The sequence below is a fragment of the Brevundimonas sp. M20 genome (genome assembly GCF_006547065.1).
Taxonomy (GTDB): Bacteria; Pseudomonadota; Alphaproteobacteria; order Caulobacterales; family Caulobacteraceae; genus Brevundimonas.
The window spans coordinates 1,510,718-1,566,313 of the sequence record NZ_CP041243.1; the positions used below are offsets into that span (position 1 = coordinate 1,510,718).

Here is a 55,596-nt window from a genome sequence, read left to right on the forward strand (position 1 = left end):
CGGCCCAGTTGATGGCACAGGCCTCGCTGCGTCCGCGCATGCGCGGGCTGGCGGTGAACGGCTTCACCGTCAACGCCTCGGGAGAAGCGCCCGCGCTGGGCGCGGCGGGGCTTCAGGCGGGGGACGTCATCCTCGCCGTCAATGGCATCGAACTGAACAGCGCGGGGCGGATCGCCGACCTGCGCCGCAACCTCGCGACCGCGCCTTCGGCCGAAATCCGCTTTGAGCGGGGCGGGCAGGCGCGCACCACCACCATAAGGACCGCCCGGTGACCCGCATCAGCCGCAATGCCGTCTGCGCCGTTCTGGCCGGACTGATGATCGCCCACGGACCGCTGGCCGCCGCGCCGGTTATGGCCCAGGCGAACCAGCGCCAGACCCTGAACGTGCAGGGCGCAGACATCCGCGCCTTTATTCAGGATGTGGCCCGGATGACCGGCCGAACCTTCATTGTCGATCCGGCGGTGACCGGCACGGTGACGGTGACCAGTGAGCGCGCCCTGTCGCGGGCAGAGCTGTTCGAGGTCTTCCTGTCGACCCTGCGAGCCAATGGTCTGGTGGTGACCCGGACCGGCTCGGGCGCCTATCGCATCAGCCCGGCGCAGGGCGCCGCGCAAGGGCCGGCGACGGTGGGCGGAGAGCGCTTCACGACCGAGGTCTTCCAGCTGCGCAACATTGACGCCGCTTCGGCTGCCGAGACCATCCGTCCGCTGGTCGGCGCCCAGGGGCAGGTGCTGGCCAATCCGGGCGGCAACAGTGTCGTGGTCGCTGACTTCGCCGACAACCTGACCCGCATCCGGGCCCTGATCGCCCGCATCGATGTGGATCGCGCCAGTTTCGACGTGATCACGCTGGAGAACTCGTCCGCGCGCGAGATCGCCGCCGTCCTGCAATCCGTTCTGACCCCTCCGGGCGGACAGCCGGGGCAGGGGATGGTCTCGGTTACGCCGGTCGACAGCTCCAACTCCGTCGTCCTGCGCGGCGATCCCGCCGCCGTGGCCCGGGTGCGCCCGCTGGTCGAGGATCTGGATCGTCGCGCCCGCTCCGCCGACGACATCAGGGTGATCTTCCTTGAGCACGCCAACGCAGAGCAGCTTCTGCCCGTGTTGCAACAGATCGTCGGCCAGCCGATCTCTCCGGCGCAAGCCAACGCCACTCCGGTCGCCGGCGCCGAAGGTGCGGCGCCTCCCGCGACCGCCGCTGCGGTGGCGCCCGCCGCGCCCGGCCAGCGCGCCACCATCGCCCGTTTCCCCGGCGCCAACGCGCTGGTGATCTCGGCCTCGGCCGAGACGCAGCGCACGCTGGCGGAGGTCATCCGGCAACTGGACCAGCGCCGCCAGCAGGTGCTGATCGAGGCCATCGTGGTCGAACTCAGCGACACCGCCGTGCGTGAACTGGGCGTCCAGTGGCTTCTCGCCGGCGAGGACGGCGCGCCTATCGGGCTGACCAACTACAGCGACAGCGCCACGCCGCTTCTGCCCATCGCGGGCGGGGCCGCGGCGACGCAACTGGATGAAGACGATCCGCTGCGCGAGCAACTGCAGAATCTGGCCATCAACTCCCTGCTGGGCGCCAACGGCTTCGTCGGCGGCGGTGGCGGGACCATCGGCAACGGGCTGTTCGGTTTCATCATCAATGCCGCCAAGACGGACAACGGCTCAAACCTGTTGCAGACGCCGTCGTTGATGACCCTCGACAACGAGGAGGCGACGATCCTCGTCGGTCAGGAAGTGCCGATCACCACCGGCGAGGCCCTCCTGGACGGGAACTCTAACCCCTTCCGCACCACCCAGCGGCAGGACGTCGGGGTAAAGCTGGTGGTCCGGCCCCAGATCAACGCGGGCGGCTCCATCACCCTGCACCTGCGTCAGGAAGTGTCGAGCATCAACGGCGTGCTGACAGCGTCGAGCAATGATCTGGTGCTGAACAAGCGCGAGCTGGAGACGACGCTGGTCGTCGATGACGGCGACATCGCCGTGGCCGGCGGCTTGCTGGACCAGAATGATCGTCTGGCCGTCGACAAGGTGCCGGGGCTGGGCGACATGCCGGTGATCGGCGCCCTGTTCCGCTCGACCAGCAACCAGCGCGGCCGCACCAATCTGATGGTCTTCCTGCGCCCGACCATCGTGCGCTCGAGCGCGGATTCCCGTCAGCTGGCCGCGGATCGCTGGGGATATATGCGCGACCAGCAACTGGCCAATGATCCGACCCGCGAGCCGAGCCTGGACGAGATGCTGCGCGACTACATGCGCACCCAGCCGCCGGTCGCGCCTGCGCCGACGCTGGTTCCGGGCGAGGTGGTGATCTCGCCCCTGCCGCCCGTCACCGCGCCGCAGGAGTGATCCGGTGATCACCCTCGTCAATCCGACACTGCCCTACGGCTTCGCAAAGCGGCACGGGGTGATCCTGCTCGACGCGGGCGAGATCGCGGTCGTCGGCCTGCGCGAGGGCGCGGACCCCTCGGCCCTGATCGAGACCCGCCGCGCGCTGGGCCGTCCGCTACGGATAGAGCCCCTGTCGCAGGCGGCCTTCGACCGACAGCTTTCGGAAGTCTATGCGGGCGACCATCTGAACGCCGCTGACGGCGATGATCTGGCCATGCCCGGCGGGCTGGACGGTCTGATCGACGACATTCCGGCCGCCGCCGACCTGCTGGACACAGCGGATGACGCTCCGGTCATCCGCCTGATCAACGGCGTCATCGCCGAGGCCGTGCGCACCGGAGCCTCGGACATCCATCTCGAGCCCTTCGAGAGCGCCCTGATTGTTCGGATGCGCGTGGACGGGGTGCTGCGCGAGGCCCTGACGCTGAGCCCGCGCATCATCCCGCTGCTGGTCTCGCGCATCAAGGTCATGGCGCGGCTGGATATCGCCGAGAAGCGGGTGCCGCAGGACGGCCGTATCCCGTTGACTTTGGGCGGCAAGACGCTGGACGTGCGGGTTTCGACCCTGCCGTCGCGGGCGGGCGAGCGCGTCGTGCTGCGGATCCTCGACAAGGATCAGGCCGGTCTGTCGCTGGAGCAGCTCGGCATGGCTCCCGATGCACTGGACGTCTTCCGCATCGCGCTGAAGGAGCCGAACGGCATCATTCTGGTCACCGGGCCGACGGGTTCGGGCAAGACCACCTCGCTGTATGCCGGTCTCAGCCTGCTGAATGACGCCACGCGGAATATCCTGACGGTCGAGGACCCGGTCGAATACGCCATCGACGGCATCGGCCAGACGCAGGTGAACACCAAGGTCGGCATGACCTTCGCCGCCGGGCTGCGCGCCATCCTGCGTCAGGACCCGGATGTGGTCATGGTCGGCGAAATCCGCGACGTCGAAACGGCGGGCATCGCCGTTCAGGCCTCGCTGACCGGCCACCTGGTGCTGTCGACCGTGCATACCAATGACGCGGTCGGGGCCATCACCCGCCTGCGCGACATGGGCATCGAGCCCTTCCTTCTGGCCTCCACCCTGCGTCTGATCGTGGCCCAGCGGCTGGTGCGCCGTCTGTGCGGGGAATGCCGCACGCCTGAGCCTGCCGACAAGGCGACGGCGAAACTGGCGGGGGTGAAGAAGGGCGATACCGTCTGGCGTCCCCACGGTTGCCCGCACTGCCAGAACACCGGCTACGTCGGCCGCGTCGGCCTGTACGAAACCATCCGTGTCGATGACCGCGTGCGCCGCCTGATCGCCTCGGAAGCAGGTGAGGACGCCATCGCCGCCGCTGCGTTCGAGACCTCCGGCACGCTGGCCCGGCGGGCGCGTGATCTGGTCCTGTCCGGCGTCACCTCGGTTGAGGAGGCCGTGCGCGTCACGCGTCAGGAAACCAGCGAGGCGCATGAGCCCGTCGCGGTGGAGGTCGCGGCCTGATGGCGAGTTTCGACTATGTGGCGGTGGACGCCGGCGGGCGGACGGTGTCCGGAGCCGTGACGGCTGCTGACGAGATCGCCGCGCGGGCCCTGCTGGGCCGGCGGCGGCTGATGACGCTTGAGATACTGCCCGCCCGTGCGGGAGCCGCCCGTGCCGCTGCACCCTCGGCGAAGGGCGCGAAGCTGGACGCCCGCACCCTTGCACTGACCACCCGTCAACTGGCCACGCTGGTCTCTGTCAGTCCTCTGGAGGAGGCTCTTCGCACCATCGCCCTGCAGGCTGACCGTCCCGCGGTGCGCCGGGTGCTGGAAGGCGTGCATGCGGGCGTGCTGGAGGGGCGCCGCCTGTCGGACGCCATGGGATCGCAGGGACAGGCTTTCCCGCCGCTGTACAGGGCCATGGTGTCCGCCGGCGAGACGTCGGGCGCCCTGCAACCCATTCTGGAACGTCTGGCCGATGGCCTCGAGCGCAACCAGCAGGTCCAGGGCAAGGTGATCACAGCGCTCGTCTATCCCGCCGTGCTGGCCGTGGTGGCGTTGGGTGTCATCACCGCCCTCATGGCCTTCGTCGTGCCCAAGGTGGTCGATCAGTTCGACAGTATGAACCAGACCCTGCCCCTGCTGACGCGGGTGGTGATCGGCGTTTCCAACGGGATGCGTGACTGGGGCTGGCTGATGATCCTGCTGGGGGTGCTGGCGGGCGTGCTGGGCGTCGTCGCCCTGCGCAATCCGGCGGTCCGGCTGAGGGCCGACACCTTGCTGCTGAAGTTGCCGTTGATCGGTCGCCTGACCCGCGACCTGCATGGGGCGAAGATGGCGCGGACGCTGGCGACAATGCTGACCTCGGGCCTGCCGGTGCTGGAGGGGCTGACCATCACCGCCCGCACCGTTTCGAACCGTCGCCTGCGGCAGGCGACCGAGACAATGGCGGACGCGGTGCGGGAAGGGGGAGGCCTGTCCGCCGCCATGCGCCGGGCCGACGTCTTCCCGCCAATCCTCGTCTACATGACCGCCTCGGGCGAAAGCAGCGGGCGGCTGGAGCCGATGATGGAACGCGCCGCCGACTATCTGGAGCGCGAGTTCTCGACCTTCACCGCCGTGATGCTGAGCCTGCTCGAGCCGGCGATCATCGTGGTCATGGGCGGCGTCGTGGCGGTGATCGTCCTGTCGATCCTGCTGCCCATCCTGCAGATCAACACCTTGGCCATGGGCTGAAGATGAGTGCTGTAATGACTGAAGTTGAAAAGAAAATCGAACAGCGCCGCCCTCGCGCTCAAGTAGCGTCGCGCCGCGCGCGACGCGGTAGTGGCCAAAAGAGAGCCGGTTTCACCCTTGTCGAGCTGATGGTGGTGATCGTCATCATCGGCCTGCTGGCCACGGTCGTCGTGATCAACGTCCTGCCCAGTCAGGACAAGGCCATGGTCGGCAAGGCGCGTGCGGACATCGCCACACTGGAGCAGGCCATCGAGACCTATCGCCTCGACAATCTGACCTTCCCGGACAGCCTTGAGGCGCTGGTGACAGCGCCGACCGGTCTGGCCAATCCCGAACGCTATCGTCAGGGCGGCTACATCCGTCGCCTGCCGAAAGACCCGTGGGGCGCGGACTACCAGTTCAACCGCGAAAGCCGTCACGGCGGAGCGTTCGATGTCTGGTCGTTCGGCGCCGACGGTCGTGAAGGGGGCGAAGGCAATGACGCCGACATCGGCAACTGGCGGTAAGAGCCGTCAGGGCTTCACCCTGGTGGAGCTGCTGATGGTCGTGGCGATCATCGGGCTGGCTGCGGGGGCCGTGGTGCTGACCCTGCCGGACCCCAAACCGGCTGTGGCGGCTGAGGCCGAGCGGTTTGCCTCGCGGCTGGTTCGCGCGCGTGAAGAAGCCATCCTGACCAACCGTCCGGTCGCTGTTGAAGCGGGCGCGGCTGGTTATGCCTTCTCGACATTTGACGGCTTGCAGTGGTCGCCGCTGGCGGACGGACCGTTCCGCGCGGAGGTCTGGAGCGACGGGGCGACCGTGTCCCCGTCCGGACTTGCCGTGCGTGTCGTGTTCGATCCGTCAGGCGTGGCCGATCCCGCGACGGTGACCCTCGCTCGTGAAGGCCGCAGCCGCACGATCTCGGTCGACGGCGCCGGCGAGGTGCGCGTCGATGGCTGAACGCGGCGGTTTCACCCTGGTCGAGATGCTGGTGGCGCTGGCGGTATTCAGTCTGGCCGCCATGGCCCTGCTGAACCTGTCAGGCGAAAGCACCCGTTCGGCCCAGCGCGTTGAGACCCGCACCCTCGGCGGCATGGTGGCCGAGAATGTCGCGGTCGAGGCCGCCGTCGCACCGTCTCTGGGCGAGGGTGAGACGTCTGGCCAGTCCGATCTGGGCGGGCGTCGCTGGGTCTGGACCCGCGCCGTTCTGCCGACCTCCGACGCCGACCTGCTGCGCATCGACGTCCGGGTGCGCGATGAGGAAGGGCAGGCGGCCGAGCGCACCCTGTTCTGCAGGCGCAACCCGTGAACCGCGCGGGATTCACTCTTGTGGAGGTGCTGATCTCCCTGATGATCTTCGCCATGCTGGCGGCGGCGGGGGCGGCGGTTCTGGCCGTGACCGTGGACAATCGCTTCGCCGTCAAGGCGCAGAGCGACCGCGTCGGCGATCTGCAAAGGATGCGCGCCCTGCTGCGCGCGGACATCGGTCAGGCGACAGGACGTCGGGCGAGGGGTGTGACGGGACGCCCCGCGCCGCAGGCGATGATCGGCCCGATGAGTTCGACCGATCCGCTGCTGACCCTGACCCGCGCGGGCTGGAGCAATCCGGGGGACCGCGCACGACCGTCATTGCAGCGGGTCGAATACAGCCTCGTCGATGGTCGGCTGGAGCGACGTGTGGCGGAGCAGCTGGACGGCGCGCGGCCGGGGCCGCCGCAGGTGCTCTATCGCGGCGTCCGCGATGTGACCGTCGCCTTCATCCGGGACGGGGAGGCGGCTCCGGCCTTCACCTCGACCACGGACAGGCCGCTGCCCGACGCCGTGCGCCTGACCATGACCCTCGACGGGTACGGTCCGGTCGAGCAACTGTTTCTGGTCGGGGGCGGCCGATGAAGCGCCGACCCGACCGTGAGGGCATGGCCCTTCTGACCGTCCTGCTTCTGGTTGCGGTCATGTCGGTCGTCGCCGTGGCCCTGCTGGACGACGTTCGTTTTTCGGTGCGCCGTGCGACCAACGCCGAGACGGGCGGACAGGCCCAGTGGCTGGCTTCAGGCGCTGAACTGATGGCGCGCGACCGCATCAGGCGGCTGATGCTGATGGATCCGACCCGCACGCCGCTTGAGCCCGATTGGAACGGTCGTCGTCTGGACTTTCCCATCGACAACGGCGCGATCAGCGCCACGGTCTCCGACGGTCAGGCCTGCTTCAATCTGAACAGCGTGGTGCTGGGCGTGGGCGAGGACCTGATCGCCCGGCCGGAAGGGGCGGCGCAGTTCCGGGCGCTGGGCCGCGCGGTCGGCGTGCCTGACAGCCGGATGCGTGCGATCACCGACGCCCTGACCGACTGGCTGGACGCTGACAATGTCGCCTTGCCGCTGGGCGCCGAGGACGGAGCCTATGCGGGCTTGTCCACGCCCTACCGCACGGCAGGGGTGATGATGGCCGAGACCAGTGAGCTGCGCGCCGTGAAGGGTGTGGATGAGGACGCCTACCGTCGCCTGCGGCCCTACGTCTGCGCCCTGCCGACCAGCCAGTTGTCGCCGTTGAACGTGAACACCCTCAGCGCTGATCAGGCCCCTCTGATCTCCATGCTGACCCTGGGCCAGGTCACGCCGCAGCAGGCCCGAGCCGTGATCGCCCGTCGCCCGCGCGACGGCTGGGCGAACAGCGAGGCCTTCTGGAGCCAGCCGGCCCTTTCGAACTTCACGCCCGACGAAGGTACCCGTGCGCAGGCCGTTGTCCTGACGCGCTTTTTCCGCCTCCGGGTGGACGTGGAATATGGCGGCGCGCGCGCCGTCCGCACCGCCCTGCTGGAGGCCCGCCCCGACGGCGCCGTCCGCACCGTCATCCAGCGTTGGACACCCGAAGAATGAAGCCCACACGTCTGATCCTCATTCCCGCCCTGGCGGGTGACCCGGCGCCGTATCTGGTGATCGGAACCGGCGGCTATGTGCTTGAGCGGGGCGTCCTGTCGATGGAGGCCGTCGAGCAGCCGGAGCCGATGCGCACCGTCGCTGTCGCGCCCGGCGCGGACGTCCTGATCCGTTGGGTGGACCTGCCACCCGCCAGCGCCGCACAGCAGCGGGCCGCGGCCCTTTGGGCGCTCAAGGACGATCTGGCGGCCGCCCCGGACCGCCTGTCGGTCGCGCTGGGTCCGGTTCCGGCGTCGGGCGAGCCGCGTCTGGTCACGGTCGTCAGCCTGTCGCTGCTGGATGCGTGGACCGACTATCTGTCGGGACTGGGCGTGCGGGCGGATGTGCTGGTCCCGGATGTTCTGACCCTGACCGAACCGCTGGACGACAGTCTGACCGCCGTGGCGTTCGGCGACGCCATCGCCCTGCGGGGGCGGCGGTTCGCCGCCTCGGTGCAGTCGGATCTGGTCGATCTGGTCGCCCACGGCCGCACAGTGGAGCCGGTGGATGACACCGCCTTGATCGAGCGCGCCCTGGTGCAGGCGGCATTGGCGCCGCTGGTCGATCTGACTCCCACCCGCCAGCGGGAGGCTGCCGAAAGCCGTCGGGGCTGGGGGCGGGCCGCCGCTCTGGCCGCCGCCGTCGTGCTTTCGCCGCTGGTGCTGATGATCGCCGGCGCCGCGCGCGATGACATGGCTGCTTCTCACGCTGACGATCAGGCGCTGTCCGAGATCGCCCGCGTCGATCCCGAACTGGCCCGGACCTCAGACCCCGTCGCCGCCCTGCGTGGCCGGGTTCGCGCCGCGCCGCCGCCCGGGGGCGTCATGGCCGCGACCGCCGCCTTGTTCACCGCCGTGGAGGGCGTGCCGGACGCCGAACTGGACATGCTGGTCGTCGATCCCGAGGATGGGATGAAGGCGGCGGTCACCCATGCCGACTACAGCGACATCCAGACCATCGACGCGGCCATGCGCGCTTCGGGACTGACGGTCACGGAGACCGGAACCGAGGACAACGCCGGACGCGTGGTCAGCGACATCACGATCGGAGCCGCCCGATGAGCGCCCTTTTCTCCCGCGCCCACGGTTGGTGGGACGGCCGCACCGTGCGCGAGCGCCGGATGCTGGCGGTGATGTTGCTGCTGATCGCCGGCGTGCTGATCTGGCTGGTCGTGGTGCGACCGGTGCAGGCCTGGCGGGTCGCGGCGGCGGATCGCCGGGCCGAAGCGGAGACGGTGCTGGCCGAGGTCCGTTCCGGCCTGCGCGTGGTCGCGCCGTCGTCGACGCCTGCGTCCGCCGATACGGAAGGTCTGGAGCCCTTGGTGCGTCGCACGGCGGAGACAGCGGGGCTGACGGTTGTCACCACCATGGCCCCCGGCGGGGGGCTGGGCATCCAGATGTCGCAGGCCCCCGGTCGCGAGACCTTCGCCTGGCTGGCGTCCCTCGAGGCGGATCACGGGGTGAAGGTCTGCGCTCTGGGTGTCATGGAGAACACCGACGCCACCCTCAACATCGACGGCTCACTCGGCCGGAACGGTTGTTCCACTGTCGGCTGACGTCTTTTTCGGGTCCGGCGCCAGCGGCACACCCTTGAGCCACAGCCGAAGCGCCTCCCAGTGGATGGCCGCGACGACCTTCAGCGTCTCGAAGGGCAGGGCCAGGGTCGCCTTGAGGATTTCCCGGTCGGTCAGCGCCCGCTGCTCGCCCTGCATGGCCGTGGCGATGACCAGACCCTCCGGATCGTGGCCGTCGATGGTGAGGTGCATGAGGTCGCCCGGCGTCTTGCCCTTGAAGGCGTAGGCCATGTCCATCTTCATGAAGGGCGAGACGTGCAGTGTCTTCTCGCAGCCGTGTCGGAACAGCTCGCCGCCATCGGCGCCCAGAACATAGGACCGGCGCTCGCCGAAGGTGCTTGTGACTTCGTAGATGACGCCGGCCAATCCGCCGTCGGCCCGGTGCGCGTAATAGACACTGATCGGATTGAAGACGAAGCCCAGCACGCGCGGCAGGGTCAGCAGACGGATCGGTCCGTCCACATCGGTGATCCCGGCGGCTTCGAGTCTCGCCAGCGCCTGCTCGCGCAGCTCGCCTGATGCGCCGTCGCCATGGTCCCGGGGCTGGAAGGACAGCAGGTTGAACCGTCCGATGGAGAACAGCCGGGTCTTCGCGGCGGCCTCCTCCAGACGGTCAATGTCGAGCAGAATCCAGAACAGCCTGTAGCGGAAGGCATGCACGCGCGGACGAACGCGCCGGTGCATCACCTCGCCGCGATACAGGCTGCCGGCGTCGATCATGCGCTCAGCCGTTCCGGTTCGGACGCGGGCGCCAGATGGATGCGGCCGCTCTCGTCCTCGACCTCCCACGGACGGCGAACACCGCCCAGTTGCTCGGCCACCGCCAGCCCGGATTGCAGGCCGTCCTCATGGAAGCCCGCGCCGAAATGGGCGCCGCAGAACCAGACGCCGCCCTGACCCTGCAGGCTCCACAGCTCTTTCTGGGCCGCGACGGCGGCGTTGTCGAAGATCGGGTGTTCGTACACCTCGGTCCGAAGCAGGGTTTCAGGTCGGGGAGGGCGGGGCGGGTTCAGGGTCACGAACAGATCCGTTCCGGGCAGACCTTGCAGCTTGTTCATCCAGTAGCTGACGCACAGGCCGTTATCCGTACCCATGTAGTTCCAGCTGGCCCAGGCGCGCCGACGCTTCGGCATCAGTTCCGGGTCGGAATGCAGGATGGTCAGGTTGCGGCTGTAGCGGAAGGCTCCCAGCAGGCGCTGCTCCTCCGGCGTCGGCTCGGCCAACATGGCCAGCGCCTGATCGGCATGGGCGCCGATGACGACATGGTCGAAGGTCTGCTCGTCGCCGCGCGCATCCCGCACGACCACGCCGTCGGCGACGCGTCGGATCGAGGTCACTTCACGGCTCAGACGGACAGAATCGCCCAGCGCCTGCGCCAGCTTCTCCACATAGACGCGGCTGCCGCCAATGATGGTCCGCCACATCGGGCGGTTCAGGAATTGCAGCAGGCCGTGGTTGCTGCAGAAGCGGACGAAGGCTTCGGCGGGATAGTCGTTGATGGTCTGGGCGGGGGACGACCAGATGGCGGCGGCCATCGGCAGCAGGTGATCGTCACGGAACGCCGCGCCGAACTTCTGCGACTTCAGATAATCCCCCAGGCTGATGTTCGGGTCCGCCATGGCGGCGATGTCGCCCGGCGCCCGGCGATAGAAGCGAACCAGTTCGCTCAGCATCTTCCAGAAGCGCGGACGGAAAACATTGCGGCGCTGGGCGAACAGGGCGGGGGCGGCGTACTCGAAGTCGCCGTCATCCAGCGAGACCGCGAACGACATATCCGTCTCCCGGGTCTCGACCTTCAGATGATCCAGCAGGGCGCAGAGGTTGGGATAGGTCGCGCCGTTGAAGACGATGAAGCCGGTATCGACCGCGACCTCGCCGTCGGGCATCCGCGCCGTGACCGTGTTGGAATGACCGCCCAGCCGTGGTTCGCGCTCATAAAGCGTCACTTCATGCCGGCTTTTCAGCAGCCAGGCGCAGGACAGGGCCGACACGCCGGACCCCACCACGGCGATGCGCAGGCGACGGTTGCTGGAAGCGGGATGTACGAGGGTCAAGGACGTGGTCTCAGGCAGGACGGCCCGTGGGCCCGGTGTCCTTGTTACGTCGTTCAACGCATTCCGGATGACGCGTGATCCAGACGAGGGCACAACACGTATGATGTTGCATGCACGGCTCCGTGACGATCTCCGGCCCTCAATCCGTCCGCGCGGCGCGCGTGGCTGACGGCGTGGAAGATTTTGACCGGTTGATTGTGGCGGTGGCGCAGACGCGGGACCGCGACGCCTTCGCTCAGCTATTCCAGCATTTCGCTCCGCGCCTGAAAGCCTGGCTGATTCGTGGCGGGGCGGCCGAGGCGGCGGCGGAAGAGTTTGCGCAGGAAGCCATGCTGACCGTCTGGCGCAAGGCGGACCTGTTCGATCCGCGCATGGCGCGCGCCTCGACCTGGATTTTCACCATCGCGCGCAATCGCCGGCTGGACGCCCTGCGAAAGGATGCGAGAGCTCCGCTTATCGACCTGGCCCCGCCGCCGCTCGATCCCGAGCGCCCGGATGACCTGCTGGAAGAGCGGCAGGATGCGGCGCGTATCCGGCAGGCGATAGCGTCCCTGAACCCTGAACAGGCGCAGGTGCTGCACCTGTCCTTTTTCCTCGATGAACCTCATTCCGCGATCGCCGAGCGGCTGTGTCTGCCGCTGGGGACCGTCAAATCCAGAATCCGAAAGGCCATGCTGAAACTACGCGTCATGCTGGAACAGGAGGGCGGTCGATGAACGCGCGTCCGTCTCCGTCTGAAGAGCGCCTGCTGGCCTATGCCGCGGGCACGCTCAGCCCGCCCGAGGCGGTGGTCGTCTCCACCTGTCTGGCCATGCGGCCGGACGCCGACGTCTGGGTGCGTCAGTTGCAGGGCGTCGGCGGCGCCATTCTGGAAGACCTTGAGCCGACAGCGATGCAGCCCGACGCCCTGAGCCGGGCGCTCGCCCGGGTCGGCTCCGACACCGGCGAGGTGGTGGCCGAGCCGCCGCTGAACGACATGCCGGAGCTGCCGGAGCCTCTGCGCCGCTATCCGTTGGGGCACTGGCGCAGGTTGGGTGGCGGCGTCGAGGTTCGGGACGTGCACGCGCCACGCGACGGCGATACGCGCGTCATCCTGCTGCGGATCGCCCCTGGTCAGGCTACGCCGAAGCATACGCACGGCGGGGTTGAACTGACCTGCGTTATTTCAGGGGCGTATGCGACCGAGAATCAGTCTTATTTCGCCGGTGACTTCGAGGAAGCTGATGGAGAAACCCTCCATCAGCCGCGTGTGATCTCGGATGAGCCTTGCCTCTGCGTAGCGGCCCTTGACGGCCAGATCATCCTGGACGGCTGGTTCGGTCGTCTCATCCAGCCTTTTGTACGATTGTAGATGCCGGAAATTTTGCTCTGGGGCGCGTCGGCGCTTCTGCTTGTGGTGTTGATGTCCGTCGCTTGGCTGGTCCAGTGGCGGACGGGGCAGGGGGCGTGGGTCGATGCGGTCTGGACGTTCGGGGTTGGCCTGGCCGGCCTTCTGGTCGCCCTGTGGCCGCTCAGCGCCGGTGAACTTCATTTCCGACAAGGCGCGGTGGCGGGGCTGATCGCCCTGTGGAGCCTGCGTCTGGGCGGCCATCTGGTCGAGCGGGCGCTTAAGGGGGCGCCGGACGAACGCTATGAGGGGCTGAAGCGCCAGTGGGGCAAGAAGGCCCAGCCGCTGTTGTTCGGCTTCCTGATGCTGCAGGCGGGGGCGGGCGCGTTTCTGGTGGTCAGCCTGCTCGTCGCCGCGCGAAATCCGACGCCGGGACCGACGGTCATGGACCTGCTGGGCGTCGCCATCATGCTGGGCGCCCTGTGGGGCGAGGCCGCAGCGGACCGCCAGTTGGCCGTCTTCAAGGCCAACCCCGCCAACAGGGGCAAGATTTGCGACACCGGCCTTTGGGCGTGGTCCCGCCACCCGAACTATTTCTTCGAGTGGCTGGGCTGGTGCGCCTGGCCGGTGATGGCGATCAGCTTCGGCGGCCAGTGGCCATGGGGCTGGCTGGCCCTGACCGGGCCGGTCTACATCTACTGGCTGCTGACCCGCGTTTCCGGTGTGCCCCCACTGGAGGCGCACATGAAGAAGACCCGGCCAGAGGCCTTCGCCGCCTATGCCGCCCGGACCAGCATTTTCTTCCCGCGTCCGCCGAAGAAGGACTGACGGTCAGCGGTTGATCCGCACGACAGCGCCTTCAGCCGGGTCCGACACGCCGTCGGCCAGCGCCCGCACGACCTTGGCGGCGGCCTCCAGACCCTGATGCTCAACAATGCTGATCCATGGCGAAGTCGGCTCGATAACGCGCGCGAAGAAGGTCTTCTGATCCGCCAGGAAGCGCTCGTAGAACGCATGTAGCGTCCCGCGCTCGCGATGCTGATCCAGACAGGTGGCGGCGAAGAAGAAGACCGGCTTGGGTCCGACCAGTTCGGGATCGTCGAGGGTGAAGCCATCGCTCTGAGTCGAGCCGACCAGACAGTCATAGGTCAGGTGTCGGCCGAAATGGGCATGCACTCGCCGCCGCAACGCCGGGTCTCCCGCCAGATCGAGATAGAGGGTCGGGACATCGGCGCTCAGGCTCTCCAACGCATCATACTCGTGTACGGCGTCATAGGCGCCGAGGCTTTCAACGAAGGCGCGGTTCCGCGCTCCGGTCAGGGCCACCACCTCGATGTCGTCCTGCTCCAGACACCAGGCGGCGCCGTAGGCGGTCTTGGATGAGGCGCTGGACACCACGATCCGCTTCGCGCCGAAGAAGCGGGCGTCCCGCAGGAAGTCGACGGCGGTGTAGGAGGTCACAAACAGGGGGCGGAAGATCGCCTCGCTGTTCTCCAGAGCCGGATCATAGTGGCGGTCGGCGGCGCACAGGACATAGCGATTGTAGATGTCCGGCACCGCCTTGCGCCACGGCGAGGCGTCGGCGAAGCCGCCACGCGACACCTTTTCGGCCTGGACCAGCAGGGTGTCCGCCATCGGGAAGTACCCGAAGACCCGCGCCCCGACCTCGACGCCCTCAGCGCGAGAGGCGGCGACATCGGCGAAACCCCAGACGGGCATCAGGCCATAGTCGTCGCGTCCTGTCGGAAAGACCTTCCAGTAGCCGATGGCGTCGCCATAGGCCGCGTAGGTGATGTTGTTGGTGGTCAGGGAGAAGCGGTCCAGCGCCAGCAGGACCTCGCCCTCGACCAGTTCGCCCTGATCCGGGATCGCCGTGTTCAGCGTGTCGCCGATATCCGCCTTGCGCGTCATCAGGCGGTGGTTCGCATCGGTCATGGCGGCTCGTCCCGTTTGTCTGGTCTGTTTCGCGTCAGACTAACAGGAACGGCGGTTGACGCAGGAGAAGGATCGGGGCGGCCGCCGGTGCGAACCGCCCCATCCTGACATCAGGCCGAGATGCGGCCGAACAGGTCGGCCAGTGCGTTCATACGGCCGCGCTGAACCGGCTGGGCCTTTTCGGCGGCCGCGCGCAGGGTGGCGGCCAGACGGCTGGCCGAGCGCTTGTCCACGCGTCCGCCGCGCCAGCCGGTCACCACCGCGCCGGCTTGGGTCGCGACATCAGCTTCCAGCGCGTTCCCGCGGGCCAATTGATCCAGATAGGACTGGGCCACGTCCGGGGTGTCCGACCAGCTGATGCGGGTCTGCAGTTGCGGGTTGATCTCCTCGGCCATGATGGCCTCGGCCGCCGCGATCTCGGCCGCCGACAGGTTCTCGTTCGGAACCAGACGCAGGACGTCCAGACCACGCGCGATCTCGCTGGAGTAGATCCGGCCGTTCAACCAGTAGGCTGACCACGATCCGCCGACGTACAGGCGCTCGGCGCTGATCGGGCCACGGTCGAAATAGGCGATTTCGGTCGGCTTGGTCGGGTCCGAGAAGTCCATGACCGACACGCCGCCCTGATACCAGGACTGAACCATCAGGTCGCGGCCCGGGACCGGGATGATGTTGCCGTTGTGAGCCACGCAGTTCTCGGTCGCGCCCTGGGCCGAAGGCAGCTTGTGGAAGCTGCGGCCCGTCAGGGTGCGGTTCTCGATCGTGGCGACCATGTTGGCGCCCCAGGTGGCCGGGTCTTCGGCCCGGCACCGCGCGCCGATGCCGCCGCCCCATTCATCGGTGAAGACGACCGAGGTGCCGGCGTTGTTGAAGGTGGCCGAGTGCCAGTAGGCCATGTCCGGATCGAAGATGTCCGACACGCGCGCCGGATGTTCGGGGTCCGAGATGTCCAGCAGGATGCCGTTGCCGCTGCACGCGCCGCCGGCCAGTCCGATGGCCGGATAGACGGTGATGTCGTGGCACTGGTTGGTCTGGGCGGTATTCTGGCTGGCGACCCCGGCCCGGCCCCCGCGCCACAGGCCCGCGACCCGGCCCGTGGTGGCGTCGGCGAAGATGCGCGGACGGTTGACGATGGCGGCGTCCTGCGGGTGCGTCAGGTCGACCTTGATCACGTCGATGGAGAACAGGGCGGTCTCGGGGTTCGAGTCCGGCTGCCCGTCCGTGCAGATCGACAGCTCGTCGGTCTTGCGGACGCTCGAGGTGCCCTGACCGTAGACATACAGGATGTTGGAGTCGGTCGGATGCGGGACCAGCGTGTGGGTGTGCGAGCCACGGCAGGTCTGGATCGCCGCGATCTGACGCGGAGCGTTCAGATTGCTGATGTCGAAGATGCGAACGCCGCGGAAGCGGGTGGGATTGACCTCTTCACTGGAGGTCGCGGTGCTGCAGTCCAGCTGGCCGCGGCCTTCCTCGACCGACATGAACAGCAGGTTGCCGTGCACGGACACGTCGCCCTGACCGCCTGGACAGACCACGGACATGACCAGTTGCGGTGCGCCGCCGCTGCTGATGTCATAGGCGTTGAAGCCGTTGAAGTTGCCGACGAACAGCTTGCCGTTCGACAGGGCCATGTCGGTGTTCGCCATGCCCAGAACGCTGAAGTTCGGATTGCCGCGCGCGCGGGTCATCAGCGCCTGACCTTCGGCCTGGCTGGTCGGGGGCGAGAAGCCGATCTCGGGATCGACGAAGCCCTCCGGTTTGCCGAGCGTGTGCTCCAGCACCATTCCCGATGTCGCGATACCGGCGTCGTTCAGGCCGGCCGACAGGGCGCTGCGGGCGTCGGCCGTGATCCTCTGGGCGTCGCCGGGGCCGGAGGACTGCTGGGCGGCCGCGGCGCTGGCGCCCAGAAGCATGCCGAGAACGGCGACTGAGGACAGCAGGGTCTTGCGGATGGTCATGGCCGGTCTTTCAGGTGAAAGGAGATCAGAGATCGGAAAGCAGGGACTGCATGCGCAGGATTTCGGTGGACTGGTCCGCCACCACGGAATTGGTGAAGTCCGACAGCAGGGTGTCGCGACCCGCGTCGGGGTGTTCCAGCAGGTCGGCGACCATGTCGATGGCCCCTTGGTGGTGCTGGATCATGCCGGTCAGGAACAGCCGGTCGAACGCGTTGCCCCGCGCCGCCGCCAGCCGCGCCATCTGGGCGGGGGACAGCATGCCCGGCATCAGGGGAGTTTCGGACGGCGCCATGGCGTGACCGGCGTGTGCCGAGTGATCCATGCTTCCATGGCCCATCCCGTGACCGGAGTGGTCCGTCTGCATTTCGGTCGATTGATCGCGCGCGATCAGCCAACTGCGCATCAGCTCCATCTCGGCCTCCTGCGACAGGGCGATCCGGCGGCCCAGCAGCTTGACCCGGCTGTTTTCGCCCTGGGTCTCCAGCAGCGCGACCATCTCCACCGCCTGGGCGTGATGGACGATCATATGCTGCATGAACTGCACGTCTTCGGCGGTGTAGCTGGTCCGGGCCAGAGCCAGGGCCTGATCGGCGGTGATGACGCGCGACGGCTGTCCGGGCGCCCCCGGCTGAAAGATCGGAGGGGCGCTCTGCGGCGCCAGAAGCGCCGCGGTCGCAATCAGTCCGGCCAGATACGACAAACGCTACTCCCCAGCCGCGACATCGAAGGCGTCCAGACTAGGGGGCGTTTTCGGATCGACGCAAGCGCGCGAGTATTAAAAGGAAGCAAGGCTGATCGAACGTTCCGGACTTTCACCCGCGCGATGCTCTGGTGCTAGGTTGCCGCGAGTTGAATCAGCGCCGGCGCCCGGCGTGTCATCGGGAGGCCCGACATGACCAGCGAGACGACCAAGCGCCGCGCGGGCATCCAGTCGGTCGGCATCGGCCTGCGCGTGCTCGATGCTCTGGCCTCCTATGAGGAACCACAGGCGCTCGGGACCATCGCCGCCGCCTCTGATCTGTCGCCGTCGCAGGCGCACCGCTATCTGGCCAGCCTGTGCGCGGCCGGAATGGCGCGTCAGGACGCGGGCAGCGGGCGTTACGATCTCGGCCCGGCGGCCTTGCGTCTGGGACTCGGCGCGCTCAGCCGCATCGACGCCTTTCAGGAGGCGAACCAGCGCATCACCGACTTCGTCCACGAGACCGGTCGCACGGTGCAGATGGCGTCGCTGGGGCCCAGCGGTCCGATCGTCGTGCGCTGGGTGATGGGCTCACCGCCGATCTCGACCTCGCTGATGGTCGGCTCGCCCCTGCCGCTTTTGCGTTCGGCGACGGGGCACCTGTACCTTGCGTTCCGCCCCGACAGCCATACGCGGCACATGATCGAACGGGAGACCGCCGAGGACCGGGGGCTGACCCCCGTGGATGTCGAGGCCATCCGCGAGCGGGTGCGGGCCGACGGCTATTCCGGCGTCAGCGGCACCCTGATCCCGGGCTTGCGCGCGACAGCTGTACCGATCTTCGACCTGCAGGCGGAGGTCACGCTGACCGCGACGGTGCTCGCCACCGACGCTTTCCGGCCCGACCGCGACGATCAGGTGCGTGAGCGCCTGATCGCCGTCTGTGATGAGATCACGGCCGCCATCGGCGGTCGCCGCCCGGTCGTCTAGGCGGCCGCCTTGCGCAGATCGGTCGCCGGATCGCTCGCCCGGTCCGCGACCAGCGCCTTGCCGATCAGCCGCTTCGCCGTGCCGAAGTCGCGGGGTTGGTCCAGACAGACGGCGCCGACCAGCACGTCATCGCGCACATACAGCCGGACGCCGTCGCCGCGCGCGATGACGGTGTCGCCCGCGCCCGGATCGCCGACGATCTGCAGCATGTGGCCACACTGGGCGGTCCAGAACCACGGCGCCGGCTCGGGCTCGGCGGGCAGGCCGAGGATGGCCAGAGCCGCTGCGCGCGCCGAAGTCTGGGCGTGGGCCCAGGTCTCCATCCGTCGCGGGTTCGGCTCGTCGCCCCAGGTGCGCGCCGCCAGATCGCCGATGGCGAACACCCGTTCATCGCCGAGCGAGCGATAGCTCGAATCGACCAGCACGCCGCCCGCGGTCGGCAGGCCCGACGCCTCGGCCAGCTCCGCACAGGGAATGATGCCGATGCCGACCACCATCAGGTCGGCCTCCAGCGTCTCGCCGCCGTCCAGCTGAATCTTGAGGTCGTTCGCGCGGTGCTCGATGGCGCGCACCGAGCGGCCCAGACGCACATCCACCCCGATTCTGGCGTGAGCCGACGCCAGCCAGCCGGCGGCTTCTCCCGGAATGTTGCGGCCCAGCAAACGATCCCCGGCCTCCAGAACCATCGCCGTCAGGCCCAGATCAACCAGGGTCGACGCGGTTTCCAGGCCGATGACGCCACCGCCGACGATGACGGCGCGTGCGCCCGGTTTCGCGGCCTTCGCCAACGCGCGGGCGTCGTCTGTGGTGCGCAGATGGTGGATGCGCGGATGGTCCGGCGTGTCCAGACGACGCACTCGCCCGCCGGTCGCGAGGATGAGCCGGTCATAGGGAGCTGATGAGCCGTTCGATAGGGTGACGGAACGGCTTTCCCGGTCGATGGCGATTCCGCTGACGCCGAGCGTCAATTGCACATTGAGATCGCGCCATCGCGCATCATTCGCCAACCAGACCGGCTCCGGGTCCGCGCCTGAGAGGAACGCCTTCGACAGGGTAGGGCGCTCATAAGGTGCGTCGGTTTCTTCTCCGATCAGACTGATTTCGCCGGAAAATCCAAGATCACGCAAAGCGATGGCGGCGGACCCGCCCGCGTGTCCGGCGCCCAGAATGACGATGCGTTCGTCCATGTCGTTTCAATCCCTGTGTGCGACGCACAATATGCAACGCGTTTGACATAGATCAAAAACCACGACATCAGTGCGGTCAACGGCGACCTCAGATCGTCGATGGAATTGCTGCGCCGGGAGCCGTGATCTTGAACATTTCCGTTCGTCCGCCTGAGGGCAGGGTGTGGCCGGCCGACGCCGACGCCGCGGTGCCCTACTGGGTCTATACGGACCCCGAAACCTACGCCGAGGAGCTCCGGAAGATCTGGTACGGGCCACACTGGCTGTACGTGGGTCTGGAGTGCGAGCTGCCGAACGTCGGCGACTGGAAGACGACCACGCTGGGCGAAAAGCCGGTGGTCATGGTCCGGTCAGCCGAGGGCGAGATCTCGGTCGTCGAGAACCGCTGCGCCCACAAGGGCGTGAAGTTCTGCCAGGCCCGCTTCGGCCATTCGCAGGAACTGATCTGCCCGTATCACCAGTGGTCCTACGCCCTGAACGGCGACCTGCAGGGCGTGCCGTTCCGTCGTGGCGTGAAGCGTCAGGGCGGTATGCCCGCCGACTTCGACCTGTCGCAGAATGGGCTGAACAGGCTGCGCGTCGAAGAGGTCAACGGCGTTGTCTGGGCGACCTTCTCGGACGAAACCCCGGCCTTCCGGGAGTACCTCGGCGAGAAGTTCTGGAAGCATTACACCCGCGTCTATGACGGCCGGAAGCTGGAGGTGCTGGGCTACAACCGTCAGCACATTCCGGCCAACTGGAAGCAGATGCAGGAGAACATCAAGGACCCGTATCACGCGGGCCTGCTGCACGTGTTCTTCGCCACCTTTGGCCTGTTCCGCGCCGACCAGAAGTCCGCCGTCGATATCGATGACGAGGGCCGTCACGGCATCCTGATCTCGCGCAAGGGCGAGCAGGAAAAAACCGAGGCCATGGCCGATATCCGCAACTTCCAGGGTGATCTGGTGCTGGAAGACCCGCGCGTCATGGACGTGGTGCAGGAGTTCCCCGGGGAAGAGACCGTCGGGATGATCACCATCTTCCCCAGCGTGATACTGCAGCAGCAGGTGAACAGCCTGACCACCCGTCAGATCGTCCCCAAGGGCGTCGGCGGATTCGACTTCCACTGGACCCACTGGTGCTACGCCGACGACACGCCGGAGATGCGCCTGCGCCGCACGCGTCAGGCCAATCTGTTCGGCCCCGCCGGCTTCGTCTCGGCCGATGACGGCGAGGTTCTCGAGATGACCCAGCAGGGCGCCTGCGGTTCGCCGGACGAGCACTTCATCCTGCAGATGGGCGGCCGCGAGATCGCGCCGACCGATCACCAGGTCACCGAAACCGCCGTGCGCGGCATGTATCGCTACTGGCGCAAGGTGATGGGCCTGTGAGCGCCGAGACCCTGACCCGTCCCGCCGCGATCACGCGTGATGCGATCCGCGACCTGTTCGACGACTATTACGCCACCCTGGATGACGTCCGCCTGCACGATTGGCCGGACTTCTTCACCGAGGACTGCCTCTATCGGGTGATCCCGCGCGAGAATTATGAGGCGGGCTACACGCTGTGCACCATGCAGGCCGAGAGCCGGGGGATGCTGAAGGACCGGGTCACCGGCCTGACGCGGACCCAGATGTACGCCCCGCGCTACTACCGCCGCTTCCCGACCGCGCCGCGCATCGTGGCTGAAGGGGAGGGCCCCGATGCGAAGCCTTACGTTCAGGTCCGGCACAATCTGCTGCTGGTCCAGACCCTGATCGACAAGACCTCCGACATCGTCCTGTCCGCCGTCTGCCACGACAAGGTGGTGGTGGATGAGGGCCGCCTCCGGTTCGTCGAGCGGATCGTGGTCTTCGATTCCGAAATGATCCCCAACAGTCTCGTGTACCCCGCATGATCGCCACCCTGACCTGGCAGCCGACGCTGCCCCCTTCGGATCTTGAGCAATACGGCGTGGCCCAGGCCGTCGTCGGCGGCCTGAAGATCGCGCTCTATGCGGTGGACGGCGAATATTACGCCACCGCCGACCTGTGCACCCACGGCGCCGCCAGCCTGGCCGACGGCTATCTGGACGGCGACCTGATCGAATGCCCGCTGCATCAGGGCACGTTCAACGTGAAGACCGGCGCGGCTGTCGGCGCGCCTTGCAGCATCGCTGTGAAGACCTTCCCGGTGAAGCTGGAAGACGGCCTGCTTCACGTCGGCGTGGAGAGCTGACATGCACAATGCCGAACCGCTGAAGAACGACCAGCAAGCCCAACTGAACGCCCTTTACGAGCAGATGGAGCCGGAAGGCCTCTATCCGCTGTGGGAGAAGCTGGCTGCCCTCGTGCTGCCCAAGCCGGACAGCCCGGCCAAGGTGCACAAATGGTCGTATGACAACGCCCGCGAATACCTGATGCGCGCCGGCGACCTGATCAGCGCCAGACAGGCCGAGCGCCGGGTGCTGATCCTCGAGAACCCGGGCCTGCCGGGCCACTCGGGCATCACGCCCAGCCTGTACGCTGGCCTGCAATTGATCCTGCCGGGCGAGGTGGCTCCGGCGCACAAACACACCCAGTGCGCCCTTCGCTTCGTCATCGAGGGTGAGAACGCCTACACCTCGGTCGATGGCGAAAAGGCCGTGATGCGTCCGTTCGATCTGGTGCTGACCCCGGGCGGCCAGTGGCACGATCACGGCAATCCTACGGACAAGCCGATGATTTGGCTGGACGGTCTCGACATCCCGACCGTGCGCCACTTCGACGCCAGCTTCGCCGAGGGCTATCCCGAGGATCAGTTGCCTGAACAGGTCCCGCCCGGCGACAGCATCAATCGCTACGGCCGCAACATGCGGCCGCTGAAGGGGCATACGGCGGATCGCCGTCCGGCCCACCAGCCCCTGTTCCACTATCCCTACACCGACTGGCGTCCGGCGCTGGACGGTCTGGCTGGCAGCGGCGCCGAGATCGACCCGCATCTGGGCCACGCGCTCGAGTTCCTGAATCCGGTCAACGGCGGCTCGATCATGGCCACCATCTCGGCTCACGTCCGCCTGATGCCGGCGGGCTTCGAGACCCGGCCGCGCCGCTCCACTGACGGCACTATCTTCGTTGTCGTCGAGGGAACCGGCGAAGCCGTCGTCGAGGGCGAGACCATCGCCCTGAACCCCCGCGAAATCCTGGTCGTCCCCTCGTGGAAACAGGTCGTCTTCAAGGCGACCGACCAACTGGTTCTGTTCGGTTACTCGGACAAGGCCTGTCAGGAAAAACTGAACCTCTACAGAGAAGAAAACGCATGAGCCTGCTGTTCGACACCCCGGCGCCTGTGCTGGCCGCGACCACGACCGGAGACGATTTCCCGGTTCGCCGCGTGATCTGCGTCGGTCGCAACTACGCCGCCCATGCCCGCGAGATGGGGCGCGACCCGGACCGTGAACCGCCGTTCTTCTTCACCGCCTGGGCCGAGACCGTCGTGCCGTCTGGTACGGTGATCGCCTATCCGACCGAGACCGGGAATTTCCATTACGAGGCCGAACTTGTGGTCGCCGTCGGCAAGGGCGGTCGGAACATCGCCGTCGAGAACGCGAAGGACCACGTCTGGGGTTACGCCACCGGTCTGGACATGACCCGCCGCGACCTGCAGCTCGACGCCCGCGCGCAGGGCCGTCCGTGGGATACCGGCAAGAACGTCGAGCAATCCTCGCCCCTGGGCCTGATCCACAAGGCGGGCGAGGGCGATTTCGATCCGGCCAAGGGCGCGATCAAGCTGACCGTTAACGGCGAGACCAGACAGGACGCCGATCTGGCCGAGCTGATCTGGCCGGTCGATGACATTGTCGCCTTCGCTTCGCGTCTGTGGAAGCTGGAGCCCGGCGACCTGATCTACACCGGCACCCCCGCGGGCGTGGGCGCCGTGGTCGAAGGCGACGACATCGTCGTCACCATCGACGGACTGACGCCGCTTGAAATCAAGGTTGGGCCGAAAGCGGCCTGATCGGGACCACCATCAACATCATCATCGGGGATGAAGCGGGCAGGGAAGATCCGCGCGTCCCGCAGGGGAGGAACAACAATGGCTACCATTTCCGGAACCGGCGGCGGCAACACCGTCATCGACCGGGCGAAATTCGGCCCGCTCCAGTTCGGCGTCACGGCGCTGTGCTTCATCATCGCGATGCTCGACGGATTCGACACCCAGTCGATCGCCTTTGTCGCGCCCAAGATCGCCGAGGACTGGGGGCTGAAGCCTTCCGAGTTTGGTCCGATCTTCGCCATCGGCCTGCTGGGCCTTACGGTCGGCGCCTTCACCCTCAGCCCTGCGGCTGACCGGTTCGGCCGCAAGACCGTCATCCTGATCTCGACCGCCATATTCGGTCTGTTCGCCCTGCTGACGGCCTTCTCGACCTCCATGCACGAACTGCTGATCTACCGTTTCATCACGGGGATCGGTCTGGGCGCGGCCATGCCGAACATCATCGCCCTGACCAGCGAGTACGGCCCGGCCCGGCTGCGCGCCACGCTCGTCACCGTCATGTTCTGCGGCTTCCCGCTGGGCTCCACCATCGGCGGCCTGGTCTCGACCTGGCTGATCGCCGAGTTCGACTGGCACTCGGTCTTCGTCGTCGGCGGCGTCCTTCCGCTGCTGCTGCTGCCGGTCCTGTGGTTCATGCTGCCGGAGTCCGTTCGCTTCCTCGTCGCCAAGGGCGCGCCGGAATCGAAGATCGCCCCCATCGTGGCCAAGATCGACGCCAACGCCTCGGTCAGCGAGTTCATCGCCGGCCTGAAGGACGAACAGTCGTCGGCCGCCAAGGGCTTCTCGGTCTTCCAGCTGTTCCGTGAAGGCCGCACGCCCACGACCCTGCTGCTGTGGGTCGCCTTCTTCATGAACCTGCTGGTCATGTACTTCCTGGTGAACTGGCTGCCGACCCTGCTGAAGGGCGCCGGTCTGCCGCTGTCGCTGGCCATCCTGTCGACCGCTACCCTGAACCTCGGCGGGGTCGTCGGCGCCGTCGCCCTGGGCCGGATGATCGACAAGATCAGCCCCTATCTGGTGCTGGGCACGGCCTACGCCGCCTCGGCCGCTTTCATCGCCCTGCTGGCCTTCGGCGGAACCAACCTGACCGTCCTGCTGGTCGGCGCGGCCCTGTCCGGCTTCGGCGTCGTCGGCGCGCAGATCGGCTGCAACGCCCTGACCGCCTCGGTCTATCCGACCGCCATCCGCGCCACGGGCGTGGGCTGGGCGCTGGGCGTCGGCCGCATCGGCGCCATCGTCGGCCCGCTGGTGGGCGGCATGCTGCTGGCCCGCGAGTGGTCGCCGCAGTCGCTGATCCTGCTGGCTGTCGTACCCGCTGTGATCGCTTCGATCGCGGTCTTCACCCTCGGCGCCGTGCGCCGCAACGCGCCCGGAGCCTGACGTCCATGATCCTGCACGGCTACTTCCGTTCCACTGCGTCGTGGCGCGTGCGGATCGCCCTGAACCTCAAGGGGCTCGTCGCGGAGCAGGTCTTCCACCACCTGCGCAAGGGCGAGCAACGGGCGCCGGAGTATCTGGCGATCAACCCCCAGGGGCTGGTTCCGGCCCTGATCACCGACGACGGCGCGGTCCTGACGCAGTCGCTGGCGATCTGCGAGTATCTGGACGAGCTTCACCCGGAGACCGCCCTGCTGCCCGCCGATCCGCTGGAGCGGGCCCGCGTCCGCGCCGTGGCCCAGGTGATCGCCTGCGACATCCATCCGGTCCAGAACCTGAAGGTCCTTCAGAACCTTCGCGATCTGGGTCTGGCGGAGGAGGCGGTCCAATCCTGGGCCGCAGCGGTGATCGAGCAGGGGCTGGACGCCGTCGACCGCCTTCTGGTCGACAGCCCGGGCCCCTTCGCCTTCGGCTCCGCTCCGACGCTCGCCGACATCGTCATCGTGCCTCAACTGGGCAACGCCCGCCGGTTCAGCGTGGACCTGCGCTGGCCGCGCCTGCTCGAGATCGAGGCCGCCTGCCTTGAACTCGACGCCTTCAGATCCGCTGCGCCGGGCGCCCAGCCCGACGCCGAATAACCATCCATCAAGGCAACGCGCCCGGAGCCAACCGGGCCAGCTCCAGAGGGGAAACCTATGCTGCTCAACACTGCGGCCGCCGCCGCCATGATCCTTGCCGCCTCATCGCCTGAGGCCGCTCCTGCCGCCGATGCGCCGATCGTCACCGCCCCGGCTGCGGTGCAGGCTGCTCCCGCCGCGGCTCCGGCCGCGCGCCCGGCGCCGGCGTTCCGCCCGATCAATCACGACGAGGACTGGACCGCCTACCGTAACCTCGGAGAAGACGCCTCCAACTGGGCGCAGATGAAGGCCATTCCGGTCGGTTCGACCTGGCTCAGCCTCGGCGGTGAAGCCCGCTGGCGCGCCGAGTATCGTGGCAATGAACGTTTCGGTCGGGGTCTCCAGGACGACGACGGCGATCTGCAACAACGTCTGCGCCTGTGGGCCGACTGGCGCCTGACGCCCAATCTGCGCGCTTTTGTCGATATCCAGGACGCCCGCAGCCACGGCCTCGACAGCGGCGAACCCTTCACCGAGGAAAGCCGCGCGGACGTCCATCAGGCCTTCCTCGAGACGAAGCATTCGCTGGGGCAGGGCGCCCTGCGTGTTCGTGTCGGACGTCAGGAGTTCGGCGTCGGCGCCTTCCGCATCTTCGAACCGCGTGAAGGCGCCAACGCCCGCACGGCTTTCGATATGGCGCGCGTGATCTACGACAACCCGAACGGCTGGTCGGGCGGCGTCTTCGCCGGCTATGCGATCCGCGAGAGCAAGGCCTCGTTCGACGACGCGACCAACTACGACTACCGCATCTACGGCGGCACGGCGTCGCGCCGTCTGGGTTCGGGCGCCACCGCGCCGAAGCTGGAGGTCCTGTACGCCAACACCGACCGGATCGGCGTCGCCTTCGACACGGGTCTGGCCGGTCGCGACGACCGTGACACCCTCTCGCTGCGGCTCGATGGTCGCGTCGCGCCCTGGGACTACGACGTCGAGGCGGTGATCCAGACCGGTGACTTCCGTGGACTGGATATCGAGGCTTGGTATCTGTCCGGCACGGTCGGGCGCACCTTCAACCATGCCTGGGCGCCGCGCGTCGCCGTGCGCTTCGACGCAGCCTCGGGCGATGAAGACCGCACCGACGGCAAGCTGAACACCTACAACCAGCTCTACGTGCCGCCGATTTCGCTGCGCACCGATCTGGGCGTGTCCAACCTGGTGTCGATCCAGCCGCAGGTGACCTTCCGCCCGCTGCCGAAGACGACCGTGGGTCTGCTCACCGCCGGTCTGTGGCGTCAGAGCAAGGAGGACGGTGTCTATCTGCTGTCGGGCCAACTGCTGCGCAGCGGGGCCGAGGGCGACTCCGCCTACGTCGGCTGGCGCTATGCCGGTTTCACGACCTACCAGGTCAATCCGTTCGTCACCGTGACCGGCGTGCTCAACTACACCAAGGCCGGTGACTTCCTGAAGCAGAGCGACGCTGATGATCAGTCCTACGCGGGCCTGATCGTGGGCGTTAAGTTCTGATCCGGAGCAGGCCGGTGAGCACGCCTCCCCGTTTGCCGGCCCGCTTCGCTCCTCTGGTGATGGCGCTGCTGCTGTCCATCGTCATGACGATGGTGGTGTCCGGCGTCTCCACCCTCAGGGGCGTCGGCCTGACCGACGCCTTCCTGCGGGTCTGGCTGTCCGCCTGGGGGTTGTCCTGGCTGGCGGCCTTCCCGACGCTTCTGCTGATCCTGCCGTTCGTGCGTCGGCTCACCACCCGCCTCTGTTCCGGATAGGACCTAGTCGAGCGCAAACCTGTCGTTGCGCCAGTCGAACAGCGCTTCCAGAACCTTCACCGCTTCGCCCCGCGGCGACAGCAGGTCCGGATCGCGACCCAGAACCAGCCGCGCGTCATCCGCCGCCGCCAGCATCAGTCCCCTGTGGCGGATCGGGTCGGCGAAACGATAGGCGGGGAAACCGCTCTGCTTCAGCCCCAGCGGATCGCCGCCGCCGCGCAGGCGGAAGTCTTCCTCGGCGATCTCGAACCCGTCCTCGGTGCGCCGCAGGGTCTCCAGCCGGGTCTTCGCCGTCTCGCCCAACCCGTCATCTCCGCCGCCATAGAGCAGCAGGCAGGTCGAGGCCTTTGCGCCACGTCCGACCCGTCCGCGAAGCTGGTGCAACTGCGCCAGGCCGAAACGGTCCGCGTGCTCAATGACCATGATCGAGGCGTTGGGCACATCGACCCCGACCTCGACCACCGTGGTGGCGACCAGCAGGGGCGTGCGACCGTCCGCGAAGTCGGCCATGACGGCCTCGCGTTCCGGCCCGGGCATCTGGCCGTGCGCCAATCCGACCTCGACCTGCAGGATGCGGCGCAGGTCCGCCGCCCGTGCCTCGGCGGCGGCGAGATCGCTGGCCTCGCTCTCGGCGACCAGCGGGCAGATCCAGTAGGCCTGCGCCCCGTCGTCCAGCGCCGCCTTCAGCCGCCGGGCCACCTCGCCGATGCGCGCCAGCGGCAGCACGGCCGTCGTCACGGGCGTCCGGCCCGGCGGTTTCTCCGTCAGGCGCGACACATCCAGTTCGCCGTACTGGGTCAGCTCCAGCGTGCGCGGGATCGGCGTCGCCGACATGGTCAGCAGGTGAACTCCGCCCGTGCGCGGGTCGCCCTTGGCCTGCAGTCGCGCGCGCTCGTTCACCCCGAACCGGTGCTGCTCGTCGATCACCGCCAGCCCCAAGCGGTCAAAGCGGACCGCGTCCTGGAACAGGGCATGGGTGCCGATGGCCACCTTGGCCTGACCATCCGCCAGCGCCGCCAGTTTCGGCCGCCGCTCGGCCTGACTGTCACGCCCGGTCAGCAGCACGGTCGGGACCCCCGCCGCCTCGAGCATCGGGGCCAGCCGTTGATAGTGCTGTCGCGCCAGGATTTCAGTCGGGGCCATCAGGGCCGCCTGGAAGCCCGAGGCCGCCGCATCGGCCAGCGCCAGCGCCGCAACCGCCGTCTTGCCCGAGCCGACGTCGCCCTGGAGCAGTCGGCCCATCTGCTCGCCCGACGCGAGGTCATGGCGGATGTCCTCGACGGCCCTCTGCTGCGCGCCGGTCAGGGTGAAGGGCAGGGCGGTCAGCAGGCGATCCGATGCCTCGCCCGGACGGATCACCGGGGCGGGCGTGATCAGCCGCGCCCGTCGCCGCCGGGCCAGCGCCAGTTGGTGGGCGAACAGTTCGTCATAGGCCAGCCGCTCGCGCGCGGGCGCGTCCGGCTCCAGATCGCGCTCGCCGGTCGGGGTATGCAAGGCGGCGATGGCCTCGCGCCAGCTGGCCCACTGCTGCTTCGCCAGCCAGGCCGGGTCCTGCCACTCCGGGAGCTCCGGCGCGAGAGCCAGCGCCTGCTGCGCCAGCTTGCGAATGGTGCGCGAGGTCAGGCCCTGCGTCGCCGGGTAGACCGGCTCCACCGCCGCGATCTCATCGGCCTCGCTGGGTTTGAACACATCCGGATGGACGATCTGGACCTCGTTGTTGAACCGCTCGACCTTGCCCGAGACCAATCGCGTTTCGCCGCGGGGCAACAGGCGGTCGATGTGCTGGCCTGATCCCCCGAACCAGATCAGGTGCACGAAGCCGGTCTGGTCCGAGGCCCGCACCTTGATCGGCACGCCGGGCTTTCCGGGCAGGATCAGCCGGTCGATCATCACCTCGAAAATACCGACCTGTCCCTCGACCGCGTTCACGGCCGTCATCGGGCGACGCACGACCACGCCAGACGGCGACAGGAACAGCACGTCCCGCACCAGCGGCCCCGCCAGCTTCTGCACCAGCGGCAGCGCCTTCGGTCCGACACCCTTCAGGGTCGAGACGTCGGCGAACAGGGGAAAGAGGATCGGCGGCCGCATGAATTCAGTCGGAGGTCATTCTTTGTGACGCGCAAGAGTTGCGAACGATGTTATTCAGAGTTGAGATTGAGGGCGTTCAGCAGGAATGGGGGCATCCATGTCGATAGCGAAGCTACAGCAGAATCTCACGGACAGGGGCTACGATGTCGGCATCGTGGACGGCAAGCTTGGGGCGCGGACTTTTCAGGGGCTGGCGGAGTATGTCTCCGGCGGCGTCGCGCCCGACGGGACGGGTGGTCTGATCGCGCTCGACGCCCGTGGCGTGCTGGTGGACCGCCTGCACTTCATCCACTTCTTCGCCCAGATTTCGCATGAGAGCGGGTTCCGACCGCGCGAGGAGAACCTGAACTATTCGATCGACGGGCTGGTGAAGACCTTCCCCGGGCGGATCACCGCGGCGCAGGCCCGGAAGATCGGCCGAACGGGCACGCAGCGGGCCGACAAGGAAGCCATCGGAAATACGGTCTACGGCGGTGAATGGGGCAAGAAGAACCTGGGCAATGTGGAGCCCGGCGACGGCTACAAATATCGCGGTCGTGGAATGATCCAGCTGACCGGGCGGGCCAATTACGCGGCGCTCGGCGCGGCCTACGAGCTTAATCCCGACCTCCTGCTGACGCCGGCAGGGTCGATGCGGGCGGCGATCGAGTTCTGGAAAAGCCGCAAGATCAATGTCCCGGCCGCGAAGGATGACGTGAAGGCCGTGACGAAGCTGATCAACGGCGGAAGCAATGGACTGGCGGAACGCATCGCCCTGACTGACAAGCTCAAGGCCATCTGGCCCGCCTGACTTTTGGCAGCAATCTGAGCTGATCCGCTGGCGGTCGGGGGGCAGGAACGCTATCTGCACCCCGACTGTTTTCACCTAGCTGACCGGGCAAGGATTCTTGTGGCCGATACGAACGCGCGTCCGACTGAAACCCGTGAACAACGGCTGGGCCGGATCGCCTTCCGCGCATGGCGTCGTGGCTTCCGCGAAGCCGATCTGGTGCTCGGGCCGTTCGCTGATCAGGTCGCGCCGACACTGACGCCCGAGGAGCTGGATCTGTTCGAAGACCTGCTGCTGGAGGACGACGATCACGCCCTTTACGCCTGGATCATCCAGACCGCGCCGACCCCCGAGAAATACGACGGCAGCCTGATGACGAAGATCCGCGCCTTCATGGCCGCGCATGTCGCCGCTGAAGTCGCGAAGGGCGCCGGTTGATGGATGTGATGACCCCGACGCGCGGCGATCTGGAACTGGGCGGCGCCCCGGAAGGTCTCGACGCCCTGACTGTGGCGGACCGCCTGCGCGCTGTCGGCGGCATTGGCGTCTTTGTCGCCCGCGACTACGCCCGCATGGGTGAGTTCGCCCAGGCGTTCCGGTTCTTCGCGAACGATATTGAAGTTCTTGAGTTTCCGGCCTGGGATTGTCTGCCCTATGACCGCCTGAGCCCCACCGCCTCGGTGTCGGCCGAGCGGATGGCGGCCCTGACCAGACTGGCCGGGCGCGCCGTGGATGACAGTCACCCTCTGCTGGTCGTCACGACGGTCGCCGCCGCCACCCAGCGCACGCCCCCGCGTGAGGTGACCACGGCCGCCGGCTTCGAAACCACGGTCGGCCTCGACCTCGATACGACGGCGCTGGAACGCTATTTCGGGGCGAACGGCTATGTGCGGGCCTCGACCGTGTCGGAGCGGGGCGAGTTCGCCGTGCGCGGCGGCGTCATCGACGTCTTCCCGCCGGGCTTCGAGGAGCCGGTGCGTCTGGACATGTTCGGGTCCGAGCTGGAGACGATCCGCACCTTCGATCCCGCGACCCAGCGCTCCACCGGCCAGATGCGCTCCATTTCGCTGGCCCCGGTGTCCGAGGCGCTGCTGACGCCCGAGGGTATTTCCCGTTTCCGGACCGGCTATCTGAACCTGTTCGGCGCCGGCGGCGATGATCCGCTGTACGCCGCCGTCAGCGAGGGCGCGCGCCGTCAGGGCATGGAGCACTGGCTGCCGCTGCTCTACGACCGGCTGGAGACCCTGTTCGACTATCTGCCGGATCAGGCGCCGGTCTTCCTCGACAATCAGGCGGAGGCCGCGCGCGCCGAGCGCTGGACCCTGACCGCCGACGCTTACGAAGCCCGTCGCGATGCCTCCCGGACCAAGACCGGGGCCGCCAACCGCGCCCTGCCGCCCGAACGACTCTATCTGCCGGAAGCGGACTGGAACTCGGCGCTTGCGGGCCGCGCCGTGCGTCGGCTGTCGCCCTTCGCGGCCAACGACCAGGTCGGTGGCGAGGATGCGGGCGGTCGTCTGGGCCGCGCCTTCACCGCCGAGCGGTCGCAGGACAGCGTCAATCTGTTCGAGGCTGTGGCCAGACACGCCCAGAGCCTGAAGGCGGCGGGCAAGCGCGTCCTGTTCGCCTCATGGACCGAGGGTTCTTCCGAACGTCTGGCGGCCATGCTGTCCGATCACGGGCTGGAGCATGTGGTCGCCGTGCGCGACTGGGCCGATGTTCAGAAGGCGCCCGACGGCCTGTTCCTGCGCGGCGTTCTGCCGGTCGAGCATGGCTTCGAGACCGAGGCTCTGGCGGTCATCTCCGAGACCGACATCCTCGGCGACCGTCTGGCGCGACCGCGCAAGAAGCGCCGGGCGTCGAACTTCCTCGCCGAGGCGTCCGCCCTGACCGCGGGCGATCTGGTCGTCCACCTGGATCACGGCATCGGCCGTTATGACGGGCTGAAGACGCTCGAAATCCAGGATGCCCCGCACGACTGTCTGGAGCTGATGTACGCGGGCGAGAGCAAGCTCTACCTGCCGGTCGAGAACATCGACCTGCTGACCCGCTACGGCTCCGATACTGACGGGGCGCAACTGGATCGGCTGGGCGGCGCGGGCTGGCAGGCGCGCAAGGCCAAGGCCAAACAGCGTCTGCGCGACATGGCCGAGGGCCTGATCGCGTTGGCCGCCAAGCGCTCGCTGCGCACCTCGGACGCCATCACCCCGCCGCAGGGGCTGTTCGATGAGTTCTGCGCCCGCTTCCCGTATGAGGAGACGGACGACCAGCTCAACGCCATCGGCGACGTGCTGGAGGATCTGGGCAAGGGCACGCCGATGGATCGCCTGATCTGCGGCGATGTCGGCTTCGGCAAGACCGAGGTGGCCCTGCGCGCCGCCTTTGTCGTGGCCATGAGCGGGCAGCAGGTGGCCGTGGTCTGCCCCACGACCCTGCTGGCGCGCCAGCACTTCAAGACCTTCTCAGAGCGGTTCGCGGGCTGGCCGATCAAGGTCCGCCACCTGTCGCGCATGGTCACGGCCAAGGACGCGGCCGAGACGCGCGCGGGTTTGAAGGACGGCTCGTTCGAGATCGTCGTCGGCACCCATGCGGTGCTGAGCGAGCAGGTCGGCTTCAAGGACCTGGGCCTCGTCATCGTCGACGAGGAGCAGCACTTCGGGGTCAAGCACAAGGAGAAGCTCAAGTCGCTTCGCGCCGACGTGCACCTGCTGACCCTGACCGCGACCCCGATCCCGCGCACGCTCCAGATGGCCCTGTCCGGCATCCGCGAGATGTCGATCATCGCCACCCCGCCGGTGGATCGTCTGGCCGTCCGCACCTACGTCACTCCGTGGGACCCGGTGCTGGTTCGCGAAGCCCTGCTGCGCGAGAAGTATCGCGGCGGGCAGGCCTATTACGTGGTGCCGCGCCTCAACGACCTGCCGGATATCGAGAAATTCCTGCGCGAGCAGGTGCCCGAGATCAAGTTCGTGGTCGGTCACGGCCAGATGACGCCGACCCAGCTGGAAGACGTGATGAGCGCCTTCTACGACGGCAGCTACGACCTGCTGCTGTCCACGACCATTGTTGAGTCCGGACTTGATGTTCCGACGGCTAACACCCTGATTGTGCATAGGGCGGACATGTTCGGTCTGGCGCAACTGCACCAGATCAGAGGCCGCATCGGCCGGGCCAAGGCGCGCGCCTTCGCCTATCTGACCACGGACGCGACCAAACCCCTGTCGCTGTCGTCCGAGCGCCGTCTGCAGGTGCTGCAGTCGCTGGACAACCTCGGCGCCGGCTTCCAGCTGGCCAGCCACGACCTGGACCAGCGCGGCGGCGGCAATCTGCTGGGCGACGAACAGTCCGGCCACATCCGCGAGGTGGGCGTCGAACTGTATCAACAGATGCTCGAGGACGCGGTCGCCGAGCTGCGTCAGGCGGGCGAAGGCGGCGTGGTTGATCGCGGCTGGTCTCCGGCCATCAATGTCGGCGCGGCTGTTTTGATTCCAGAGGATTATGTCCCGGACCTGAACGTTCGTCTGAGCCTGTACCGCCGCCTGTCGGACGCCGAGAACACCGAAAGTCGCGAGGCTCTGGCTGCCGAACTGATCGACCGCTTCGGTCCTCTGCCCGATGAAGCGAAACAGCTTCTGCGCATCGTCGGCATCAAGGCCAACTGCAAGACGGCTCACGTCGAACGCATTGACGTCGGACCCAAGGGCGCGGTGCTGACCCTGCGCGACAATACCTTCCCGAACCCGATGGGGCTGGTCGGCCTGATCCAGAAGAACCACGCCTTCTGGAAGATCCGCCCCGATCAGAAGATCGTCGTGAAGGGCGACTGGGATACGCCGGAGGACCGCCTGAAGGTCGCCGAACGCATCACCGCCGATCTGGCGCGGGTGGCGGGAGCGGCGTGACGACGGGGGTCAATCCCCGTATTCGCGCTCGAACTCCAGAGCGTGCTGCAACTGGTCGGCGCGCTCGGCGGTGAAGCTGAGCCAGCAGCTGTCGATGATCACGGCCTGGAGGGTGCCACCGCCCTGCTGTTCCCCGCGGTAGTCGCATTCGGCTTCCCGGAAAGCGATCCAGGCGCGCTGGGCGTCGCGGAGGCCTGCACGCCGCGATTCCGGCAGGCGTCGCATCAGCTCGCGATAGGTCGCATTGAGCCGGCTGTCCTGACGCCGGTGCTCCTGCGATGTACACGCCCGAACCTCCACCGTGATGCCTCGCGCGCGGGCGAGGCAGGCGTCGTAGGCGGCGCTGAGATTGGATTTCTCCTGCATCAGGGCCGCGCCGAACAGCAGGCTCGCCAGAACCGGCATCAGCGCTTCTCCGACGCGCCCACGTCCGCCGAGGCGCGTTCCAGAACGACAGCCGGCGACTCGCCCGGCATGACCTCCGCCACCCCGACCTCGAACTCGACCACGAAGGGCGCGCGGTCGGGGCCGGCGTCGAAGGCGGTGCAGCTGATGACGGCGGCGATGCGGTCGGCGGCGATCCGGGCGGCCGGGCCCTTGGTGGCGGGCAGGGCCAGGGCGAAGACGTCGGCGGACAGGCGGGCCGCGGTATCCTCTGTGCGGATCAGGCGCGAGACCATGGCGCCGATCTGGGGCAGGGCGCGATCCAGCCAGCCGCCCTCGCGCGCGGCGGTCACCGCGTCCGTCTCCGACACCCGCAGCACGGCCACTGAGAGCGGCCGACGGCGCAGGCGCGCCCCCTCCGCAACGCGGGCCAGATGGCTGGCGAACAGCTCGGGCGTGAACAGGCCGGTCGAGGGATCGGTCAGGCCCGATCCGCGTGCGCTCTCCAGCGCCCTGCGGATGGCCACGTGGCGACGGTGCGCCCGCGCCAGCGCCACGATCCGCTGGGCCGTTTCCTCTTCCGGCGTGTCGGCGGCAGCCACGTCCGCGAAGCCGCGATTGTACAGTTCGGCCAGATTGATCTCGCCCGCGCCGCGCAGATAGAGGATCGCCGGCACGTGATAGAGCCGGGTGTTCCGCTTCATGCCTGAGGCGATGGACAGGGCCGGTGCGTGATCCTCGGCGCCCCACAGGACGGCGGCGTCGAACGGGCGTTCATGCAGATAGTCGAAGGCTGTATAGGGCGTCGGCGCGGCCACGACCTCGCAATCCAGCGCGGTCAGGGCGTTGGACAGGGCCAGGAAATGCCGGTCCGGCTTGCCCGCCGCCAGCACCCGCAGCGGCGCGGTCTCGACCTCCGGCGTGGCCAGCGGCTCGCCCCGCGCGGTGAAGGTGGCCTCCCGCAGGGTCACTTCCTCTTCCGCGATGGCCGTGCGGACCATATGCTCCAGCCGCAGCGCGGCCTGCGCCGCGTGCGGGGTCTGGGTCATGGCGATGTCGGCCAGTCCCGGCTCCCAGGCCGGGGTCATCTCGCCGATGGCCAGAACCGGCAGGCGGCGAGGGGAGACGGTCTGGCGCATGGCGCGCACCCCGTCGTCGGCGTTTTCGAGCCGGGCGTCGAGGACCACCGCCTCCAGCGGCCAGTCGATCAGAACCTGCACCGCTCCGGCCAGCGACCGCGCCGTCACCGTGCGCCAGCCGAGCGCATCCAGACCCTGACACAGGGGGCCGATCAGGTCGTCATCGGGCGCGACGACCAGAATACGCGGATCAAGGACCAAAGGACGGATTCTCCGGATCGCCCCCGCCCCGGCGGCGCTCTCATGAGGGGGGACCATAGCGATGACCCCTGTCCGGAAGCAACGGGCCAATCAGCGGTTTTTCCGCAGCGGCGGCGAGGCTGGTTCCAATGGGGCCGAATTGCGGTAAACGTCTCGCCTTGGGTGGCGCGAGTACAGGTTTGCAGGCGAACACGGACATTGATGCGGCGGTGCGCTGGGCCATGCCCAGGCTCTGGGGCCGTCTTGCGGTCAGGGCTTTCACCCGCAGCTGGGGTCGCGACGTCATGCTCTATACGGGCGGCGTCTCCTTCTTCGCCCTGCTGGCCGTCTTCCCCGCCATCGCCATCCTGATCGGCTTCTACAAGGTCGTCCTGTCGATCGGTCAGGTCAGTGAGCAGGCCGCGGCGCTGGCCGATGTCATGCCGCATGCCGCCCGCGCCATCTTTCAGCAGGAGATCGAGCGGCTGGCCAACGCCTCGGCCCGCACCGTGTCGGCCCAGAGCTTCTTCGCCCTCGTGATCGGCGGGTATGCCGCCCACCGGGGCTTCAAGGCCCTGCTGGCGGGACTGAACCTGATCCATGACGAGACCGAGCCCCACGGCTTCTTCAAGTTCAATCTGCTGGCCTTCTTCGTCGCCCTGTTCGCCTTCGCCCTGTTCACCGTGGTGTCGGGCGCCGTCGTCACCTCACGGCTGATGGAGCATACCGGCCCGGGCTCCGTCGCTTCCGCCAACGGCTTTTCACTGGACGGTTTGTGGCCCGCCATCGGTCTCGCGATCGGGCTGACCATGCTCTACCGCTACGCCATGTCCCACACCGCGCCGGTCGCCTGGGCGCCGTCCATCGTCGGGGGTCTGGTGGCCACGGTGATGTCCACGGTCTCGTCCTGGCTGTGCGCCATCTACGTTGAGCAGATCGCTCCGCTGGGCGCCACCTACGGCTCGGTCGGCGCCGTCGTCGTACTGCTGATCTGGCTGTCGTGGAACGTCAACGCCATCTTCTACGGCGGCGCCTTCACCACCGAGATGGAGATCGCCGCTCGCGAGATGGACGCGCCCGCGCCGGACGCAAGCGCGGATACCGGTGAAAAGACGGTGGTCAGCCTGTCGGAGCGTCGGGCGTCGCGACCACGATAGTCAGGACGCCGTCGGCCTCCTTGATCGACACCACTTCGCCGCCCAGATCCCGCATCAGGAAGGGTACGTCGATCCGCGCCATCGGATCGGTCGCCAGCAGGGTCAGGCGCTGGCCGGGCGCGGCGGCGTTATACGCCTTCTGGAGTTTCAGGCTGGGGGTCGGACAGCGGTGCCCCCGCGCGTCGATCACCGTCATGCGCGGATGCGGTCCAGCAGCAGGTTCAGCGCCACGCGCACGCTCTCGAGCCGAACGGCCTCGCGTCCGATGTCGCCGAAGCGATGCTCGGCATGGACCACGCCCGCCGGTCCGGCTGCGGCGAAGTGAACCAGTCCCACCGGCTTTTCAGGCGACCCGCCGCCCGGTCCGGCGATGCCCGTTATGGCCACCGAAACGGTCGCGTCGGAGCGGGCGACCGCGCCTTCCGCCATCGCTCGCGCCACGGGTTCCGACACCGCGCCGTGCGCCTCGATCATCGCGGCCGGAACGCCCACCAGCGCGGTCTTCGCGGCGTTGCTGTAGGTGACGAAGCCCCGGTCCACCACGGTAGACGACCCGGCGATCTCGGTCAGGGCGCCGGCCACCAGCCCGCCGGTGCAGCTTTCCGCCGTGGCCGCCATCAGTCCGCGCGCCGAGGCCTCCGTAATGATCTGTTGAGCGAGGGCTCTGATATCTGTCGGGAACATCCGGGCTTTCCGATGGGGCGACGAGTCGGTCTAGTCTGACCGTGCGCTGTTCGGGCGCCAGCATACGGGACGGCGCGGGCATGAGCGAGACCAGCATGGACACGGTGACGCGGCCGGCCGACCGGTTGACCCCGATCCTGTTCGCCGTGGCCATCTTCGTTTCGGCCTCGCTGGTCTTCGTGGTCCAGCCGATGGTGACCAAGCTGGTTCTGCCCATGCTCGGCGGATCGCCGTCGGTGTGGAACACTTCGATGGTCTTCTTCCAGACCGCGCTGCTCGCCGGATATGGTTATGCTCACGGCCTGCAGCGGATCGGCTCGATCAGGCTCCAGGTGGCGATCCATCTGACCCTTTTGCTGGCCGCGGCCCTGTTCCTCCCCCTGCACATCAACGGCTGGTTGGGAGACCCCAACCCGTCCGCGCCGATCGGCTGGCTGCTGGCCACGCTGACGCTTTCGGTGGGGGCGCCGTTCGCCATCCTGTCCGCCACCGCCCCCCTGCTTCAGGCCTGGTACGCCCGCGTCCGGGCCGGGCATTCGGACGGCAAGAACCCCTACGTCCTTTACGCCGCCTCGAACCTCGGCAGCTTCCTGGCCCTGCTGTCCTATCCGATCCTGATCGAGCCGCTCTCGACCCTGTCCGGCCAGCGCTGGAGCTGGACCGGCGGCTACGGCGTCTTCGTCCTGCTGGTGGCGGCGCTGGCTTTGGTGGTCTGGAGTCGCCGTCTGGATCGCGCCGCCGAGCCCGCGCCTCTGGAAAAGAGCGCCCCGATCCCCTGGAAGGAAAAGGGCCTGCTGGTCCTGCTCGCCGCCGCGCCGTCCAGCCTAATGCTGGGGGTGACCACCCACCTGTCCACCGACGTCGCCTCGGCGCCCTTCCTGTGGGTGATCCCGTTGGCGCTCTACCTGCTGACCTTCGTCATCGCCTTCCAGAACAGGCCGTGGATACCGCTGCCGATCACCCTGGTCATCCAGGCGGGTGCAGGGGCGGTCGGCGTTCTGCTGGTCGCCTTCCGGTCGGGGGACTGGGGGTTGGCTTTCGCGATCAATCTGGTCGCCTTCTTCTTCGCGACCCTGATGTGTCACCAGCTGCTGGCTGCGCGTCGACCCGCGCCGGACCGGCTGACCGAGTTCTATCTGCTGATGTCGTTCGGCGGCGTGGTCGGGGGCGCCTTCACGGCTCTTGTGGCGCCGGTGATCTTCGACATGGTGTGGGAGTACCCGCTGGTGCTGGTGCTGGTCGGCCTTCTGCGGCCGTGGGGAAGGGGGCGGATCGACGGCCAGTATGTCGGCGCCATGGTCGGCGCCGCCGTCGTGGCGCTGATCCCCGTGCTGCTCTCTGTCTGGCTGAACTCAAACGACGCGGCGCGCGGGTTCTTCTACGACACCTTCCCGCTCAACATGTCGCAACTGACGATGGTGATCCTTGTGCCGGCGGTGGTCTGCGCCTTTCTGGCGCGGGATCGGGCGGTCGTCTTCACCGCCATCCTGGTGATGATCGCCCTGTCGTCCCAGTGGATCACCCGCGGCTATGACTGGAGTTATTCGGAGCGCAGCTTCTTCGGCGTGATGCGGGTGGCGAATGTGCCCGATCAGGGCATGGGCGGCGACGTCCATGTGTTGATGCACGGCACGACCCTGCATGGCGCGCAGGCTCAACAGGGCCAGAATGTCTGCGCCCCGACCCTGTACTACAACGTCAACACCCCCATCGGTCAGTCCGCGCTGATGGTGCGCGGGCGCGGGCCGATGAATATCGGCGTCGTCGGTCAGGGCTCCGGCGCCATGGCGACCTACAAACGTCCGCAGGACACCCTGACCTTCTTCGAGATCGATCCGATGGTGGACCGGCTGTCGCGTGATCCACGCTGGTTCAGCTACATCTCGGCCTGCGCGGAGGGGCCGGTGAAGACCGTGCTGGGCGACGCCCGCCTGACGCTCAATCACCAACGGGCGGGCAGCTATGATCTGCTGATCATCGACGCCTTCTCGTCGGACGCCGTCCCGACCCACCTGCTGACGGTCGAGGCGATCCGCGGGTATCTGCGGTTGCTCAAGCCGAACGGGGTGGTGCTGCTGCACCTGTCGAACCGGAACCTTGAGATCACCCTGCCGACCGTCGCGGCGGCGCAGGATCTCGGCGTTCCGGCCCTGCACCAGCTCTACATCGAAAGCGGGGACATGCCGACGATGGCCGAGGCCTCGACCGAGGCCCTGATCATCTCGCCGACCGAAGCGGGGCTGGCTGACTTCCGCCGGGACGCGCGCTGGAAGCAGCCCGCCGAGACCTCCGTTCGCGCCTGGACTGACGACTATGTGAACCTGCTCGGGGCGATCTGGCGCAGCCGCTTCCCGCCGCCGGAGCGCCCGTACTAGAGCGCGGCCGGCAGCTCCACCGTCGCCACGGCCTGGGCCGCCAGACCTTCGCCTCGACCGGTGAACCCCAGTCCTTCGGAGGTCGTGGCCTTCACGCTGACGGCGTCCAGCGGGATGTCGAGGATTGCGGCCAGCCGTTCGCGCATCGCCTGACGGTGCGGCTTCACCTTGGGCCGCTCGCAGATCAGGGTCACGTCCACATTCGAGATGCGACCGCCGCGCGCGGTGACCAGACCGACCGCGTGTTTCAGAAACAGGTCCGACGGCGCGCCCTTCCAGGTGTCGTCGGTGGGCGGGAAGTGATCGCCGATGTCGCCTTCGCCGATCGCGCCCAGAATGGCGTCGGTCAGGGCGTGCAGTCCGGCGTCGGCGTCGGAGTGGCCGATCAGGGTCTGGTCGTGCGGGATTTCCAGTCCGCACAGCCACACCGACTGGCCCGGGCCCCAGCGATGCACGTCATAGCCCTGACCGATGCGGACGGTGCGGGGGATCAGGGCCTCGGCCATGGCGAAATCCTCGGGATAGGTCAGCTTCATCAGGCGGGCGTCGCCCTCGACGATCTTCACACGCCCGCCCGCGCGTTCCACAACGGTCGCCTCATCGGTGGCGGCTTCGTCCGAAGGCCATGCGGCCCAGGCGTCGGTCAGGGTCTTCAGGCGGAAGGTCTGTGGGGTCTGGGCCCGCCACAGGGCCTCGCGCTCCACCGAACCGGCGACGATCCCGTCCACGGCGCGGCGCAGGCTGTCGGCGACCGGCAGGGCGGGCAGGACGCCGTCCGCCTCTTTCAGGGCCTCGATACAACGCGCGATCACGGCGGGAGACAGGAAGGGGCGCGCCGCATCGTGCACCAGCACGGGGCGATCCTCGGGGCCGCCCAGCGCGGCCAGCCCGGCCTTCACCGAGTCGGCGCGCGCGGCCCCTCCGGTGACGGTCCGCCAGCCGGCCAGGCCGCTCAATGCGGCTGCCGCTTCGGCTTCCGCGCCGGTGGAAATCACCACGACGACGTCCTGTGCGCCCGCCTTCAGCAGGGCTTCGACAGACCAGCGGATCACCGGCTTGCCGCCCAGCAGACGCCATTGCTTGACGCCGCCCGAGCGGGTTCCGGAGCCTGCTGCGACGACGACGGCGGCGAAGGCGGGGAGGGAAGAGGTCATGTCCGGCCTTCTAATCGCCGCCGTCATGCTTGACGAGAGCGGTTCGAACCGCCTCAAGGAGCCGATGAGCGCAGGCCTTCAGATTGGTGACGTGTGGGTGCCCGGACGGGTGCTGACCGCGCCCATGACCGGGATCACCGATCTCCCGTTCCGTCTGCTCGCCTCGCGGCTGGGCGCGGCCTATGTCGCGACCGAGATGGTCGCCGCCGCCGAACTGGCCCGGGCCCGTCCGGATGTCGTGCGCCGCGCCGCCGTCGGCGAAGGCCTGCCCCTGACGGTGATCCAGCTCGTCGGTCGCGATCCTGACGCCATGGGCGAAGGCGCGCGCATGGCCGAAAAGGCCGGAGCCGACATCGTCGATCTCAATTTCGGCTGCCCGGCCAAGGAAGTGACCGGCGCCGCCTGCGGCTCGGCTCTGATGCGGACGCCCGATCTGGCCTGCCGTCTGATCGAGGCTGCGGTGAACGCGACCTCGCGCCCCGTGACGGTGAAGATGCGTCTCGGCTGGGACGACGCCAGCCGCAATGCGCCCCTGATCGCCCGTCGCGCCGAGGAAATCGGCGTGAAGGCCGTCACCGTCCATGGCCGCACGCGCCAGCAGTTCTATACGGGCAAGGCCGACTGGACCGCCGTGGCGGACGTGAAGGCCGCTGTCTCAATCCCCGTCGTCGTGAACGGCGACATCCTGACCGCTGACGACGCCCGCGAGGCTTTGCGCCAGTCAGGCGCTGACGCCCTGATGCTCGGGCGCGGCGTCTACGGCCGCCCGTGGCTGGCGGCCCATCTGGAGCGGGCGCTGGCCGACGGGACCGTGCTGCAGGAGCCGGATCGTGAGGAACGGCTGGCCATCGTCATCGAACACCTACGTGGGTCGGTCGCCTTCTACGGCCTGCCGCTGGGGCTGAAGATGTTCCGCAAACATCTCGGCTGGTACGTCGAACAGGCGCCCTGGCCGGCCGATCCGCTGGACCGTCGGGCCGCCAAGAGCCGCCTCTGTCGGCTGGACAGTCCGGAGGAGGTGGAGGCGGCGCTCACGGAGCTGTGGTCAGTCGTGACGCATTCCTGCAACTCTGCTGTTGATATCGAGCCACAGCTGGTCAACTCTGACGCGGCATGACGGACACACCCGCCGCCGACGTCGAACCCGAACCGACCGCCCCGCGCGGTCCGGCGCGCTGGTTCGCAGGCTGGTCGGAAACACGCCGTCGCAACGTCTTCCTCATCGCCTTCGCCCTGGCCCTGATCACCAACATCGGCGCGATCTGGCTGGTCGCCGTCGCGCCGGACGTGGGCGGGGAGGGCGCGCGCGCCTCTGTCAGCCAGCTGATGTTGCTGATCCTGATCGCCAATCTGGTCCTGATCGGCGGTCTGGCGGCGGTGGTCGGTCGACGCGCCTTCAGTCTGGTCCGGCGCAGACGTGGTGATGCCGGCGCGCGTCTGCACCTGCGCTTCGTGGTTCTGTTCTCGTCCGTGGCCCTGGTTCCCGCCATCCTGATCGCCCTGGTGTTCGGCGTGCTGGTCAATCGGGGCGTGGACCAGTGGTTCAGCGACAATGTGCAGGCGGCGGTCGACAATGGCGCGGCCATCGGCCTGGCCTATACCAGCGACGTCTCGCAGGAGATCGACGCCGACATCTCCGTGATCTCCGAACAGCTGGAGGGCATCCGCCCCCTGTTCGGCAATCGCATCCAGTTCTCCGACGCCCTCAGTCAGGTCGGCCAGCTGTTCGGCTACCCCGCCGTCTACATCCTCGATGAGAACGGCGAGGTGCTGGCCAGCGGGGAAGGGCCAAACGCCCCGCCCTATGTCGCCCCCTCCCGGGACGCGCTGGAAGAGGCCCAGGGTCAGGAAGCGCCTTCGGTCCAGCAACTGACCGAGGGGCCGGACGCCATTCGCGGCCTGCGCGCCTTCCCGGCCTATGGCGACGCCTACCTCTATCTGGTCCGTCCCCTGCAGCCCGGTCTGATCGGTCAGGTGGCCTCGGCCCGCGAGTCCATCGTCGCCTACAAGGAGGCGCAGGACAGTCGCGCCCGCATCCAGGCCGTGTTCACCCTCAGCTATCTGGAGACCGCGCTTCTGGTGCTGGTCGGCGCCGTCTGGCTGGGCATGTCGGCGGCCAACTCCATTTCGGCGCCGATCGGGCGTCTCGTCGTGGCGGCGGATCGTGTCGCGGGCGGCGATCTGGCCGCTCGGGTTGATGCGGGAGACGGCCCGGGCGAGATCCGCACCCTGTCCGACGCCTTCAACCGCATGACCGGCGACCTTGAGGCCCAGCAGGCCGCCCTGCGCGCCGCCAGCGAGGAGGCCACCGGCCGCTCCCGCTTCATCGAGACCGTGCTGTCCGGCGTCTCGGCCGGCGTCATAGGCGTGGATCGCCAGCGGCGCGTCTCGGCCATCAACGACAGCGCCGTCGACCTTCTCGGCATTTTCGGAGAAGGCGTCATCGGGCGTCTTCTGGGCGAAGTCTCGCCCGAACTCAGCGAACTGGCCCGCCGCGCCGAGGCCCATATCGAGGAAGAGATCGACGTCAGCACCGACGGAGAGACCCGCCGCCTGCGCGTCCGGATCGAGGGCGGCGTCGGCGGTGAGATGGTCCTGACCTTCGACGACATCACCCGTCTGGTCACCGCCCAGCGCAACGCCGCCTGGCGCGACGTGGCCCGCCGCATCGCCCACGAGATCAAGAACCCTCTCACCCCCATCCAGCTTTCGGCCGAGCGCCTGCGCCGCCGCTATCGCAAGATGGTCGAGGAGGATGTCGAGGTCTTCGACCGCTGCACCGAGACCATCATCCGTCAGGTCGGCGACATCGGCCGGATGGTGGACGAGTTCTCGTCCTTCGCCCGCATGCCCGCCCCCCGCTTCACCGCCGCCAACCCGGCGGAGCTGTTGCGCGAGGCGGTCTTCGCCCAGCGGGTTGCCGCGCCGGACATCGATATTGATCTGGTCGAGCCCCTGCCCAGGGTCACCATCCACGCCGACCGCCAGATGGTCGGTCAGGCCCTGACCAACATTCTCAAGAACGCGGGCGAGGCCGTGGCGGCCCGGCGCGAGGCCAACCCGAAGAGCGATGAAGGCGTCGGCATCTCGGCCCGCCTGTCGGTCGAGGACGCCATTGTCACCTTCGTCATCGAGGATGACGGTCCGGGTCTGCCGGCCAGGGATCGGGACCGCCTTACCGAACCCTATGTGACCACGCGCGAGAAGGGTACGGGCCTCGGCCTGGCCATCGTCAAGCGCATCTGCGAGGAGCACGGCGGCGAGCTGAAGCTGGCCGATGCCGAGACCCTGTCCGGCGCCCGTGTGTGTCTGATCTTCCCCCTGAAATCCCCAGTGAAGGCTCCGGGGCCGAAGGACGCGAAAGCGTCCGGCGGCGTGATCCCGGCGGCCGAATAAGCGAGGCGATATGCGTTCCACCGGAGCTGACATTCTGGTCGTCGACGACGAGGCGGACATCCGTGAGCTTGTCTCGGGCCTGCTCGAGGATGAGGGGCACGCCGTCCGCGTCGCCTCCAATTCGGACGAGGCCATGGCCGCCATCCGCGCGCGCCGTCCCTCGCTGGCCCTGCTCGATATCTGGATGCAGGGCGGGGGCCTCGACGGGCTGGAGCTGCTGGACGTCATCAAGGAACTCGACCCCGACCTGCCGGTGGTCATGATCTCGGGCCACGGCAATATCGAAACCGCCGTCAGCGCGCTTCAGCGCGGCGCCTATGACTTCATCGAAAAGCCGTTCAAGTCGGATAGGCTGGTGGTCGTGGTTCAGCGCGCGCTCGAGGCCTCGGCCCTGATGCGCGAGAACCGCCGCCTGCGCGCCCAGGTGGCGGTGCCGACGGGCCTGATCGGCAAGTCCGCCGCCGCCCAGACCCTGCGCAGCACCATCGCCAAGGTCGCCCCGGCCAACAGCCGCGTCCTGATCTCGGGCCCGCCCGGCTCGGGCAAGGAGCTTGTGGCCCGCCAGATCCATGACGCCAGCGCCCGCGCGCGCGGCGAGTTCGTCGCCATCGCCGCCGCCGGCATGACCCCCGAACGCCTCGACGTCGAACTGTTCGGTGAAGAGGGCGTCGATGGTCGCCCGCGCAAGATCGGCGTGTTCGAGCGCGCCCACGGCGGCACCCTGTATCTGGACGACGTCGGCGACATGCCGCGCGAAAGCCAGAGCCGCATCCTGCGTGTGCTGGTCGAACAGCGCTTCCGTCGCGTCGGGGGCGAGCAGGACGTGCAGGTCGATGTCCGCGTCATCACCTCCACCTCGCGCGACCTCAAGCAGGAGATCGCCGAGGGCCGCTTCCGCGAGGACCTGTTCCATCGCCTGAATGTCGTGCCGATCCGCGTCCCGGCCCTGTCCGAGCGCCGTGAGGACATTCAGGAACTGGTCGACTACTTCATCGAAAGCCTGTCGTCCTCGCAGGGCCTGCCGCGTCGCCGTCTGGGCGATGACGCCATCGCCGTGCTGCAGGTCCATCCCTGGCCCGGCAACGTCCGCCAGCTGCGCAACAACGTCGAGCGGCTGCTGATCCTCGCCACCGGAGACGTGAACGATCCAATCGGCGCCGACGCCCTGCCGCAGGAGGCGACCCACGCCGGGTCGAACACCGCCCTCGGCGCCGAACGCATCATCGCCCTGCCGCTGCGCGAGGCGCGCGAGGTGTTCGAGCGCGAATATCTGGCCGCCCAGATCATGCGGTTCGGCGGAAACATCTCGCGCACCGCCGCCTTCATCGGCATGGAGCGTTCGGCGCTCCACCGCAAACTGAAGTCGCTGGGGGTCTCGCCGTCGCGTGGCGGCGAGGAAGAGGAAGAAGGACCCGTCGAGGAATGAGCCGCGTCGCCTACGTCAACGGCCAGTACGTCCCCCACGGACAGGCCAGCGTCCACATCGAGGACCGGGGCTTCCAGTTCGCCGACGGCGTCTATGAGGTCTGGTCGGTCTTCGACGGCCGCATGGCCGACTTTGACGGCCACATGACCCGCCTGCATCGCAGCCTCGGCGAACTGCGTATCGACATTCCCATGTCGCGCGAAGCCCTGACCGCCGTGCTCAAGGAGACCATCCGGCGCAACCGGGTCCGTAACGGCATCGTCTATCTGCAGGTCACGCGCGGCACGTCGCGCCGCGACCACCCGTTCCCGCCCGAGGGCACCCCGCCCAGCGTGGTCATCACCTCCAGGTCGATCAATCCGATGAAGACCGACGCCACCGCCGCCAATGGCGTGGCCGTGGTCACGACGCCGGACATCCGCTGGGGCCGTTGCGACATCAAGACGGTCGGCCTGCTGGCCAACGTCCTCGCCAAGCAGCACGCGAAGGACCGCGGCGCCTATGAGGCGTGGATGGTCGACGACATGGGGCTGGTGACCGAGGGCTCCTCGACCAATGCCTGGATCATCGACGAGAACGGCAAGCTGCGGACCCGCGACACCCAGGCCAACATCCTGCGCGGCTGCACCCGCACGACCCTGCTCGACATCCTCAAGGAAGAGGGCATCGAGCTGGAGGAGCGCGCCTTCACCGTCGAGGAAGCCCAGCGTGCGAAGGAAGCCTTCTTCACCGCCGCCGGCGCCTTCGTCATGCCCGCGATCTCCATCGACGGCGTGAAGATCGGCGACGGCAAGCCAGGCCCGGTCGCGACGCGTTTGCGTCAACTCTACATCGAACGCGGCACGCGCGACGCGGTGTAGCCGCGACGCTTCTGAAGCGCGGACCGGGAGGTCCGCGCTCCATCGGCTTGTCCGGTCCGGCGCTGTTCGGGATGACGGTGGCCCGCTCTGCGAACAATCAATAGGCGACGATGGGGCATTCACGGTTGCGACCCTCGTCCGGGCCGTTAAGGTGGGCGAACCGGCGCCGACCGGTCCCGCGCCGCTCCTCCGGCCGGAGAACAATCAAGAACGGGAACTACCCGCCATGTCGCAAGACAAGCGTCAAAACCTTCAGGACACCTTCCTCAACTCGGTTCGCAAGACCAAGACGCCGCTGACCATCTTCCTGGTCAACGGGGTCAAGCTGCAGGGCATCGTCACCTGGTTCGACAACTTCTGTGTGCTGCTGCGCCGCGATGGCCAGTCCCAGCTGGTCTACAAGCACGCCATCTCGACCATCATGCCCTCGGCCCCGGTCCAGCTGTACGAGCCGGACGCCGACGAGGACTGATTTCGGCTTTTAGTGGCGAGTGACGAGTGGCGAGCGCGTTTCCGAAGGGATGCGCCTTATGACGCTCGTCACTACATAGTGTGAGAGCAGGCCTGAACTCGCCACTCGTCACTCACCACTCACCACTCCGAGACCCGATCTGACCACCAAACTCATCGACCATTCCGTGCCGCTCATCCGTGCGGTCGTCATCCATCCTGACGGACGTTCCGACAGCCCCCGGCTGGCGGAGGAGCGTTTGCAGGAAGCCGTGGGTCTGGCCGCCGCGCTGGACCTCGACGTGCGCGCCGAGGAAATCGTGCGCGTGCGCAAGACCACGCCCGCCACCCTGTTCGGCTCGGGCAAGGTCGAGGAACTGGCCGCCCTCGTGCGCGCCGCCGAGGCGGAGGCTGTCGTCGTCGACGACCAGCTGACCCCCGTCCAGCAACGCAATCTGGAGAAGGCGTGGGAGTGCAAGGTCATCGACCGCACCGGCCTGATCCTTGAAATCTTCGGTCGTCGCGCCCGCACCAAGGAAGGCCGTCTGCAGGTGGAACTGGCGCGGCTCGACTATGAGCGCTCGCGTCTGGTCCGCACCTGGACCCACCTTGAACGCCAGCGCGGCGGCACCGGCTCGACCGGCGGTCCGGGTGAAACCCAGATCGAAATCGACCGCCGCCTGATCGCCGACCGCATCGTCCGCCTGAAGGCCGAGCTGGAGGAGGTGCGCCGCACGCGCGGCCTGCACCGCAAGGCCCGCCAGAAGGTCCCGTTCCCGACCGTCGCTCTGGTCGGCTACACCAACGCGGGCAAGTCGACCCTGTTTAACCGGCTGACGGGCTCGGAGGTCTTCGCCAAGGACCTGCTGTTCGCGACGCTGGACACGACCCAGCGCACCATCCGTCTGCCGCAGGGTCGCCCGGCGATCGTGGCCGATACGGTCGGCTTCATCTCCGACCTGCCGCACGAACTGGTCGAGAGCTTCCGCGCCACGCTGGAAGAGGTGGGCGAGGCCGACCTGATCCTGCACGTCCGCGACATCGCCAGCCCCGACACCGAGGCGCAGGCCGGGGACGTCGAGACGGTGCTGGACCAGATCCCGGCCATCGAAGGCAAGACCCGCAAGATTCTCGAGGTCTGGAACAAGATCGACCTGCTGGATGAAGACGCCCGCGAGGCCACCCTCGGCCACGCCGAACGCCTGCGGGGGCAGGGCAAGGCCGTGGCGGTCTCGGCCTGGACCGGGGAGGGGATCGATCTCCTGCGCGAGACGATCGCCGGTCTGATCGACGACGATCCCGAAAGCGACTTCACCCTCGAACCGCATCAGGGCGAGGCGCTGGCCTGGCTCTATGCCAACGGCCGGGTCACGGGCCGCGAAACGGACGACGAGGGGCGCACCCACGTCACCGTCCGCCTGCACCCGGCGGCGCTGGGACGGTACGAGCGGCAGTTCAGCTGACGATACGTCCGTTTTTGCCGCATCGCCGTGCCATACTGCGACACAGAATGATTCCGGCAGGGAAGCAGAACGAACAGTGCAATCGCAAGTCTTTGAAATAACAGGGACAAGCCTGCACGAATTACACTCTTCACACCCGGTTTTTTCGCGCGTGCTTGAGGCGGTGCGGTGCATCTGATCGAAACCACACTTCTGCTGCTTCTGGCCGTGGTGGTGTCGGGGTCTATCGCCCGCATCACCCGCATCGCCCTGCCGCTGGTCCAGATCGGGCTGGGGGCCGGCATCGTTCTGGTCACCGGCCAGACGGTGGACCTCGAGCCGGACATTTTCTTCCTGCTCTTCCTGCCGCCACTGCTGTTCCTCGACGGCTGGCGCATCCCCAAGGAGGCGCTGGTCCGCGACCGGGCCGTCATTCTCGAACTGGCGCTGGGGCTGGTGATCTTCACCGTTGTCGGTCTGGGCTTCCTGCTCTGGTGGATGATCCCCGAGATGCCGTTGGCGGTGGCTTTCGCACTGGCCGCCATCCTGTCGCCGACCGATCCCATCGCGGTGCAGGCCATCGCCGCCCGCGCGCCGATCCCCAAACGTCTGATGCACATCCTCGAAGGCGAGTCCCTGCTCAACGACGCCACCGGCCTGACCGCCATGCGGCTGGCCATCGTCGCCGCCTCGACCGGGACCTTCGTCCTGACGCAGGCGATCGGCAGCTTCATGTGGCTGGCCCTGGCCGGGGTCGCGGCAGGCGTCGGCGTCACCCTGGTCATCAGCACCGTCAAGGGCTGGATCAGCCGCCGCTGGGGTGAAGACGTCGGCGCCCAGATCCTCATCAGCCTGCTGATCCCGTTTGCGGCCTATCTGGTGGCCGAGGAACTCCACGCCTCCGGCATCCTCGCCGCCGTCGCGGCGGGCGTGACCATGAGCTTCACCGAGCGGGGCGGGGCGCGGGGCCAGTCGCTGGCCATGACTCGCATCCGCCGCGCCGTGGTCTGGGATACGGTCCAGTTCGTCGCCAACGGCATGATCTTCGTCATCCTCGGCGAACAGATGCCGTCGATCCTGTCCCGCTCGGCCGAGATCGTGGCCGGGACCAGCCGCCCCGAGGTCTGGTGGCTGGCGGTCTATGTCGCCGCCACCTTCGCGGCGCTGGCGGCGCTCCGCTTCATCTGGGTGTGGACCTCCCTGCGCCTGACCCTGTTCCGCAGACGCCGGTCGGGGCCGCCGCCCAAGGTCGGCCTGCGCCTGACCGCCGTCATGTCGCTGGCCGGTGTGCGCGGGGCGATCACGCTGGCCGGTATCCTGACCGTCCCCTTCGCGCTGGACGACGGCACGCCCATGCCGGCCCGCACCCTGGCGATCTTCCTGGCCGCCTCGGTCATCATCGTCTCGCTGGTCGTCGCGACCATCGCCCTGCCGAAGCTGCTGAAGGGCGTCGAACTGCCGCCCGAGCCTTCACACCAGCGCGAGGAGGACCATGGCCGGGTCACCGCTGCGCAGGCGGCCCTGATCGCCATTGAAGACGCCTCCCACGACATGGCCGAGGGCAAGTCCAATCCCGATCTCTACAGCGATGTCGCCAGCCGTCTGATGGAGTTCTACCGTCACCGCATCGAGAGCCGGACCCGCACCGACGACGACGACGTCGAACTGGCCCGCCTCGGCGACGAGGTGGAGCGGCGCCTGCGCATCGTCGGCCTGAACGCCGAACGGGAAGAACTCCGCCGACTCGCCCGCAGCCGCGAGATCGACGAGGTCACGGCCAGGAAACTGATCCGCGAGATCGACCTGCAGGAGCTAAGATATAGCTAAGCTTCGAAGGGCCTCAGGGGCGTATCAGCCCGCAGGTAGAGCGGGTGCTTAGGGCTGCCGTCGCCATTGGTCCCGAGGCACCACAGGGGAATGCCGTCCTCGCGCAGGGCCTCGATCAGGGCCTTGCCCGCCGGGGCCAGCGCCTTGTTCAGCTTGCCGTGGCACAGGACCACCAGCCCGGCCCCCGCCGCCGCCTTGCGGATGGCGGGCAGGTTGTCGGGCGAGGAGGCCTCGACCCCCGGGGCCAGCAGCATCTTGGGGTCGGTCGCCCGGTAGTCGCCGACGTTGGCCTTGACCATGGCGTCGAAGCCCTCGCGCTGGGCGAAGGTCCATTCGCGGGCGCAGGTGGGGTCGTTGACCGTGGCGTCCGCCGTCGAGGGGTTCATGCCGATGAACAGGATGTAGCGATCCGGGAACACCGGCCCCAGCCAGCGTCGCATCAGCTGGCGATACCGCCCGTCGGCGCTGAAGATCGCGTCGCCGTTGACGCCGGGCATCAGGGCCAGCCGGACCTTGCCGCCCGGGTCGTGCTTGTCCGCGGTCATGCCCGCTCCGCGACCTTGGCCGCGTCCCACAGGCCGTCCATCTCGGCGAGGTCCGATTGCTCAGGCGTTTTGCCCGCCTTGGCCAGCTCCGCCTCGATGAAGCCAAAGCGGCGCACGAACTTGGCGTTCGACCCCCGCAAGGCGTCCTCGGGCTCGACCCCCAGCTTGCGGGCCAGGTTGGCGACAACGAACAGCAGGTCGCCGATCTCGCCCTTCGCCTTGTCCAGATCGCCCGCGGCGATCTCGGCCCGCAGTTCGGCGACTTCCTCATGGAGCTTGTCGAAGACCTCATCGGTCGAGGGCCAGTCGAAGCCGACGCGGGCCGCCCGCTTGGTCAGCTTGGCGGCGCGGGCGAGGGCGGGCAGGCCGACGGGCACGTCGTCAAGCACCCCGTGCTGGGCCTTGGCCTTTCGCTCGGCGGCCTTGATGTCCTCCCAGCGGGCCTTCTGGGCCACGCCGTCCGCCTTGGCCGCCTCATCGCCGAAGACATGCGGATGGCGGCGCTCCAGCTTGTCGGCGATGGCGTTGGCCACGTCGTCGAAGACGAACAGCCCCTGCTCTTCGGCCATGCGGGCGTGGAAAACCACCTGGAACAGCAGGTCGCCCAGCTCGGACTTCAACTCGGTCCAGTCCTTGCGCTCGATGGCGTCGGCGACCTCATAGGCCTCCTCGAGCGTATAGGGGGCGATGGTCTCGAAGGTCTGCTCGAGGTCCCACGGGCAGCCGCCCACGGGGGCGCGCAGGCGGGCCATGATGGCGTTCAGGCGGTCGATAGGGGTGGTCATCAGTTCAGGCTTGCTCAGGTCGTCGGATTGGCGTCGCGGGCTTCAAGCGCCTTGCGGATCTCGTCATGGCGGGCGGGGGTGAGGGGATAGTTCTTCAGCACCAGCGCCGCCGCCGCCAGCAGCAGCCCGGGCAGCAGGATGAAGAGCACCTGCAGGGCGATCAGCGAGAACTCGCTATTGCCCCCCGTCGGCGGGATGGCCTTGAAGCCCACCCATTGCAGGATCAGGTAGGGGATGAGGGCGACCACATGGCCGATCTTGGTGGTGGCGGACAGGATGGAGAACATCAGACCCGTCCGGTCAACGCCGGTCTCCAGCCGCACCTCGTCGCCCACGTCCGCCATCATGGCGCGCAGCAGGAACAGCCCCGCCGCATAGGGCAGGCCCGCGAGGAACATCACGACCGCCGTCAGGGCGAAATTGCCGCCGGGCACAAGCGTCGCGCCGATATAGAGGGCCGCGAAGGCCAGGCTGGCGATGGCCAGCGCCTTGTCCTTGCCGACCCGCGTCGCCAGCCATGCCCAGAACGGCGCGCCGACCAGTCCGGCGACGAAGTACAGCAGCATGAACAGCGAGGCCTCGGTGTGCCCGTAGCCCTTGATCTGGCCGAAGAAGAAGAACAGCAGCGAGCCGGTGATGCCCGGTGCGACACCAAGCAGGACGTCGGCGAACAGCAGCTTGCGGACCGCCTTGCGTTTGAACAGGCTCAGGTAGGCGCCCGGTCCTCCATGCGGCGCGGCTCCCGTATTGACCGGCTCGGGCACCACCAGAAGCGCCAGCCCCATGGTGACCGGCAGGAAGATCAGGATCGCCCAGCCCATGATCCGCACGCCGTCGGCGTAATCGCCGATCCTGAGCTGGATCACCACCGTGGGCAGAATCAGGATGGCGATCACCCCGATGATGTTGAACACCTGCCACCAGCCGTAGACCCGGCTGCGCTGGTCGTACTCCGGCGCCAGCACCGAGGCCCAGCCGAGCTGTCCGAGGGTGGCGATCGAGAAGCCGAGGTACAGCACCAACAGCCAGCCGAAGAGATAGCCCGCACCCGCGCCCGGCTGGACCATCACGAACATCATCAGGGCGGCCAGCATCAGGATCGGCGTCGAGGCGACCATCCACGGACGATAGCGGCCGAACCGGGTCTTCGTCCGGTCCATCGCCCAGCCGATGAAGGGGTCGAAGGTGATGTCGATCAGGCGCACGGCCATGAACATCGTCGCGACCACGCCCAGCTCCAGCTTGACGAAGGTCGCATAGAACTCCGGCAGGGTGACGGGCAGGGCCACGCCGAACGCCGCCAGCGGCAGGCAGACGGTCGAGAAGGCGGCCAGCACGGCATTGGAGCGCCGCTGCGGCGTGGTGGTTTGGGCGGCGACGGTCATGGACGGGTCCGGAGCAACGGTCCCGAGTCGACCGTCTCGCCCACCATGCCGCCTTTGCCGCCCGCGCGCGAGCGCTCCGACAGGCCTTGCGGCGAACACAGTCTCCGGGCCACCATCGCCTCATGATCCGGGGCGTATTCCTGTCGAAGCTGATGGCCTGCGTCGCGCTCGCGACGGGGCTCGGCATGGCTGAAGCCGCGTCCGCGCAGACCCGTGGCGGCGAAGCCTGTGACGTGGATGCGGTTGACTGGGCCGCGCCGGCCTTCGCCAACGGCATATCCTTCCAGCGAATGGAATGGGCCCCGTTCAGCGCGCGGGAGTTCGGATGGGAGACCTATCTGCCGCTGATCCAGAAGGAGCTCGCCACCGACTGCGCGCCGACCTCGCCGCGCTTCGCCCGCGTGCTGGCCGAGTTCCAGTACAGTCACGGCCTGCCCGCCACCGGCTGGTTCGACGTGGCGACGTTCCAGGTCTTCCGGGGTGTCTGGCAGGAACGGCGGCCTTTCATCATGGCACGGGTCAATCAGCAGCCGTGTCCGGATCCGCCACCGCTGTACCAGCTGGGCTACCTCGTTGAGTCTGAGGAACACGCCGACCGACTGACCCGCCTGCTGCGTCGTGATGTGCTGGAGGCCTATCGCGAGTTGGTCGCCGCCGCTCGCGCGGAAGTGCCCGAGGTGGCCGCCAATCCCGAGTTGCTGCAGATATTCTCCGGCTTCCGCGACCCCGAGGCCGACGCCGCCCGCTGCGCCCAGCAGGGCAATTGCGACGGCCTGCGTCGCGCCGCCTGTTCCCCGCATCGCACCGGTACTGCGGTAGATCTCTACGTCGGCCAGATCGAGGGGCTGGGCGTCGACAACACCTCGGCGGTCAGCCGCCTGCACATGACCCGGACCGAGACCTACCGGTGGCTGGTGAAGAACGCCGGGCGTTTCGGCTTCGTACCCTATGTTTACGAGCCTTGGCATTGGGAGTGGGTCAGTCCGACCGGCGGCTATGTCGGGCCGCCTCCACCGACCTGATGCGCCCGTTGACGCCCGGCGAGATCGAACTGGCCCGCGAGGCGTTCGGGGAGACGCTGGACTATCCGCCGATCCGCTTCCTGCCGTCGCCCTGGCCTTTTGATCGCGCCTTCGTGCCGGGTCGCTGGTTCGGGCGGGACTGGATCGTCTGGCCCAAGGCGACCTTGGTGGCCGATCTGTCGACAGCGCCGCTGAAGCTTCAGTCGACCTTCATCCATGAGCTCACTCATGTGTGGCAGGCCCAGCGAGGCGTGAACCTGCTGACCGCCAAGCTGCGGGCGGGCGACAGCGACGCCAGCTATGCCTATCCCCTTGCCGACGACTGTGACTGGGACCATCTCAACATCGAACAGCAGGCCATGGTGATCGAGCACCGGTTCCGTCTGTCGCATGGGTTGGGCGCGCCCGCGGACAAGGCCTTCTACGACCGGGTTTGTCCCATTCATCACCACTGAATTTGCTTCAGCCTCTTGCGCGGGCGCCCGCATCATCCGAAATAAGCACTGCAACTGTTGCTTATGTCTTTCAGGAGATGGCCGATGGCCCGCGTTCTGGTTCTCTATCATTCGACCTATGGCCATATCGAAACCATGGCTGAAGCCGTCGCTGAAGGCGCGGGCTCGGTCGAAGGCGTGACTGTCGATATCAAGCGCGTGCCGGAAACCGTGCCGGAAGAACTGGCCAAGGCCTCGCACTACAAGCTCGACCAGAAGGCTCCGATCGCCAGGATCGACGACCTGAAGGACTATGACGCAATCATCATCGGCGCCGGCACCCGTTTCGGTTCGGCCGCGTCGCAGATGCGGGCCTTTCTGGATCAGGCCGGCGGGCTCTGGTTCACCGGCGCGCTGATCGGGAAGGTGGGCGGCGCTTTCACCGCCAGCGCCACCCAGCACGGCGGTCAGGAAACGACCTTCCAGGGCCTGCACAACTTCTTCATGCACCACGGCATGCCGGTGGTGGGTCTGCCCTATTCCTATCAGGCCATGATGACGCTGGACTCGGTCGAGGGCGGGTCTCCCTACGGCGCCACCACGATCACCGCCGGCGACGGTTCGCGTCAGCCGAGCGAGATTGAACTGGGCGGCGCCCGGTTCCAGGGCAAGCACATTGCCGAACTGGCGAAGAAGCTGCACGGGTAAGACAATGCGCCAGCCGGCGATCTTCTTCGGGCACGGCTCTCCGATGAATGC

General features: G+C 67.8%; 55 protein-coding genes (2 of these 55 only partly in view). 40 read left to right on the top strand and 15 right to left on the bottom strand.

Annotated elements, in window-relative coordinates; genetic code table 11:
* The 11 genes in view from FKQ52_RS07155 to gspM are tightly spaced (at most 44 nt apart) and all read left to right on the top strand, a layout consistent with a single transcriptional unit that may run on beyond the window.
* On the top strand, window positions 1-272 hold the 3' portion of the coding sequence (locus tag FKQ52_RS07155; RefSeq protein WP_141626545.1) for a type II secretion system protein N. 595 nt of this gene lie to the left of the window's left edge; 272 of the gene's 867 nt are visible here — the last part of the coding sequence; its start codon lies off the left edge, out of view; the stop codon is at window positions 270-272.
* 44 nt (window positions 273-316) lie between these two features.
* Window positions 317-2,341: a type II secretion system secretin GspD gene (gspD, locus tag FKQ52_RS07160; protein WP_141628273.1), complete on the top strand. Its 2,025-nt coding sequence runs from the start codon at window positions 317-319 to the stop codon at window positions 2,339-2,341.
* A 4-nt stretch (window positions 2,342-2,345) separates the two neighbouring features.
* On the top strand, window positions 2,346-3,857 hold the full coding sequence (gspE, locus tag FKQ52_RS07165) for a type II secretion system ATPase GspE (RefSeq protein ID WP_141626546.1): 1,512 nt from the start codon (window positions 2,346-2,348) through the stop codon (window positions 3,855-3,857).
* On the top strand, window positions 3,857-5,071 hold the full coding sequence (gspF, locus tag FKQ52_RS07170) for a type II secretion system inner membrane protein GspF (protein WP_141626547.1): 1,215 nt from the start codon (window positions 3,857-3,859) through the stop codon (window positions 5,069-5,071). Before gspE ends, gspF begins: the two co-directional genes overlap by 1 nt.
* Before the next feature lie 14 nt (window positions 5,072-5,085).
* The gene (gspG, locus tag FKQ52_RS07175) at window positions 5,086-5,577 is read left to right on the top strand and encodes a type II secretion system major pseudopilin GspG (RefSeq protein WP_141626548.1); all 492 of its coding nucleotides are present in this window, start codon (window positions 5,086-5,088) and stop codon (window positions 5,575-5,577) included.
* Window positions 5,549-6,010 carry a GspH/FimT family pseudopilin gene (locus FKQ52_RS07180; protein ID WP_141626549.1) on the top strand — a complete coding sequence of 154 codons (462 nt, stop codon included), beginning with the start codon at window positions 5,549-5,551 and terminating at the stop codon, window positions 6,008-6,010. The genes gspG and FKQ52_RS07180 overlap by 29 nt, the downstream gene beginning before the upstream one ends.
* Window positions 6,003-6,359, top strand: a complete 357-nt coding sequence (gene gspI, locus FKQ52_RS07185) for a type II secretion system minor pseudopilin GspI (protein WP_141626550.1) — start codon at window positions 6,003-6,005, stop codon at window positions 6,357-6,359. The genes FKQ52_RS07180 and gspI overlap by 8 nt, the downstream gene beginning before the upstream one ends.
* Entirely contained in the window at window positions 6,356-6,943 is a 588-nt protein-coding gene (gene gspJ, locus FKQ52_RS07190; protein ID WP_141626551.1) for a type II secretion system minor pseudopilin GspJ, read from the top strand. The genes gspI and gspJ overlap by 4 nt, the downstream gene beginning before the upstream one ends.
* A complete protein-coding gene (gene gspK, locus FKQ52_RS07195; RefSeq protein ID WP_141626552.1) occupies window positions 6,940-7,923 on the top strand; it encodes a type II secretion system minor pseudopilin GspK in 984 nt (327 codons plus the stop codon). Before gspJ ends, gspK begins: the two co-directional genes overlap by 4 nt.
* On the top strand, window positions 7,920-9,023 hold the full coding sequence (gene gspL, locus FKQ52_RS07200) for a type II secretion system protein GspL (protein WP_141626553.1): 1,104 nt from the start codon (window positions 7,920-7,922) through the stop codon (window positions 9,021-9,023). The genes gspK and gspL overlap by 4 nt, the downstream gene beginning before the upstream one ends.
* The gene (gene gspM / locus FKQ52_RS07205; RefSeq protein WP_141626554.1) at window positions 9,020-9,517 is read left to right on the top strand and encodes a type II secretion system protein GspM; all 498 of its coding nucleotides are present in this window, start codon (window positions 9,020-9,022) and stop codon (window positions 9,515-9,517) included. The genes gspL and gspM overlap by 4 nt, the downstream gene beginning before the upstream one ends.
* Here the strand turns inward: gspM and FKQ52_RS07210 are convergent.
* Both FKQ52_RS07210 and FKQ52_RS07215 read right to left on the bottom strand, forming a co-directional pair.
* Window positions 9,482-10,255, bottom strand: a complete 774-nt coding sequence (locus FKQ52_RS07210) for a DUF1365 domain-containing protein (protein ID WP_141626555.1) — start codon at window positions 10,253-10,255, stop codon at window positions 9,482-9,484. The genes gspM and FKQ52_RS07210 overlap by 36 nt on opposite strands.
* On the bottom strand, window positions 10,252-11,589 hold the full coding sequence (locus FKQ52_RS07215) for an NAD(P)/FAD-dependent oxidoreductase (protein ID WP_141626556.1): 1,338 nt from the start codon (window positions 11,587-11,589) through the stop codon (window positions 10,252-10,254). Before FKQ52_RS07215 ends, FKQ52_RS07210 begins: the two co-directional genes overlap by 4 nt.
* 110 nt (window positions 11,590-11,699) lie before the next feature.
* Here FKQ52_RS07215 and FKQ52_RS07220 point away from each other — a divergent pair, with 110 nt between their 5' ends.
* From FKQ52_RS07220 to FKQ52_RS07230, 3 genes are read left to right on the top strand one after another with little or no spacing between them, the layout of a single operon-like run.
* The gene (locus FKQ52_RS07220; RefSeq protein WP_141626557.1) at window positions 11,700-12,305 is read left to right on the top strand and encodes a sigma-70 family RNA polymerase sigma factor; all 606 of its coding nucleotides are present in this window, start codon (window positions 11,700-11,702) and stop codon (window positions 12,303-12,305) included.
* On the top strand, window positions 12,302-12,940 hold the full coding sequence (locus FKQ52_RS07225; RefSeq protein WP_141626558.1) for a ChrR family anti-sigma-E factor: 639 nt from the start codon (window positions 12,302-12,304) through the stop codon (window positions 12,938-12,940). The genes FKQ52_RS07220 and FKQ52_RS07225 overlap by 4 nt, the downstream gene beginning before the upstream one ends.
* A gap of 51 nt (window positions 12,941-12,991) precedes the next feature.
* On the top strand, window positions 12,992-13,744 hold the full coding sequence (locus tag FKQ52_RS07230; RefSeq protein ID WP_205750886.1) for a DUF1295 domain-containing protein: 753 nt from the start codon (window positions 12,992-12,994) through the stop codon (window positions 13,742-13,744).
* 3 nt (window positions 13,745-13,747) lie between these two features.
* Here the strand turns inward: FKQ52_RS07230 and FKQ52_RS07235 are convergent, their stop codons facing one another.
* The 3 genes from FKQ52_RS07235 to FKQ52_RS07245 form a co-directional block, all read right to left on the bottom strand.
* Window positions 13,748-14,851 carry a DUF2855 family protein gene (locus tag FKQ52_RS07235; protein ID WP_141626560.1) on the bottom strand — a complete coding sequence of 368 codons (1,104 nt, stop codon included), beginning with the start codon at window positions 14,849-14,851 and terminating at the stop codon, window positions 13,748-13,750.
* Between the two features lie 110 nt (window positions 14,852-14,961).
* Window positions 14,962-16,809, bottom strand: a complete 1,848-nt coding sequence (locus FKQ52_RS07240) for an LVIVD repeat-containing protein (protein ID WP_141626561.1) — start codon at window positions 16,807-16,809, stop codon at window positions 14,962-14,964.
* A 25-nt stretch (window positions 16,810-16,834) separates the two neighbouring features.
* Window positions 16,835-17,509, bottom strand: a complete 675-nt coding sequence (locus tag FKQ52_RS07245) for a DUF305 domain-containing protein (RefSeq protein WP_141626562.1) — start codon at window positions 17,507-17,509, stop codon at window positions 16,835-16,837.
* 192 nt (window positions 17,510-17,701) lie between these two features.
* Between FKQ52_RS07245 and FKQ52_RS07250 the strand changes: the two genes are divergently transcribed.
* Entirely contained in the window at window positions 17,702-18,478 is a 777-nt protein-coding gene (locus FKQ52_RS07250) for an IclR family transcriptional regulator (RefSeq protein ID WP_141626563.1), read from the top strand.
* Here the strand turns inward: FKQ52_RS07250 and FKQ52_RS07255 are convergent.
* Window positions 18,475-19,665 carry an NAD(P)/FAD-dependent oxidoreductase gene (locus FKQ52_RS07255; protein ID WP_141626564.1) on the bottom strand — a complete coding sequence of 397 codons (1,191 nt, stop codon included), beginning with the start codon at window positions 19,663-19,665 and terminating at the stop codon, window positions 18,475-18,477. The genes FKQ52_RS07250 and FKQ52_RS07255 overlap by 4 nt on opposite strands.
* A 128-nt stretch (window positions 19,666-19,793) precedes the next feature.
* Between FKQ52_RS07255 and FKQ52_RS07260 the strand changes: the two genes are divergently transcribed.
* The 9 genes from FKQ52_RS07260 to FKQ52_RS07300 all read left to right on the top strand — a co-directional run bounded on the left by FKQ52_RS07260 (window position 19,794) and on the right by FKQ52_RS07300 (window position 27,430).
* Window positions 19,794-21,035, top strand: a complete 1,242-nt coding sequence (locus FKQ52_RS07260) for an aromatic ring-hydroxylating dioxygenase subunit alpha (RefSeq protein WP_168196809.1) — start codon at window positions 19,794-19,796, stop codon at window positions 21,033-21,035.
* Entirely contained in the window at window positions 21,032-21,541 is a 510-nt protein-coding gene (locus tag FKQ52_RS07265) for a nuclear transport factor 2 family protein (RefSeq protein WP_141626565.1), read from the top strand. The genes FKQ52_RS07260 and FKQ52_RS07265 overlap by 4 nt, the downstream gene beginning before the upstream one ends.
* Complete coding sequence (locus FKQ52_RS07270) at window positions 21,538-21,861, top strand: non-heme iron oxygenase ferredoxin subunit (RefSeq protein WP_141626566.1); 324 nt, start codon at window positions 21,538-21,540, stop codon at window positions 21,859-21,861. Before FKQ52_RS07265 ends, FKQ52_RS07270 begins: the two co-directional genes overlap by 4 nt.
* Window position 21,862: 1 nt before the next feature.
* Complete coding sequence (gene gtdA, locus FKQ52_RS07275; protein WP_141626567.1) at window positions 21,863-22,924, top strand: gentisate 1,2-dioxygenase; 1,062 nt, start codon at window positions 21,863-21,865, stop codon at window positions 22,922-22,924.
* Window positions 22,921-23,619: a fumarylacetoacetate hydrolase family protein gene (locus tag FKQ52_RS07280; protein ID WP_141626568.1), complete on the top strand. Its 699-nt coding sequence runs from the start codon at window positions 22,921-22,923 to the stop codon at window positions 23,617-23,619. Before gtdA ends, FKQ52_RS07280 begins: the two co-directional genes overlap by 4 nt.
* A gap of 78 nt (window positions 23,620-23,697) precedes the next feature.
* On the top strand, window positions 23,698-25,038 hold the full coding sequence (locus tag FKQ52_RS07285; protein WP_141626569.1) for an MFS transporter: 1,341 nt from the start codon (window positions 23,698-23,700) through the stop codon (window positions 25,036-25,038).
* A 5-nt stretch (window positions 25,039-25,043) separates the two neighbouring features.
* Window positions 25,044-25,673: a maleylacetoacetate isomerase gene (gene maiA, locus FKQ52_RS07290; RefSeq protein WP_141626570.1), complete on the top strand. Its 630-nt coding sequence runs from the start codon at window positions 25,044-25,046 to the stop codon at window positions 25,671-25,673.
* 57 nt (window positions 25,674-25,730) lie between these two features.
* Window positions 25,731-27,176, top strand: a complete 1,446-nt coding sequence (locus FKQ52_RS07295; protein WP_141626571.1) for an alginate export family protein — start codon at window positions 25,731-25,733, stop codon at window positions 27,174-27,176.
* A gap of 14 nt (window positions 27,177-27,190) precedes the next feature.
* A complete protein-coding gene (locus FKQ52_RS07300) occupies window positions 27,191-27,430 on the top strand; it encodes a DUF2798 domain-containing protein (protein WP_240811770.1) in 240 nt (79 codons plus the stop codon).
* 3 nt (window positions 27,431-27,433) lie between these two features.
* Here FKQ52_RS07300 and recG read toward each other — a convergent pair whose 3' ends face one another.
* On the bottom strand, window positions 27,434-29,521 hold the full coding sequence (recG, locus tag FKQ52_RS07305; protein WP_141626572.1) for an ATP-dependent DNA helicase RecG: 2,088 nt from the start codon (window positions 29,519-29,521) through the stop codon (window positions 27,434-27,436).
* A gap of 97 nt (window positions 29,522-29,618) precedes the next feature.
* On the opposite strand from recG, the gene FKQ52_RS07310 reads away from it, so the two are divergent.
* The 3 genes from FKQ52_RS07310 to mfd all read left to right on the top strand — a co-directional run bounded on the left by FKQ52_RS07310 (window position 29,619) and on the right by mfd (window position 34,192).
* On the top strand, window positions 29,619-30,311 hold the full coding sequence (locus FKQ52_RS07310) for a hypothetical protein (protein ID WP_205750888.1): 693 nt from the start codon (window positions 29,619-29,621) through the stop codon (window positions 30,309-30,311).
* Between the two features lie 99 nt (window positions 30,312-30,410).
* The gene (locus FKQ52_RS07315) at window positions 30,411-30,728 is read left to right on the top strand and encodes a succinate dehydrogenase assembly factor 2 (protein WP_141626573.1); all 318 of its coding nucleotides are present in this window, start codon (window positions 30,411-30,413) and stop codon (window positions 30,726-30,728) included.
* A gap of 8 nt (window positions 30,729-30,736) precedes the next feature.
* Entirely contained in the window at window positions 30,737-34,192 is a 3,456-nt protein-coding gene (gene mfd, locus FKQ52_RS07320; protein ID WP_240811771.1) for a transcription-repair coupling factor, read from the top strand.
* Between the two features lie 9 nt (window positions 34,193-34,201).
* On the opposite strand, the gene FKQ52_RS07325 is transcribed toward mfd, so the two are convergent.
* Window positions 34,202-34,597 (bottom strand): lysozyme inhibitor LprI family protein, encoded by a 396-nt coding sequence (locus tag FKQ52_RS07325; RefSeq protein WP_141626575.1) that lies wholly within the window; start codon window positions 34,595-34,597, stop codon window positions 34,202-34,204.
* Window positions 34,597-35,916, bottom strand: coding sequence for a diguanylate cyclase domain-containing protein (locus tag FKQ52_RS07330; RefSeq protein ID WP_141626576.1), 1,320 nt, complete (start codon window positions 35,914-35,916; stop codon window positions 34,597-34,599). The genes FKQ52_RS07325 and FKQ52_RS07330 overlap by 1 nt, the downstream gene beginning before the upstream one ends.
* 221 nt (window positions 35,917-36,137) lie before the next feature.
* On the opposite strand from FKQ52_RS07330, the gene FKQ52_RS07335 reads away from it, so the two are divergent.
* Window positions 36,138-37,052: a YihY/virulence factor BrkB family protein gene (locus tag FKQ52_RS07335; RefSeq protein WP_370451057.1), complete on the top strand. Its 915-nt coding sequence runs from the start codon at window positions 36,138-36,140 to the stop codon at window positions 37,050-37,052.
* On the opposite strand, the gene FKQ52_RS07340 is transcribed toward FKQ52_RS07335, so the two are convergent.
* Together FKQ52_RS07340 and FKQ52_RS07345 are read right to left on the bottom strand one after the other, a co-directional pair.
* Window positions 37,015-37,248, bottom strand: coding sequence for a sulfurtransferase TusA family protein (locus FKQ52_RS07340; RefSeq protein WP_141626577.1), 234 nt, complete (start codon window positions 37,246-37,248; stop codon window positions 37,015-37,017). The two genes, FKQ52_RS07335 and FKQ52_RS07340, sit on opposite strands and share 38 nt — an antisense overlap.
* Complete coding sequence (locus FKQ52_RS07345) at window positions 37,245-37,736, bottom strand: CinA family protein (RefSeq protein WP_141626578.1); 492 nt, start codon at window positions 37,734-37,736, stop codon at window positions 37,245-37,247. The genes FKQ52_RS07340 and FKQ52_RS07345 overlap by 4 nt, the downstream gene beginning before the upstream one ends.
* A gap of 80 nt (window positions 37,737-37,816) precedes the next feature.
* On the opposite strand from FKQ52_RS07345, the gene FKQ52_RS07350 reads away from it, so the two are divergent.
* Complete coding sequence (locus FKQ52_RS07350) at window positions 37,817-40,111, top strand: spermidine synthase (protein WP_141626579.1); 2,295 nt, start codon at window positions 37,817-37,819, stop codon at window positions 40,109-40,111.
* Here FKQ52_RS07350 and FKQ52_RS07355 read toward each other — a convergent pair.
* The gene (locus FKQ52_RS07355) at window positions 40,108-41,265 is read right to left on the bottom strand and encodes a bifunctional 2-C-methyl-D-erythritol 4-phosphate cytidylyltransferase/2-C-methyl-D-erythritol 2,4-cyclodiphosphate synthase (protein WP_141626580.1); all 1,158 of its coding nucleotides are present in this window, start codon (window positions 41,263-41,265) and stop codon (window positions 40,108-40,110) included. The genes FKQ52_RS07350 and FKQ52_RS07355 overlap by 4 nt on opposite strands.
* Window positions 41,266-41,329: 64 nt before the next feature.
* On the opposite strand from FKQ52_RS07355, the gene dusB reads away from it, so the two are divergent.
* The 7 genes from dusB to FKQ52_RS07390 all read left to right on the top strand — a co-directional run bounded on the left by dusB (window position 41,330) and on the right by FKQ52_RS07390 (window position 50,666).
* Entirely contained in the window at window positions 41,330-42,382 is a 1,053-nt protein-coding gene (gene dusB / locus FKQ52_RS07360) for a tRNA dihydrouridine synthase DusB (protein WP_141628278.1), read from the top strand.
* Window positions 42,379-44,661 (top strand): PAS domain-containing sensor histidine kinase, encoded by a 2,283-nt coding sequence (locus tag FKQ52_RS07365; protein WP_141626581.1) that lies wholly within the window; start codon window positions 42,379-42,381, stop codon window positions 44,659-44,661. The genes dusB and FKQ52_RS07365 overlap by 4 nt, the downstream gene beginning before the upstream one ends.
* Before the next feature lie 10 nt (window positions 44,662-44,671).
* Complete coding sequence (locus FKQ52_RS07370; RefSeq protein ID WP_141626582.1) at window positions 44,672-46,087, top strand: sigma-54 dependent transcriptional regulator; 1,416 nt, start codon at window positions 44,672-44,674, stop codon at window positions 46,085-46,087.
* On the top strand, window positions 46,084-46,947 hold the full coding sequence (locus FKQ52_RS07375; RefSeq protein ID WP_141626583.1) for a D-amino-acid transaminase: 864 nt from the start codon (window positions 46,084-46,086) through the stop codon (window positions 46,945-46,947). The genes FKQ52_RS07370 and FKQ52_RS07375 overlap by 4 nt, the downstream gene beginning before the upstream one ends.
* 226 nt (window positions 46,948-47,173) lie before the next feature.
* Window positions 47,174-47,419 carry an RNA chaperone Hfq gene (gene hfq / locus FKQ52_RS07380; RefSeq protein ID WP_131249128.1) on the top strand — a complete coding sequence of 82 codons (246 nt, stop codon included), beginning with the start codon at window positions 47,174-47,176 and terminating at the stop codon, window positions 47,417-47,419.
* 139 nt (window positions 47,420-47,558) lie between these two features.
* Window positions 47,559-48,860 (top strand): GTPase HflX, encoded by a 1,302-nt coding sequence (gene hflX, locus FKQ52_RS07385; RefSeq protein WP_141626584.1) that lies wholly within the window; start codon window positions 47,559-47,561, stop codon window positions 48,858-48,860.
* 168 nt (window positions 48,861-49,028) lie between these two features.
* Window positions 49,029-50,666 (top strand): Na+/H+ antiporter, encoded by a 1,638-nt coding sequence (locus FKQ52_RS07390; RefSeq protein WP_141626585.1) that lies wholly within the window; start codon window positions 49,029-49,031, stop codon window positions 50,664-50,666.
* Here FKQ52_RS07390 and FKQ52_RS07395 read toward each other — a convergent pair.
* The 3 genes from FKQ52_RS07395 to FKQ52_RS07405 are packed head-to-tail and all read right to left on the bottom strand — an operon-like array spanning window position 50,663 to window position 53,381.
* Window positions 50,663-51,211 carry a DUF1643 domain-containing protein gene (locus FKQ52_RS07395; protein WP_141626586.1) on the bottom strand — a complete coding sequence of 183 codons (549 nt, stop codon included), beginning with the start codon at window positions 51,209-51,211 and terminating at the stop codon, window positions 50,663-50,665. The two genes, FKQ52_RS07390 and FKQ52_RS07395, sit on opposite strands and share 4 nt — an antisense overlap.
* Window positions 51,208-51,996, bottom strand: coding sequence for a nucleoside triphosphate pyrophosphohydrolase (mazG, locus tag FKQ52_RS07400; RefSeq protein WP_141626587.1), 789 nt, complete (start codon window positions 51,994-51,996; stop codon window positions 51,208-51,210). Before mazG ends, FKQ52_RS07395 begins: the two co-directional genes overlap by 4 nt.
* Before the next feature lie 14 nt (window positions 51,997-52,010).
* Window positions 52,011-53,381 (bottom strand): MFS transporter, encoded by a 1,371-nt coding sequence (locus FKQ52_RS07405; RefSeq protein WP_141626588.1) that lies wholly within the window; start codon window positions 53,379-53,381, stop codon window positions 52,011-52,013.
* Window positions 53,382-53,503: 122 nt separating this feature from the next.
* Between FKQ52_RS07405 and FKQ52_RS07410 the strand changes: the two genes are divergently transcribed.
* From FKQ52_RS07410 to ygiD, 4 genes are all read left to right on the top strand, one after another.
* A complete protein-coding gene (locus tag FKQ52_RS07410) occupies window positions 53,504-54,403 on the top strand; it encodes a D-alanyl-D-alanine carboxypeptidase family protein (protein ID WP_240811773.1) in 900 nt (299 codons plus the stop codon).
* A complete protein-coding gene (locus tag FKQ52_RS07415; protein ID WP_141626589.1) occupies window positions 54,403-54,858 on the top strand; it encodes a hypothetical protein in 456 nt (151 codons plus the stop codon). The genes FKQ52_RS07410 and FKQ52_RS07415 overlap by 1 nt, the downstream gene beginning before the upstream one ends.
* A gap of 84 nt (window positions 54,859-54,942) precedes the next feature.
* Window positions 54,943-55,545 carry an NAD(P)H:quinone oxidoreductase gene (gene wrbA, locus FKQ52_RS07420; protein ID WP_141626590.1) on the top strand — a complete coding sequence of 201 codons (603 nt, stop codon included), beginning with the start codon at window positions 54,943-54,945 and terminating at the stop codon, window positions 55,543-55,545.
* A 4-nt stretch (window positions 55,546-55,549) separates the two neighbouring features.
* Window positions 55,550-55,596 carry the start of a 4,5-DOPA dioxygenase extradiol gene (gene ygiD / locus FKQ52_RS07425; protein ID WP_141626591.1) on the top strand. It continues 709 nt past the right edge of the window, so only the first 47 of its 756 coding nucleotides appear in the window; its start codon is at window positions 55,550-55,552; its stop codon lies off the right edge, out of view.

Excerpts from the sequence above, each read along its gene's own strand:
- gspD (WP_141628273.1), top strand. The coding sequence starts at position 317 with ATGATCGCCCACGGACCGCTGGCCGCCGCGCCGGTTATGGCCCAGGCG.
- gspF (WP_141626547.1), top strand. The coding sequence starts at position 3,857 with ATGGCGAGTTTCGACTATGTGGCGGTGGACGCCGGCGGGCGGACGGTG.
- gspG (WP_141626548.1), top strand. The coding sequence starts at position 5,086 with ATGACTGAAGTTGAAAAGAAAATCGAACAGCGCCGCCCTCGCGCTCAA.
- FKQ52_RS07180 (WP_141626549.1), top strand. The coding sequence starts at position 5,549 with ATGACGCCGACATCGGCAACTGGCGGTAAGAGCCGTCAGGGCTTCACC.
- gspI (WP_141626550.1), top strand. The coding sequence starts at position 6,003 with ATGGCTGAACGCGGCGGTTTCACCCTGGTCGAGATGCTGGTGGCGCTG.
- gspK (WP_141626552.1), top strand. The coding sequence starts at position 6,940 with ATGAAGCGCCGACCCGACCGTGAGGGCATGGCCCTTCTGACCGTCCTG.
- gspL (WP_141626553.1), top strand. The coding sequence starts at position 7,920 with ATGAAGCCCACACGTCTGATCCTCATTCCCGCCCTGGCGGGTGACCCG.
- gspM (WP_141626554.1), top strand. The coding sequence starts at position 9,020 with ATGAGCGCCCTTTTCTCCCGCGCCCACGGTTGGTGGGACGGCCGCACC.
- FKQ52_RS07210 (WP_141626555.1), bottom strand. The coding sequence starts at position 10,255 with ATGATCGACGCCGGCAGCCTGTATCGCGGCGAGGTGATGCACCGGCGC.
- FKQ52_RS07220 (WP_141626557.1), top strand. The coding sequence starts at position 11,700 with ATGCACGGCTCCGTGACGATCTCCGGCCCTCAATCCGTCCGCGCGGCG.
- FKQ52_RS07225 (WP_141626558.1), top strand. The coding sequence starts at position 12,302 with ATGAACGCGCGTCCGTCTCCGTCTGAAGAGCGCCTGCTGGCCTATGCC.
- FKQ52_RS07230 (WP_205750886.1), top strand. The coding sequence starts at position 12,992 with ATGTCCGTCGCTTGGCTGGTCCAGTGGCGGACGGGGCAGGGGGCGTGG.
- FKQ52_RS07235 (WP_141626560.1), bottom strand. The coding sequence starts at position 14,851 with ATGACCGATGCGAACCACCGCCTGATGACGCGCAAGGCGGATATCGGC.
- FKQ52_RS07240 (WP_141626561.1), bottom strand. The coding sequence starts at position 16,809 with ATGACCATCCGCAAGACCCTGCTGTCCTCAGTCGCCGTTCTCGGCATG.
- FKQ52_RS07250 (WP_141626563.1), top strand. The coding sequence starts at position 17,702 with ATGACCAGCGAGACGACCAAGCGCCGCGCGGGCATCCAGTCGGTCGGC.
- FKQ52_RS07255 (WP_141626564.1), bottom strand. The coding sequence starts at position 19,665 with ATGGACGAACGCATCGTCATTCTGGGCGCCGGACACGCGGGCGGGTCC.
- FKQ52_RS07270 (WP_141626566.1), top strand. The coding sequence starts at position 21,538 with ATGATCGCCACCCTGACCTGGCAGCCGACGCTGCCCCCTTCGGATCTT.
- gtdA (WP_141626567.1), top strand. The coding sequence starts at position 21,863 with ATGCACAATGCCGAACCGCTGAAGAACGACCAGCAAGCCCAACTGAAC.
- FKQ52_RS07280 (WP_141626568.1), top strand. The coding sequence starts at position 22,921 with ATGAGCCTGCTGTTCGACACCCCGGCGCCTGTGCTGGCCGCGACCACG.
- FKQ52_RS07285 (WP_141626569.1), top strand. The coding sequence starts at position 23,698 with ATGGCTACCATTTCCGGAACCGGCGGCGGCAACACCGTCATCGACCGG.
- maiA (WP_141626570.1), top strand. The coding sequence starts at position 25,044 with ATGATCCTGCACGGCTACTTCCGTTCCACTGCGTCGTGGCGCGTGCGG.
- FKQ52_RS07295 (WP_141626571.1), top strand. The coding sequence starts at position 25,731 with ATGCTGCTCAACACTGCGGCCGCCGCCGCCATGATCCTTGCCGCCTCA.
- recG (WP_141626572.1), bottom strand. The coding sequence starts at position 29,521 with ATGCGGCCGCCGATCCTCTTTCCCCTGTTCGCCGACGTCTCGACCCTG.
- FKQ52_RS07310 (WP_205750888.1), top strand. The coding sequence starts at position 29,619 with ATGTCGATAGCGAAGCTACAGCAGAATCTCACGGACAGGGGCTACGAT.
- mfd (WP_240811771.1), top strand. The coding sequence starts at position 30,737 with ATGACCCCGACGCGCGGCGATCTGGAACTGGGCGGCGCCCCGGAAGGT.
- FKQ52_RS07325 (WP_141626575.1), bottom strand. The coding sequence starts at position 34,597 with ATGCCGGTTCTGGCGAGCCTGCTGTTCGGCGCGGCCCTGATGCAGGAG.
- FKQ52_RS07335 (WP_370451057.1), top strand. The coding sequence starts at position 36,138 with ATGCCCAGGCTCTGGGGCCGTCTTGCGGTCAGGGCTTTCACCCGCAGC.
- FKQ52_RS07340 (WP_141626577.1), bottom strand. The coding sequence starts at position 37,248 with ATGACGGTGATCGACGCGCGGGGGCACCGCTGTCCGACCCCCAGCCTG.
- FKQ52_RS07345 (WP_141626578.1), bottom strand. The coding sequence starts at position 37,736 with ATGTTCCCGACAGATATCAGAGCCCTCGCTCAACAGATCATTACGGAG.
- FKQ52_RS07350 (WP_141626579.1), top strand. The coding sequence starts at position 37,817 with ATGAGCGAGACCAGCATGGACACGGTGACGCGGCCGGCCGACCGGTTG.
- FKQ52_RS07355 (WP_141626580.1), bottom strand. The coding sequence starts at position 41,265 with ATGACCTCTTCCCTCCCCGCCTTCGCCGCCGTCGTCGTCGCAGCAGGC.
- dusB (WP_141628278.1), top strand. The coding sequence starts at position 41,330 with ATGAGCGCAGGCCTTCAGATTGGTGACGTGTGGGTGCCCGGACGGGTG.
- FKQ52_RS07365 (WP_141626581.1), top strand. The coding sequence starts at position 42,379 with ATGACGGACACACCCGCCGCCGACGTCGAACCCGAACCGACCGCCCCG.
- FKQ52_RS07370 (WP_141626582.1), top strand. The coding sequence starts at position 44,672 with ATGCGTTCCACCGGAGCTGACATTCTGGTCGTCGACGACGAGGCGGAC.
- FKQ52_RS07375 (WP_141626583.1), top strand. The coding sequence starts at position 46,084 with ATGAGCCGCGTCGCCTACGTCAACGGCCAGTACGTCCCCCACGGACAG.
- hfq (WP_131249128.1), top strand. The coding sequence starts at position 47,174 with ATGTCGCAAGACAAGCGTCAAAACCTTCAGGACACCTTCCTCAACTCG.
- FKQ52_RS07395 (WP_141626586.1), bottom strand. The coding sequence starts at position 51,211 with ATGACCGCGGACAAGCACGACCCGGGCGGCAAGGTCCGGCTGGCCCTG.
- mazG (WP_141626587.1), bottom strand. The coding sequence starts at position 51,996 with ATGACCACCCCTATCGACCGCCTGAACGCCATCATGGCCCGCCTGCGC.
- FKQ52_RS07405 (WP_141626588.1), bottom strand. The coding sequence starts at position 53,381 with ATGACCGTCGCCGCCCAAACCACCACGCCGCAGCGGCGCTCCAATGCC.
- FKQ52_RS07410 (WP_240811773.1), top strand. The coding sequence starts at position 53,504 with ATGATCCGGGGCGTATTCCTGTCGAAGCTGATGGCCTGCGTCGCGCTC.
- FKQ52_RS07415 (WP_141626589.1), top strand. The coding sequence starts at position 54,403 with ATGCGCCCGTTGACGCCCGGCGAGATCGAACTGGCCCGCGAGGCGTTC.
- wrbA (WP_141626590.1), top strand. The coding sequence starts at position 54,943 with ATGGCCCGCGTTCTGGTTCTCTATCATTCGACCTATGGCCATATCGAA.